Here is a 56249-nt window from a genome sequence, read left to right on the forward strand (position 1 = left end):
GCCGCAGCCCGGCTGCACGCCGCGACCGGAGAGCTGGAGGTCGCCGTCGTCCCGGCGGACGAGGGGCCGAGGGCCCTGCTGCTCACCCTGCTCGACCGCAGCACCCCCGGGGAGGAGCGCTGGCCGTGGTGGGGCACGAGTGACGTCGGCGGGCTCCGCCGCGAGCTCGGTGCCCCGGCGGGCACCCTCACGGCCGTGGCCGGCCTCGCCCAGCTGGGCCGACGGGGCTCGCTCAGCCGGGGTGCTGCAGCCGGGTGACCCCGCGGTCGGGTGCGGTGGCTGCGCTGTCCAGCCCGATCCGGACGACGCCGGTCGCCGGGGTCGTGCTCTCACGGCGCGGGCCGTCGGGCGCGATCGAGGCGGTCAGCTGGTAGGCCCTGCCGGTGTAGCTGGGCGCGCTGCCGTTCGGGCGCGTGTAGGTGGGGAAGAGGCCGGTCAGCTCGATGCGGTCGCCGTCGCGGGTGACCTGGAGCTCCGGGCTGGCCAGGTCGGCGTACTCGGTGATGCCCCGGGCGCAGCCGGCGGCCAGCGGGTCGGCGGGGGGCTCGGCGGTGAGGCAGTTGTACGTGGGCAGCCGGACGTGCGCCAAGGCGCGTCGGCCATCGGTGGTGAGGCTGACGCTGGGGTGGGTGACGGTCAGCCCCACGGCCCGCTCCTCCAGCAGCACAGCGCCGAAGGTCGCCGTCGCCGCGACGCCGTCGGTGCCCAGCGGGACGGAGGACAGTGCCAGGGCGCCCGCCTCGGGCTGGGCCGCGGCGTCGGGTGACCCCATCTCGGGGGGTGGCGTGGCGGGCGCGGGACCGGCCGCCGTCGTCCCGATGACGGCGGCGTCCGCCGCGGTTGCGTCCAGGCCGACGTCCCCGGGTCGGCTGGCGGGTGCCCCCACCACCACGGCGGCGAGGACCAGCAGGGACGCTGCCGTGAGGGTGGTGGCGGACAGTGCCGTGCGTGACAGTGCGCCGCCGGGTGCCCGGACCGCGGTCGACGTGGCGCCCGTGCCGGTGGTCCCTGGGTGCGCTGCCGTCGGCCGGGCGCCGGCGGAGCCGGGCGGGCTCTCCAGGAAGCCGGGCAGGTCGTCGAGCGCCGCGGCGTCGCTCCCGCGGTGACCGGCCTCGCGGGCCGCCGGTCCAGCAGCCCGCCTCCCGGTCAGGAGGGCCGACGCCAGCGCGGCGCACAGCCCGGCGGCGAGGGCCAGCAGCACCGAGACCAGCACCCACCGGCCCGCGGCCGGTGAACCGGTGGCGCCGGCCGGCGAGGCCTCCCGGCCCGGGTCGACGTCCACGAGCTCCTCGTCGGTGCCCCGCTCGACGAGCCGGTCGACCACGGCGTCGGCCGCGGCCACCGCCGTGTCCCGGTCGGGCAGCGTCACCCGGATCGCGACGGTGGCCGTGCCGGGAGCGCGCTCGGCAGCGGTGCTCTCCTCGAGCTCGGCCAGCGGCACCCCGGCCAGTGCCGGCTCGTCGTCCTGCACCGCGGCCAGGACCTCGGCCGACCCGGCGAGCGCGGTGTACCGGTCGGCCAGCAGCAGTGCCGCACCGGCGCCGGCCTCGGTGCGGGGGGTCACGGTCAGGGTCGCGGTGGCCGTCGTCGTCCGGGGCTGGAGGGCCAGCAGCACCAGGACGGCGGCGAGGACGACGAGGCCGGCGACGACCCCGGTCACGACGGTCCGCCGGGCACCGTGCCGGCCGGGCCGGCTGTGGTCAGCTGCGCTCATCTCGGCGCCCAGCATGGCAAAGGGGTCGGCCGCGGCCCGTTCAACCGGCGGGGTCGATCTCCTCGGGGTCCCGTCCCAGCAGCACCGCCACCTGGTCGACGACGACGTCCCGCACCAGGTCGGCGAGGTCGTCGCGGTCGGCAGCGCGGATCTCCAGCGGCCGGCGGTAGACCACGATCCGGGCCGGGTGCTCGTGCCCCCCCTCCCGGTGCGCGGGCAGGACCCGGGCGAGCGGGACGCTGCCGTCCTCCAGCACGTCGGCGTCCAGCACCACGTCGTCGGGGCTGGTGTGGTCGACCCAGGGCACGTCCTCGACGGCGAACTCGACACCGGCCAGCTCACGTTCCCAGCGGCGCTCCAGGTCCTCGACCGCGTCCAGGACCAGGTCGTCGAACTGCTCGGCGCGGCTGCGGGACAGCGGCACCGTCGGTGGCACGAGACGACCGCGCAGGCCGCGGCCATGGCGGTCGCGCCGGGCGCGGGAAGGGAGGCGGTCCATCGCGGCAGGAGCCTACGGCCTCAGCGGACCGCAGCGGTGCTGGCGATCAGTCGGGGACGCCGGGCGGGGGACGGCTGGGTCGGGTGGGCCAGGACGGGGAGGAGGGGGTGGACGTGCGTGATCCGGTGTGCCTCCTCCCCAGACGGCGTCGGCCCGGATAGTGTGCCCGGCGTGAGGAACCGGTGGTGAGGCAGTCACGTCGCTGTTCGCGCAGCGGCTGCGCGCAACCGGCGGCGGCCACCCTGACCTACGTGTACGCGGAGTCCACGGCCGTCGTCGGCCCGTTGGCGACCTACTCCGAGCCGCACAGCTACGACCTGTGCGAGTTCCACGCCGAGCGGCTCACGGTGCCCCGGGGCTGGGAGGTCGTCCGGCACGAGATCGACGCCGACGACCTCGGCCCGACCGGTGACGACCTGCTGGCACTGGCCGACGCGGTGCGGGAGGCAGCCCGCCCGGAGCCGCCGCGCGACCCGGCCGACGACGGCAGCGGCACCCGCCGCGGCCACCTGCGCGTCCTCCCCAACCTCCCGTAGCCGCAAGCCCTTATAGGGTCAGCGCCGTGGCAGACCTGACGTCGATCATCAAGGCCTACGACGTGCGCGGAGTCGTCCCCGACCAGTGGGACGAGAGCGTCGCTCGCGCCATCGGGACCGCCTTCGCCGAGTACGTGCACGCCGAGACGGGGGCGACCTCGGTCGTCACCGCCCACGACATGCGCGACTCCTCCGTCCCGCTCTCCCGGGCCTTCGCCGAGGGCGTGCTGTCCCGCGGGGTCGACGTCGTCGAGGCCGGCCTGGGCTCCACCGACATGCTCTACTTCGCCGCCGGCTCGCTGGAGATGCCGGGCGCGATGTTCACCGCCAGCCACAACCCGGCCCAGTACAACGGCATCAAGCTGTGCCGGGCCGGGGCGGCACCGATCGGCCAGGACTCCGGGCTGGTCCAGATCCGGGAGTGGTCCGAGCAGCTCCTGGAGGAAGCCGCGGTGTTCGACCGGGACCCGGGCAGGCCGGGCACGGTCAGCACCCGGGACGTCGCCGTGGAGTACGCCGCCTACCTGCGGGGCCTGGTCGACCTCTCCGGCATCCGGCCGCTGAAGGTCGTCGTCGACGCCGGGAACGGGATGGGTGGGCACACCGTCCCCGTGGTCCTCTCCGGGCTGCCGCTGGAGATCGTGCCGATGTACTTCGAGCTCGACGGGTCCTTCCCCAACCACGAGGCCAACCCGCTGGACCCGGCCAACCTGGTCGACCTGCAGGCGGGGGTGCGCCAGCACGGCGCCGACATCGGCCTCGCCTTCGACGGCGACGCCGACCGCTGCTTCATCATCGACGAGCGCGGCGAGCCGGTGAGCCCCTCGGCGATCACCGGGCTGGTCGCCGTGCGCGAACTCGCCAAGGGCACCGGGACGACGATCATCCACAACCTGATCACCTCCCGTGCGGTGCCGGAGATCGTCCGCGAGCACGGCGGGACACCGGTCCGCACCCGGGTCGGGCACTCCTTCATCAAGGAGGAGATGGCCCGCACCGACGCCGTCTTCGGCGGTGAGCACTCCGCGCACTACTACTTCCGCGACTTCTGGCGGGCCGACACCGGCATGCTCGCCGCGATGCACGTGCTGGCCGCCCTGGGCGAGCAGTCCCGGCCGCTGTCGGAGCTCGCCGCCGCCTACGAGCGGTACGCCGCCTCCGGGGAGGTCAACTCCACCGTCGGGGACCAGGCCGGGCGGGTGGCGGCGGTCCGGGAGACCTACGGTGAGCGGGACGGCGTCGCGATCGACGACCTCGACGGCCTGACCGTCTCCCTGCCGGACGGTTCGTGGTTCAACCTGCGGGCCAGCAACACCGAGCCGCTGCTGCGACTCAACGTGGAAGCACCCGATGCGGCGCGGATGGCCACGCTGCGCGACGAGGTACTGGAGATGGTGCGGGCATGAACCAGGACGCGACCCTGGGGATCGATCCCGAGCTGCTGGAGATCCTCGCCTGTCCGGACACCCACCACACCCCGCTCACCGTCGACCTCCAGGCGAGCGAGTTGGTCTGCCCCACGTGCTCCCGGGCCTTCCCGGTGCGCGACGGCATCCCGGTGCTGCTCCTCGACGAGGCGCGGCAGCGCCGCGCATGACCTCGCCCGAGCTCGCCGAGGAGGTCCTGGACGACCTCAACCTGCTCCGCGCCCGCGACCCGCGGGGGCTGCTGCCGGCGGTCGCCGGTGCCGGTGCCCAGGTCCGGGAGACGACGCAGTTGACCCGCGAGGCAGGGCTCGAGCGGGCGACCTCCGGCGGCCGCCCGCGCGGGCTGGTGATCGTCGGCAGGCGTGAGGGGGCGGTCGCAGCGACGGTGCTGCGGGCGCTGCTCGGCCCGGCCAGCCCGGTCACCGTGGACGTCGTCCCGGGCCCGGACCTGCCGGTCTGGATGGGTCCCTCGGACATCGCCGTGGTGGCCACCCGCACCGGCGCCGGCCGGTACGCCGTTACCCCGGCCTACGAGGCCGCCCGGCGCGGCGTCGTGCTGGTCGGCATCGGCGCCGAGGGCGCCCCGCTGCACGCCGCGTGCGCCAGCGCCCGGGCGCCCTACGTGCCGCTGCCGCCCTCCCGCGTGCAGCACACCGCGCTGTGGTCGCTGCTGACCCCCATGCTGCTGCTGGCTGCCGACCTGGGACTCGTCGCGGAGGACGCCGCCGACACCGAGCTGGTGGCCGCATCGCTGGACGAGGTGGCGGCGGAGTGCGGCCCGGCCCGGGAGTCCTTCGTGAACCCGGCGAAGACCCTGGCGCTGGAGCTGCTGGACGCGCTGCCGGTCATCGCCGCCGAGGGGCCGCTCGCCGGGGCCGCCGCCGGCCGGGTCGCCGATCAGCTGGCCACCCTGGCCGGGCTGCCGGTGACCGGCTTCCGGCTGCCCGACCAGCGGGTCGCCGCGTGCACCGTCCTCGGCGGCCCGCTGGCCCCCGAGGAGGGGCAGGACGACTTCTTCCGGGACCGGACCGACGACGCGGGCCGCCGGCTCCGGCTGATCACCATCCGCGACGCGGACGCCGGCGAGCACGACGCCGGGGAGCGCGACCCGCGGTCGGCCGAGGAAGCGATGCAGGAGGTCCTGCGCGCCGCGGCGGCGCACAACGTCCCGATCAGCGCGCTGGCCGAACACGCCGAGCCGGAACGGCACCCCCGGCTGGCCCGGCTCGCCCGGCAGCTCTCCGTGGCCGACTTCAGCGCCGTCTACCTGGCGCTGGCGCTGGACCACGAGCGGGCTCTGCACCCGTGACCGGTCGCCTCCGGAGGCTGATCGTCCGTGGACCAGCGCTCGACCCGACTGCCTCGCCCGGGTGAGCGCCCTCCCCATCTGCTCCAGTGCGGACCGGCCTGATCCGACGTCTGTCCGGTGACGTCCTCGCCGGTAACCTCAGCGTCGATGTGGCAGCTCAACAGTCCGGTGCGGCACTACCCGTGGGGAAGCCGCACCGTCATCCCGGAGCTCCTCGGGCTCCCCTCGCCCGCCGACCGGCCCTACGCCGAGCTCTGGATGGGTGCGCACCCCGACGCGTCCAGCGTGCTCGCTGATGGCCGAACGCTGAGCGATGCGATCACCGCTGACCCCGCGGGGCTGCTGGGCCAGCCGGTCCGCGAACGGTTCGGCGACCGGCTGCCCTTCCTGATGAAGGTGCTGGCGGCCGACAAGCCGCTGTCGCTGCAGGCGCACCCGACCACCGCACAAGCGGAGACGGGGTTCGCCGCGGAAGAGGCGGCGGGCATCCCGCACGACGACCCGACGCGGACCTTCAAGGACCCCTTCCACAAGCCGGAGATCCTGCTGGCGATCACGCCGGTCGAGGCGCTGTGTGGATTCCGTCCGGTGGAGGAGTCGCTGCACTGCCTGGCGAAGCTCCAGTTGCCGGAGTTGATGCCGACCATCGCCGCGCTGGCCCGCGGTGGGCTGCGCGCCGCCATCCCGCAGTTGCTGGCTCTCTCGAAGCGCCGGCGAGAGTCCCTCGTGCAGGCCGTGGCAGCCCGGGCGGCGTCCTTCGTCACCGCGCACGACCCGGAGTTCATCAACACCTATCGCTGGGCCGCGACGCTCGCCGACACCTACCCGGGGGACCCCGGGGTCGTGATCTCGCTGATGTGCAACCACCTCCGGATCGCCCCCGGCGAAGCCGTCTTCCTGCCGGCCGGCAACTTGCACGCCTACCTGTGCGGTGCCGGGGTCGAGGTGATGGCCAGCTCGGACAACGTGCTGCGCGGCGGGCTGACGAGCAAGCACGTCGACCTGGCGGCGCTGATCGAGGTCCTGGACTTCACCGACGGCAAGGTCCCGGTCATCCACCCGGTGCTCGGCCGCGGTGGCCTGCGCTACCCCGTCCCGGTCGACGACTTCGACCTCACCCGATGCCAGGTCGACGTCGACCCCGGTGTGCTCACCACGGCCGGGCCGCAGGTGCTCCTCTGCGCGGAGGGCGTCGCAGTGCTCACCGGCGCGGACGGCGACCTGACGCTGCGGCAGGGACAGTCGGCCTTCGTGCCGGCCGGGCAGGCGGTCACCGCCCGCGGGCCTGCGGTGCTGTACCGCGCCACTACTGCGCTGCGCTGAAGAAGGGCCCCCCTGCAGGGTGGCCGGTCCAGCACGCGACCGTGCTCGCGGCGGTACCCTGGGCGACGGCACGAGCCCCGCCGAAGCCTCGGCATGCTCGCTCGCCCCGCAGCCGCGGGGACACAGCGACCGACAGAGCCCGCCCGTCCCGGGCAGGGCCGGACACTGGAGCGACATGACCGCCAGCACTGGCACCCGCGTCCTGACCGACGGCGACTTCAAGGTCGCCGACCTCTCCCTGCACGTCTTCGGCCGCAAGGAGATCTCCCTCGCCGAGCACGAGATGCCCGGTCTGATGGCGCTGCGCGCCGAGTACGGCGACGCCCAGCCGCTGGCCGGCGCCCGCATCGCCGGCTCGCTGCACATGACCATCCAGACCGCCGTGCTGATCGAGACGCTGGTCGCCCTCGGCGCCGACGTCCGCTGGGTGAGCTGCAACATCTTCTCCACCCAGGACCACGCGGCCGCCGCGATCGTCGTCGGCGACGGCACCCCCGAGGAGCCCACCGGCGTGCCGGTCTTCGCCTGGAAGGGCGAGACGCTGCCGGAGTACTGGTGGTGCACCCAGCGGCTGTTCGAGTTCGCCGACGCCGACGGCACGCTCATCGGGCCGAACATGCTGCTGGACGACGGTGGCGACGCCACGCTGCTGGTGCACCTCGGCACCCGCTTCGAGGCCGACGGCGTCGTCCCGGACACCACCGAGGCCGACTCCGAGGAGTACGGCGTCATCCTCGACGCGCTGCGCACGAGCCTGACCGAGGACGACCAGCGCTGGACCCGCATCGGTGCGGCCATCAAGGGCGTCACCGAGGAGACCACCACCGGGGTGCTGCGGCTCTACGAGCTCGCCCGTGAGGGCCGGCTGCTCTTCCCGGCGATCAACGTCAACGACTCGGTCACCAAGAGCAAGTTCGACAACCTCTACGGCTGCCGGCACTCGCTGATCGACGGGCTGAACCGCGCCACCGACGTGATGATCGGCGGCAAGGTCGCCGTCGTCTGTGGCTACGGCGACGTCGGCAAGGGCTGCGCGGAGTCGCTGCGCGGCCAGGGTGCCCGGGTCATCGTCACCGAGATCGACCCGATCAACGCCCTGCAGGCGGCGATGCACGGCTACGAGGTGACCACGCTCGACGAGGTCATCGGCAAGGCCGACATCATCATCACCACGACCGGCAACAAGGACATCATCTCCGCCGAGCAGCTGGCCTCGACCAAGCACCAGGCGATCATCGGCAACATCGGTCACTTCGACAACGAGATCGACATCGCCGGCCTGACCCGCACCCCCGGGGTGGTGCGGACGACGATCAAGCCGCAGGTCGACGAGTGGCGGTTCGCCGACGGCCACACGATCATCGTGCTCTCCGAGGGGCGGCTGCTGAACCTGGGCAACGCCACCGGGCACCCCAGCTTCGTGATGAGCGCGTCGTTCGCCAACCAGACGCTGGCGCAGATCGAGCTGTGGGGCAACCGGGCTGCGTACGAGGGCAAGACCCCCGGCGTCACCGTGCTCCCCAAGCGGCTGGACGAGCACGTCGCCCGCCTCCACCTGGACGCCCTCGGGGTGAAGCTCACCACGCTGACCAAGGTGCAGGCCGACTACCTCGGCGTCCCGGTCGAGGGCCCGTACAAGAGCGACCACTACCGCTACTGAGCGGACCCCTCGCCCGGTGCGCACCGCACGGCTCTGAGCTGCACGTTCCGCCCCGTCCGGGGAGTCTTCCGGGCGGGGCGGACCGCTGGGTGGACTTCGTCACGCATTATGGGTCCGTGCCACCTTCAGCTCCCACTGCCGGGACCAGCCGCGGCCGCGTCCTCGTCGTCGACGACGACGCCGCCCTCGCCGAGATGCTGGGCATCGTGCTGCGCCGGGAGGGTTACGACCCGGCGTTCGTCTCCGACGGGGCACGAGCCGTGGCCACCTTCCAGCAGGTCCGCCCGGACCTGGTCCTGCTGGACCTGATGCTGCCCGGCCGCAACGGCCTGCAGATCTGCGCCGACATCCGCACCCAGTCCACCGTGCCGATCGTGATGCTGACCGCCAAGGGCGACACGATCGACGTCGTGCAGGGCCTGGAGGCCGGGGCCGACGACTACGTGACCAAGCCGTTCAAGCCGGTCGAGCTGGTGGCGCGGGTGCGGGCCCAGCTGCGCCGCGGGGAGACCGGTCAGGCGGAGACCCTGGCCATCGGGGACGTGCAGATCGACGTCCCGGCCCACCAGGTCACCCGGGACGGCGAGGCGATCCCACTCACCCCGCTGGAGTTCGACCTGCTGGTGGCCCTCGCCCGCAAGCCGCGCCAGGTCTTCACCCGTGAACTGCTCCTCGAGCAGGTCTGGGGCTACCGACACGCGGCCGACACCCGGCTGGTGAACGTGCACGTCCAGCGGTTGCGCGCGAAGGTGGAGCGCGACCCGGAGAAGCCCGAGGTGGTGCTCACCGTCCGCGGGGTGGGCTACAAGGCCGGTCCGCCGTGACCTGGGCACCCCGCCGGTCGTGAGCACCCCGCCGGTCGTCAGCACCGCCACCGGGGAGCCGGCCGCCGACCAGGCCCGGGTGGCCGCACCGGGCAGCGCCGCCGTGGGCGCGCCCGGGCCCCGGCCTGCCGGTCGTCCGCCGTCGGCACGGGTGCGGCGCCGGATGCGCCGCGCGCGGCGGCGGGCGCTGGTGGTCGGGGGTCGCGCCCTGCGCCGCGCAGTGCGCGCCTGGCGGTCCTCGCTGCAGCTGCGGATCGGTGCCATCACCATGCTGGTCGCCAGCACCGTCGTGGTGATCGTGAGCCTGGTGCTGTTCAGCCAGATCAGCGACCAGCTGCTCCGGGTCAAGCGCGACGCCGCCATCGACCAGGTGCTGAACGGGGTGGCGTACGCCCAGACCGAGGTCAGCGGCATCGCCACCGGTGACTCGGCGAGCGTCCGGTCCACGCTGGCCCGCACCGTCGAGGGGCTGACGTCCCGGGGTGGCTCGGCCGGTGACTTCGAGGTCGTCATGGTCTACGGCTCCGGCGACCAGGAGCGCCCGGCGTGGAGCCGGCTGGACATCTACCCGGCCCTCCCGGCCGACCTGCGCGCCGAGGTGGCCGACGGGTCCCCGGCCTGGCGGTACGCGCCGGTGCCCGGGGAGCAGGGGGAGCCTGTGCCCACCCTGGTGGTGGGGGCCCCCGTGCCCACCGATGCCCGCAGCGGCGACCGGGTGGAGGTCTACTTCGCCTTCCCGCTGGACCAGGAGCAGGAGAGCCTGGGGCTGATCCGCAGCACCGTGGTGATCAGCGGGACCGCGCTCGTGCTCTTCGTCGTGGGGATCGGCGTCCTGGTGACGCGGCTGGTCGTCGGCCCGGTGCGCCGCGCCGCCGGAGGTGCGCAGCGGCTGGCGGCCGGGCACCTGGAGGAGCGGCTGGCCGTGCGCGGCGAGGACGACCTCGCGCGGTTGGCCACCAGCTTCAACGCGATGGCCGAGAGCCTGCAGAAGCAGATCACCCAGCTGGAGGGCCTGTCCCAGCTGCAGCAGCGGTTCACCTCCGACGTCTCCCACGAGCTGCGCACGCCGCTGACCACGGTGCAGATGGCGGCGGACGTGCTGCACGAGGCCCGAGGGGACTTCGACCCGGCCGTCGCCCGCTCCGCGGAGCTGCTGCGAGCGGAGCTGGACCGTTTCGAGGGGCTGCTGACCGACCTGCTCGAGATCAGCCGGTACGACGCCGGCGCGGCGACCCTCGAGGCGGAGGCGCAGGACCTCGGCCCGCTGGTCGAGCGGGTCGCCGCCGGGATGACCGTGCTCGCGGAGCGGCACGGCTGCACGCTGCAGGTCGAGGTCCCGACGTCGGCGGTCATCGCAGAGGTGGACGGGCGACGGGTGGAGCGGGTGCTGCGCAACCTCATCGGCAACGCGATCGAGCACGGGCAGGGGCAGCCCGTCGAGATCACCCTGGCTGCGAACCGTTCGGCGACGGCGATCACGGTGCGCGACCACGGTGTCGGCCTGGACCCGGTGGCGGCCCAGCACGTCTTCGACCGGTTCTGGCGCGCCGATCCCTCTCGGATGCGCACCGTGGGCGGCAGCGGCCTCGGCCTGTCCATCAGCCTGGAGGACGCCCGGCTGCACGGTGGCTGGCTGCAGGTGTGGGGCCAGCCCGGGCAGGGGGCACAGTTCCGGCTCACCCTGCCGCTGACCGCCGGCGCCGACCTGGCCAGTTCACCGCTGCCGCTGCGCCCGGCGCCCACGCGCCTCGTCGGGGGCGGGTCGTGACCGGGCCCCGCTCCGGCCGGCTGGCCCCGCTCGTCGCGCTGCTCGCCGTGTCCGTGCTGGCCGGCTGCAGCACCGTGCCCAGCAGTTCCCCGACGGTGCGGATCACCCAGGCGGCCGCCCCACCGGCCGGTGCCGTCGGCATCGAGCCGCCGGCGCCGGTACCGGGCGCGACCCCGGAGGAGGTCGTCCGCGGGTTCATCGACGCCAACGCCAGCACCGTCCGCAACCACCCGGTGGCCCGCCAGTACCTGACCGAGGAGGCCGCTGCGGCCTGGCGGGACACGGACGGGCTCACCGTCATCAGCGGCGACTACGCACCGGTGCGCACCGCACCCGGCGTCGTCGAGGTCACCGCTGCCCAGGTGGGCACCGTCGACCAACGCGGCAGCTTCACCGTCGGCACCGGGGAGGTCTACAACCACAGCTTCACGCTCACCGAGGAGTCGGGGGAGTGGCGGATCAGCGACCCGCCCGACGGGCTGCTGATGCTCGAGCCGGACTTCGCCCGCACCTACGAACCCGTCGACGCCTACTTCCTTGACCAGTCCGGCACCCGGGTGGTCCCCGACCCCCGCTACCTGGTCGAGGGCGGTGCCCAGCCGAACACGCTCGTCGAGCGCCTGCTCGACGGCCCGTCCCCGCAGATCGCCGCCGGCGTGCTCAACCCGCTGGCCGGCGCGGAGCTGCGCAGCACGGTGAGCACCTCCGGCCGGACGGCGACGGTCGACCTCACCTTCCCCGCCGACGTCGACGACGCGACGCTGCAAGCTGCCTCCGCACAGTTGGTCTGGTCCCTGGACCAGCTGGACGTGACCTCGGTGGTGGTGCTGCGCGACGGGCAGGAGCTCGGCCTGCCAGACGTGCCCGAGGAGCAGCGGGTCGACGACTGGCAGCAGTACGACCCGGACGTCGTCCCGGCCGATGCGGTCGGGCACCACCTCGCCGACGGTGCGCTGCGTCGTACCTCCGACGGCAGCGCCGCACCGGGGCCCGCCGGGGAGGGCGTGTACGGGCTGGAGTCCGCGGCGGTCTCGGTCGACGGCCGGACCGGAGCGCTCGGGCTCATTGCCGGGGTGTCGACCTCGGTGTCGCCGTCGGGGGCGCCGGCCACGCTGTACGCCGGTCAGTACGGCGGGGAGCTGCTGCCCGCGCTGACCGGCGGCAGCTTCACCGAGCCGACGACGGCCGGCACCCGGGCCGAGGTGTGGACCGTGCGGGACGGCGCCGAGGTGATCCGGCTGCCCGAGGGCGGGGCGCCGCAGACGGTCAGCGCACCCACGCTCCCCGGACTCGGCCGGGCGACCGCGTTCCAGCTCTCCCCGGACGGGTTGCGGGCCGCCGTGGTGATCGACGGCCCCGAGGGGGGACAGCTCTACGTCGGTACGGTCGTCCGGGCCGACGACGCGGTCAGTGTCCGGGACCTGCGGTCGGTCGCCCCCGCGATCCGACAGGTGGTGGACGTCGCCTGGCGGAACGCCGGGTCGCTGCTCCTGCTGGCCGGCGACCCGAGCACCGGGCGCACCGTGCCGTACGAGGTGAGCGTCGACGGCTGGGGGCTCACTGAACTGACCACCTCGGGGTTGCCCGCCCAGCCGACCGGCGTCGCCGCCGCGCCGGGCCGTCAGCCCCTGGTCAGCGCCGGCGGCACCCTGTGGCAACTGCCCGGCGGCAACTGGGTCACCGCCGTGCGCGGGGCCGCGCCGCTGCCCGGAAGGGCGCCCTTCTACCCGATGTGACCGGGCAGCGCCGGCCGTCGTCCCCACGCCCACCCCGGGTCCCCAGCGCCGTGCTGCGCCACCGGGGTCCGGCCGCGGACCGGCAGGCTGTCGGCATGGTCAGCGCCGGCGGCATCGACGGGGACGGCGGGCTGGCCGGGGTGCTGCGCGCCGGGAGCTGGGCACTGGCCGACCTGGTGCTGCCCCGCAGCTGCGCCGGCTGCGCGATGCCCGGCGACGCCCTGTGCCCGGCCTGCGGGCGTCGACTCACCCGACCCAGGCTGGCCGAGCCGCGGAGGCACCCGCCCGGCTTCCCGCCGACCGTGGCGGCCGGCGCCTACGCCGGGTCGGTGCGCCCCGCGGTGCTGGCCTTCAAGGAGCACGGCCGGGCCGAGCTGGCCGGGCCGCTGGGCACGGCCCTGGCGCTGGCCGTCGGCGTCGTGCTGGCCGGTGCGGCCGGGCCGGCGACCGCGCACGTCGTCCTCGTCCCGGTGCCGAGCTCGGCGGCGGCGGTGCGCCAGCGGGGCCGGGACCACGTGCGGGAACTGGCCGATCGCGCCGTGGCCGAGCTTCGGGCAGCCGGCGTACCCGCCCGGACGGCGCCGGTGCTGGGCAGGCTGCGGGGGCGGGCCGGGCGCACCCGGGACTCCGCCGGCCTGGACGCCGCCGCCCGGCGGGCCAACCTGGCCGGCCGGTTCCGCGTGCTGCCCGCCGGGCACCGGGCGTGGGCCGGGGTGCCCGCGGGCAGCCGGCTGGTGCTCGTGGACGACGTCGTCACCAGCGGAGCGACCCTGACCGAGGGGGCCCGGGCGCTCGCCGGGGCCGGGGACACGCCGTGGCGGGACACGCCGGTGGTGGCCGCGGTCGTCGCGGCGACTCCACGACGGGTCCACCGGCCGTTCGCCGCGGCGCCACCTGGGTCGTTCACGGTGCGTGGTCGAGGTGGAGCGGAGCTGGACCCTGCTTCCACTGTCGGGACCGGGGTACAGCGTCTAGCGTCGGGTTGATCACACCCCGCTCAACTGGGAGGTCCCATGGAGATCGTGGTCCGTGGTCGTAACGTCGAGGTGCCCGAGCACTTCCGCCAGAAGGTGGAGGACAAGGTCGGCCAGCTGGAGCGGTTCGACGGCAAGGTCATCCGCATCGACGTGGAGCTGCTGCACGAGAAGAACCCTCGGCAGACAGCCAACGCCCAGCGCGTGGAGATCACGCTGCGGGGCAAGGGGCCGGTGGCCCGCGCCGAGGCGTCAGCCCCAGATTTCTACGCCGCGCTGGAACTCGCAGCCGGCAAGCTGGAGAACCACATGCGGCGGGCCAACGACCGTCGCCGCGTGCACCACGGCCGGCGCACACCACCGAGCGTCCGGATCGACGGCGTGCCCACGGTCGAGGAGCCGGTGCTCGACGGGGTGAGCAGCGCCCCTGTGGGAGAGCCGGACGGGGCAGGGTCCGCCGACGTCGAGGCAGCGCTGGCCGACGGCCCCCTGGTGACCGACCTGGACGAGCACCTGCCCGGCCGGATCGTCCGGGAGAAGGTGCACCCGGCCACCCCGATGCACATCGACCAGGCCCTGTACGAGATGGAACTCGTCGGCCACGACTTCTTCCTCTTCCTCTGCGCCGACACCGGCGTGCCCTCGGTCGTCTACCGGCGGCACGCCTTCGACTACGGGCTGATCCGGCTCGGCGCCCCGGCCGACGCCGAGGACAGCGGGGCCCCGGCCGCCGCCGTCGCGGCATCCGCGGCGGCGGGGGACCTCCAGCCCGCGCACGCCTGACCCGCTGCCCCGGCGAGCCGCCCTCCGCACCGCGGAGGGCGGCTCGTCGCCCGTCCGGGGTCAGTCGGTGGGCAGCCGGGAGAAGACCGCGGCGTCGCCCCGGCTGCCGTCCCGGTAGGCCAGGTAGGAGCGCAGCACGCCCTCCTGGGTGAGCCCCGCCCGGCGGGCGACCGCCTGGGAGCCGGCGTTGCGGACGTCGGCGACCAGGTACACCCGGTGGGCGCCGAGCCCCAGCGCCCACTCGGCGAGTGCGTGCGTGGTCTCCGCGGCGTAGCCCCTGCCGCGTGCCGACGGCGCGAGCCAGTAGCCGATCTCCGGCCCCATCGGGTGCTGGCCGATCCGGTGCACACCGGTGGAGCCGACCACGACCCCGTCCACCTCGATGGCCAGGTTGGTGCCCGTGCCCGCCCGGCGTTCGGCCGGGGAGTCCTCGAGCACGTACGCCAGGGCGTCGGCGCGCGTGTACGGCACCGGGATGTTGATCCAGCGCTGGACGTCGGGGTCCTGACAGCCGGCCAGCACCGCCTCGACGTCGTCCTCGCGGAAGGGGCGCAGCGCCAGCCGGTCGGTGCGCACCACCTCGGTGGTCAGGTCGATGCCGCGCAGCTCCATCCCGGTCACTGCGGCTCCTCGGGAGCCCGCCAGCGTTCGGCGTTGCCCAGCACCCGGTCGATCGAGATCTCCAGCACCACCCGGGCCGGGTTGACCCGTGGCTGCTGGTAGCGGACGGCGTACCGGGCCTCGGCGTCGGCGACGGAACCGGCGTCCTCGCGCACCACCGCCGTCCCCTCCAGCGTCGTCCACACCTTGCCGTCGACCTGGCAGACGGCCACCCGGGCCTGCCCGCCCCGCACGTGCCGGACCTTCGCCGAGGTGCCGGAGGTGATCACCCGGGCGGTGCCGGTGGCGGCGTCGAGGGTGACGCCGACCGGCACGACGTGCGGGCTGCCGTCGGCGCGCAGCGTGGTCAGCGTGGCCAGGTGCCGCTCGGTGAAGAAGGCCACGACCCCCGGTCCGAGCAGCGGGCGAGGTGGGGAGTCTGCGGCAGAGGACACGTCGCGGAGGGTACGAGTCCGGCGGTCCGGGCAGGACGCTCGGCCGCGCCGGGACCGCTTCACAGCCGCGCCGCCTACGCTGGGGTCGTGGTGTTCAACAAGATCCTGCGTGCCGGTGAGGGCAAGATCGTCCGACGGCTGACGAAGATCGCCGACGCGGTGGAGGCCCTCGAGCCCGACGTCACCGATCTGACCGACGCCGAGCTGCGCGCGAAGACCGATGAGTTCAAGGAGCGCTACGGCGACGGGGAGACCCTGGACCACCTGCTCCCCGAGGCGTTCGCCGTGGTCCGCGAGGCGGCCACCCGCACGCTGGGCCAGCGGCACTACCGGGTGCAGCTGATGGGCGGTGCCGCGCTGCACCTGGGCAACATCGCCGAGATGAAGACCGGTGAGGGCAAGACCCTGACCGGTGTGCTGCCGGCCTACCTGAACGCGCTCAGCGGCGACGGCGTGCACGTGATCACCACCAACGACTACCTGGCCCAGCGCGACGCCGAGTGGATGGGCCGGGTGCAGCGCTTCCTGGGCCTGTCGGTCGGCACGATCGTCTCCGGCCAGAAGCCCGACGTGCGCCGGCAGCAGTACGCCGCCGACATCACCCACGGCACGAACAACGAGTTCGGCTTCGACTACCTGCGCGACAACATGGCCTGGAGCAAGGGCGACCTGGTGCAGCGCGGCCACGCCTTCGCCATCGTCGACGAGGTCGACTCGATCCTCATCGACGAGGCGCGCACCCCGCTGATCATCAGCGGCCCGGCCGAGACGAGCGCCAAGTGGTACGGCGAGTTCGCCCGCATCGCCCCGCTGATGAGGCGTGACCGGCACTACGAGGTCGAAGAGGCCAAGCGGACGATCTCCATCACCGAGGAGGGCGTGGAGTTCGTCGAGGACCAGCTCGGCATCGAGAACCTCTACGAGGCCGCCAACACCCCGCTGATCAGCTATCTGAACAACGCGCTGAAGGCCAAGGAGCTCTACAAGAAGGACCAGCAGTACATCGTCACCGACGGCGAGGTCCTCATCGTCGACGAGTTCACCGGTCGAGTGCTGTCGGGCCGCCGCTACAACGAGGGCATGCACCAGGCCATCGAGGCCAAGGAGCGGGTGAAGATCAAGGACGAGAACCAGACTCTCGCCACGATCACCCTGCAGAACTACTTCCGGCTCTACGAAAAGCTCTCCGGGATGACCGGCACGGCCCAGACCGAGGCCGCCGAGCTCAACCAGACCTACTCCCTCGGGGTCGTGCCGATCCCGACGAACCGGCCGATGGTCCGTGCCGACCGCGCCGACGTGATCTACAAGACGGAGAAGGCCAAGTTCGACTCCGTCGTCGAGGACATCGCCGAGCGGCACGCCGAAGGCCAGCCGGTGCTGGTCGGGACCGCGAGCGTGGAGAAGTCCGAGCTGCTGAGCAAGTACCTGCTCAAGCGGGGCATCCCGCACGAGGTGCTCAACGCGAAGAACCACGCCCGGGAGGCCTCGATCATCGCGATGGCCGGGCGGCTCGGCGCCGTCACCGTCGCCACCAACATGGCCGGCCGCGGCACCGACATCCAGCTCGGCGGCAACGCCGAGTTCATCGCCGACGAGGAGCTGCGCGTCAAGGGCCTGTCCCCGGCGGAGACCCCGGAGGAGTACGAGGCCGCCTGGGACGACGCCCTCGCGTCGGCCAAGGCGCAGGTCAAGACCGAGCACGACCAGGTGACCGAGGCCGGTGGCCTGTACGTGCTGGGCACCGAGCGGCACGAGAGCCGGCGGATCGACAACCAGCTGCGTGGTCGGTCCGGACGGCAGGGCGACCCGGGGGAGTCGCGGTTCTACCTGTCGCTGGGCGATGACCTGATGCGCCGGTTCAACGGGCCGATGCTCGAGTCGATGATGACCACGCTGCGGGTCCCCGACGACCAGCCGATCGAGTCGAAGATGGTGAGCCGGGCGATCCTGTCCGCGCAGACCCAGGTCGAGCAGCAGAACCACGAGGTCCGCAAGGACGTCCTCAAGTACGACGAGGTGCTCAACCGGCAGCGCACGGTCATCTACGACGAGCGCCGCAAGGTGCTCGACGGCGAGGACCTGCACGTGCAGGTGCAGACGATGGTCGACGACGTCGTCATCGCCTACGTCAGCGGCGCGACCGAGACCGGCTACGCCGAGGACTGGGACCTCGAGCAGCTGTGGGCCGGCCTCAAGGCGCTGTACCCGGTCGGTCTGGACCGGCAGGAGCTGCTCGACCGGGTCGCCGACGGCGACCAGGCGGCGCTGACCGCGGACGTGCTGAAGGAGGAGCTGCTCGCCGACGTGCACACCGCCTACGCCGCCCGCGAGGAGGCGCTCGGCTCCGAGGTGATGCGCGAGCTCGAGCGGCGGGTGCTGCTCACGGTGCTGGACCGCAAGTGGCGCGAGCACCTCTACGAGATGGACTACCTGCGGGCCGGTATCCACCTGCGCGCGATGGCCAACCGCGACCCGGTGGTGGAGTACCAGCGCGAGGGCTACGACATGTTCAACGCGATGCTCGACGGGATCAAGGAGGAGTCGCTCGGGTTCCTCTTCAACCTCGAGGTCAAGACCAAGGAGCAGCAGGCCGCGGAGGCCGCGCAGAAGCAGGCAGCCGCCGAGGCGGAGGCGCTCTCCCGGGCGCAGGCCGGGACCCAGCGGGTGCTGGCCCGGCAGGCCGCGGCCGCAGCCCAGGCGGCAGCCACTGCCCAGGCGGCAGCCACTGCCCAGGCGGCAGCCACTGCCCAGGCGGCAGCCACTGCCCCGGCGGAGGCCGCGGCCCCGGTGGCTCCCGCGGAGCCGGCCGCGCCCACCCCGCCGGCCGAGTCGGCCGCACCGCCCGCCGAGCCGGTCGCCCCGGCAGCGGACGGCAACGGCAGGGCCCCGGCTGTGCCGGCTGCTGCGCCGACGTCCAACGGCGCTGGGACGACGAGCTCCGCTCGGCGCACCCGCAAGGCCGCCCCCGCGGCGGCTGCCGCACCGGCGGAGGCGCCGGCCCCGGCGTCCACGGGCACCGGGCCGGAGCTGGACGTCAAGGGCCTGGAGGCCCCGGACCAGACGGAGCTGAGCTACAGCGCACCCAGCCTGGACGCGTCGCCCAAGGACGGTGGGCGGGCCAAGGCGGCGAAGACCGCGACCGTCACCGGCACCAAGGAGACACCGCGCAACGCGCCCTGCCCGTGTGGTTCGGGCAAGAAGTACAAGCAGTGCCACGGGGTCGCGGGCTGACCCGCTGAGCTCCCCGACGCCCCGCCGACCACCTGGTCGGCGGGGCATCGGCGTGTGGTCCGGACCCGCGCCACCGGGTGGCGAGCCGCTCAGCCGACCTGCAGCGCCGTGCACCGCCAGCGCCCGTCCACCCCCTCCAGCCGGGCGGCGACCGCGTGCGCCCGGCCGCCGCGCCGGGCCACGGCGCTGATCTCGGCCACCCCGTCCACCGGTTCGCAGACCCGTACCGAGCTCAGCAGCAGCGGGGCGGTCCCCTCGGTGCACCAGCGCGGCCGGCGCCGCCCGCTGAGGGCCTGGAACAGCGCGGGGCTCACCAGGGACTGCAGCTGGCTGATCGGCCGACGGCCGGCGAACGCCTCCAGGGTCAGGGTCACCAGTCGCCGTCCGGCGGCCTGCGGGTCGGGCAGCTCGGCCCGGCGCGTCCAGGCCGGCCCGAAGTCCGCCGCATCACCGGCGGGCCGGGCCGGCCGGTCCAACCGGGGTCGCGGGCCGGGCGGAGGTGCCGGCCGTGGTGTGCGCCGGCCTGGGACCAGCAGCCGCACCGGCACGTCCTCCTTCTGCAGGGGAGGTCCGGGGGTGCGGACGACGACGAGCTGCAGCCGCCGGGGGACCGGCGTCGGCGCAGCGGTCAGCGGCCTGGACGGCGGGGGAGCAGGTGGTGCGGGGGAGAGCTGCGGCGCGGCGGTCATCGGTGTCTCCTCGGGACGACGGGAAGGCGGATCGGGGGCGGGTCAGGTGGGGGGCCGCAGCACCTGACCGGGCAGCAGCAGGTCCGGGTCGGGGCCGATGACGGTGGCGTTGGCCGCCCACCACGCCTGCACGGCGGCCGCGACCTCGGCGTCGGTGACCGGCTGCCCGGGGTGGCGGCCGGTGAGCCAGTCGCGGGCCACGTCCCACAGGCAGTCGCCGCGGAGGACGACGTGGTCGCCGGTCGCCGGCCCCGGCCAGTCGGGCGCCCGGGCCGTGTCCTCCGCCGGGGCCGTGTGTTCCGCCGGGGCCGTGTGTTCCACCGCCGTCGCCGGTGCGCCCGGCCAGTCGGGCTGTACGGCGGGTGCCGCAGGCCCCGACGGCCAGTCGGCGGAGGTGGAGCTCGTCTCGGCCGAGGCGACGGTGAGTGGACCCGGACCGCTGGGCAGCGCGATGGGCGCCGCGGTGCTGAGGCCGACCCCGATCGCGATCGCCGCGACCCGCCGGGCGCCGGCCGGGAGGACTCCGCGCAGCAGCACCCCGGCCGTCCGGCCGGCCAGGCCGGGCGCCGCGGTGGCGGCGGTCAGCAGCAGACCGAGCGCACCCCAGGCCCAGCACAGCCACGCCAGGGCGGTCACCGCCACGAGCACGAGGGCGTCCGCCCCGGCGGTGTCGACGAGCCGCTGGGGATCGGCCAGCGCAGCGCGGATCGTCCCCGGCTCCGACCCCAGCCGGCGCAGGCCACCGGCGACCAGGGCGAACGCCGACGCCGTCACCGCCCAGCGCACCGCCGACATGCTCGCTCTGCTCACAAGGAGGACCAAACACCACCAAGCAAAGCAAATGCAACCAAACGCAAGGATCTGTGGACGGGCTAACCTCCGGTCATGCGCTGGGAGCAGTTGTTCGCCGACCTCGAGGGCCAGTTGGCCGAGCAGGAGGCCGCCGCCGAACAGGGCGACGAGGCGTCTCGGGCGCGCGCCGAGCACGGACGGGTCCGGCTGGCCGACCGGCTACGGGGCTCGGCCGGGCAGGATGTCTCGCTGAGCTCCCGCGGTGCCGGTGAGCTCGCCGGCCGGCTCGTCGACGTCGGCGTCGACTGGGTGCTCCTGGTCGATCACCAGCGTCGCGAGGTGCTCGTCGCGCTCGGTGCGGTGAGCGCGGTGTCCGGGCTCACCACCGCGACCGCCGTGACCGACGCGGCCGGTGTCGTCGACCGGGCCCTGGACCTCCGCCGGGCTGCTCGGGCGCTGGCCCGGGACCGGGCCGCACTGCACTGCCTGCTGGTGGACGGCGCCGTCCTGGCGGGGACCGTCGACCGGGTCGGGGCGGACTTCCTGGAGGTGGCCGAGCACCCGATCGACCAGCCCCGGCGCCGTGGAGCGGTCACCGGGGTCCGGGCGGTGCCGCTGGACGCGATCGTCGCGCTCCGGACGTCGGAGCCGGCGGCCGGCTGAGCGGCTCGCTCAGCGCGGGGAGTCCACCTCGGCGTCGTCGGCGGCCGGCTCCTCGGCGACGGCGGACGATCGCGCCTCGGCGTACTTCTGCTGGATGAAGCGCTCCAGCTCGTCCTTCTCGACCCGCCACTGACCCCGCCCGCCGATCTGGATGGCGATCAGCTCCTTGCGGCGCACCAGCGCGTAGGCCTGTGACCAGGAGACGTTGAGGATCTCCGCGACGTCGTCGAGGGTCAGGAAGCGCTGGGTGGCCATGGGGTCGGAGTTCTCCCGTCGAAGGTGCCCGCCAGTGTGGCAGTCGGGTGAATGGCGCCCGGATGGTCCACCCGAAGGTGTGGACAACCGCTGCGCACCGGTTCGTCCCTCGGTCATGATCCCCATCCGCGACCGCGTACGGCGAGGTCAGCCGGGTGACCGGCCCGAGACGGACAGACAGGGCGAGGGATGACCGACCGATGAGCGCGCCCACCGCGGCGCCGTCCACCGTGCGCGCCGACACGGCTCCACCCGGCCCGGCGGCGCGTCGGGTCCGCCCGCCCCGCTGGCTGGACCTGCGGCTGGTGCTCGGGGTGCTGCTCGTGCTGGGCTCGGTCCTGGTCGGCGCCCGGGTGGTGACGGCTGCGGACGCCACCGTGCCCGTCTGGTCGGCTGCCGGCGACCTGGCGGCCGGCACGGTGCTGTCCGAGGCCGACCTGGTCCCGGTCTCCGTCCGGCTGGACGACGTCGCCGAGGCCTACCTGGCCACCAGCACCCGCCCGGCGGGGCGGGTGCTCGCCCGCGCGGTGCGGGGCGGGGAGCTCCTGCCGCGATCGGTGCTCGAGGAGCCGGGTGACCTGGTGCAGCTCGCGCTCCCGGTGCAGGCCGGCTACGTCCCTCCCGGGCTCGACCGCGGGCAGGTGGTCGACGTCTACGCCGTGGCCGACCCGGTGGTGGGCGGGTCCGCGCCGACCGGCGGCGGGGTGGACGTCGTCGTCGCCGCTGCACCGGTGCAGGCGGTCACCGGGCGCGGGGACGGCGTCCTCTCCACGGCCACGTCGACCGTGCAGGTGGTCGTCGCCGTGCCGGCCGAGGACGCCGCCGACGTGCTCGCCTCGATCCGGGGGCGCGGCCTGGTGGTCGTGGTCCGGAACTCCGTCGAGGCTCCACCCGGCACGGGTGGGCCCACGGCCGACCGCAGCGACGCACCGGCCGCGGTCGTCCCGGCCGGGCCGGTGGACTGATGGCCCTGCAGGTCTTCACCGCGGTCACCGGCGCGTCCTGGGAGTCCGAGCTCGTCGGGGCGCTGGACCGCGAGGACCACGGGGTCACCGTCGTCCGGCGTTGCGTCGACGTCGCCGACCTGCTGGCCGCCGCGACGACCGGCACCGGGCAGGCGGCGCTGCTGTCGGCCGAGCTGCGCCGGCTGGACGGCACGGCGGTGGCCCGGCTGACCGCCGCCGGCATCGCGGTCGTCGGTCTGGTGGAACCCGGGGACACCCGGGCGACCGACCGGCTCCGCCAGCTCGGCGTCGTGCGGGTGCTGCCTGCCGACGCCCCGGCCGAGGAGATCGCCCGCGCGCTCCGGGACGCGGTGCGCGGCGGGCCGGTGGGTGGCCACGACGTGGGCGACCCGCGGTCGGCGCTGCCCGTGCTGGGGCTGCCGCCCGAGGAGTCGGCCCGCCCGGCCGGCCGGGGCCGGGTCGTGGCCGTCTGGGGCCCGACGGGCGCGCCCGGTCGCACCACCGTGGCCGTCGGGCTCGCCGACGAGGCGGCCCGTCTCGGGGTCTCCACTCTGCTGGTGGACGGGGACGTGTACGGCGGTGTGGTCGCGCAGGTGCTCGGCCTGCTGGACGAGTCCCCCGGCGTGGCAGCGGCCGCCCGGCAGGCGGCGGCCGGGACGCTCGACGTCGCAGCGCTGGCGAGACTGGCCTGGGCGGTGCACCCGGACCTGCGGGTGCTGACCGGGCTGGCCCGGGCCGACCGGTGGCCCGAGCTGCGGCCGCAGGCGGTCGCGGTGGTGCTCGAGGAGGCTCGGCGGCTGGCCTCGCTGACCGTGGTCGACTGCGGGTTCTGCCTGGAGGAGGACGAGGAGCTCTCCTTCGACACCGCCGCGCCACGGCGGAACGGAGCCACCCTCACCGTGCTCGAGGAGGCCGACGTGGTCCTCTGCATCGGCGGAGCCGACCCGGTCGCCCTCCAGCGCACCGTCCGGGCGCTGGCCGAGCTGCGCGAGGCGCTCCCGGACGTGGAGCCGGTCGTGGTGGTCAACCAACTGCGCCGGGGTCCGGTGCCCGGCGACGCGCGGCAGGAGATCGCCGGTGCGCTGAACCGCTTCGCCGGCCGCGAGGTCCGGGCCTTCCTCCCGGCCGACCGGCGGGCCACCGACGCGGCTCTGGCAGCCGGACGGACCCTGGCGGAGGTCGCCCCCGCCTCCCCGCTCCGCACGGGGCTGCGCACGCTGGCCGCCCAGCTCAGCGGGGTCGCCGAGCCGGCCGGGCGGCGCCGGCGTTCGCACTGAGCCGTGCCGCCACGACCGACGCGCCTGCCGGGACGGGCAGGGGGTGGGCTGACCGGCCGTGATGCCGGGGCCGTAGCGTGGACCCGGCACCAGTGAGGGAGGTCACGTTGGTCGAACGGCTCACCGCGTTGGACGCGTCCTTCCTGTACCTGGAGGAACCGGGCACGCCCATGCACGTCGGTGCGGTGCTGGTCCTGGAGTGCCCCTCCGGGACGCTGGACCACGACGCCCTGATCGAACTGGTGCGCGCCCGGCTCCCACTGGTGCCCCGGTACCGGCAGAAGGTGCTGGAGGTGCCCGGCCACCTGGCGAACCCGGCCTGGGTCGACGACCCCGACTTCGACGTGACGTACCACGTCCGACGCTCCGCGCTGCCCCGGCCCGGCACCGAGGCGCAGTTGCTGGACCTGGTCGCCCGGCTGACCGCCCGGCCGCTGGACCTCAGCCGGCCGCTCTGGGAGATGTACCTCGTCGAGGGGCTGGCCGGTGACCGCACGGCGGTGGTGACCAAGACCCACCCGGCGCTCGTCGACGGTCTCGGGGCGATCGACATCGGGCAGGTGATCCTCGACCCGGACCCGGAGGCAGACCCCGCGCCGGCCGCATCGGACGAGTGGCGCCCGCGCCGCCCGCCGGGGTCGGCCGCCCTGGTCTGGGAGGCGGTGGAGGAGTACCTGCAGCGCCCTTCGGCGGTGCTCGAGACCGCCCGCACGGCGGCGGGCGACCTGCGCGCCACCGCGACGCGGTTGGCCGGGGTGGCCGGTGGGCTGGTGACCGCGGTGGCGCGCACCGCGGTGTCCCCGGCGCCGGTCAGCCCGCTGAACGCGCCCATCGGACGGCAGCGCCGGGTGGCCGTCGCCCGCGCCGACCTGGCCGACCTGCGGCTGGTGCGCAAGGCGCACGGCGGCACGGTCAACGACGTGCTGCTGACCTCGGTGACCGGCGCGCTGCGGGAGTGGCTCCTCTCCCGGGGTGAGCCGGTGGTGGGCAGCTCCTCGGTCCGCGCGCTGGTGCCGGTGTCGGTGCGGGCCGAGGAGGACGGCGGCGCCAACGAAGTCCGGTCCTTCCTGGTCGACCTCCCGGTGGGGGAGCCGAACCCGCGGGTGCGGCTGGCCCGGATCAGCTTCGCCATGCGGGGCCTGGCCCCCAGCGGGCAGTCGGTCGGGGCGGACACGCTCAGCGCCCTCTCGGGGTTCGCCCCACCGACGCTGCACGCCCTCGGTGCCCGCGCCGCCAGCGGGCTCTCCCGTCGGCTCTTCAACCTGGTCGTCACCAACGTGCCCGGCCCTCAGGTGCCGCTCTACGCCGGCCCGGCGCGGATGGTCGAGGTCTACCCGGTGGTGCCCCTGGTCCGGGGGCAGGGGCTGGCGATCGGGCTGACCAGCTACGACGGCACCGTCTACTTCGGGCTGAACGCGGACCGGGACAGCGTCAGCGACGTCGACGACCTGGCCGACCTCATCGAGCAGGAGATCGCCTACCTGGTGGAGGCGTCGCGCTGACGGAGGCCGGTTGATCCCCGGCCCGGGCGTGCGTCCGTGGGCCCGCACAGCGCGCCTGGGAAGATCGTCGGGTCGGCGGCGTTGGTGTCGCTGGGAACTCTCGACCATGAGGAGGCGAACCGGTGCGCGTGTACCTGCCGGCCACGACGACCGTGCTGCAACGGTTGCTCGACGAGGGCCGACTCGAGGGGCCGCACACGGTCTTCACGGTCACCCCGCAGCTGCGGGACTTCTACGAGCTCAGCGATGACGACGAGGAGCTCGAGTACGCCGCACTGCTCGCCGCGGCGCGGGCGAGCCTGCGGTTGATGGACGTCGACCCGCTGGCCGCCCGCCGCCGGGTGGTCCTCGCCGCGGACGTCCCGGAGACCTCGGTGACCCCCATCCAGGACGAGGGCGCCGACGCCGGTGCCGCGCGGACCACGGCTGACCTGGCCACCGGCGACATCGCCAGCGCGCACGTCGACGGAGCCGAGGCCGAGGCGGACGTCCGCGCGGCGGTCGCCGTCGTGCTGGAGGCCGACCTGGGCAGCGAAGAGGCGCAGTTCGTCGTCGACCAGGCGGAGGGGCACGAGCTCGCCTGGTACGCGACCCAGGAGATCGGCCCGGCGCTCGAGTTGCTCTGACCGGTCGGTCACCGCGCGCCCGGTGCGGAGCGGTGCCGGGCGACCTGCACCCGGATGACCTCGTGCGGGGTCACCAGCCAACCCGAACCAGGCCGCGGGGGCAGCGGTGTCCGGGGCACCCGGAGGCCGAGCATCTCGGCGTCGCCGGGTGCCGGCCGCAACAGCACGGCCGTGCGGCTGCGGCGCAGTGCGGCCGCCGGACCACGGAAGGCCCCGGCGACCTCCGCGGCGGTCCCGGCCCCGACGACCGTCACCCGACCGGTCGATGAGCTCAGCGAGGCCAGCAGGTCCCCGACCTCGGCGGAGAGCGAGCTCAGGTCGTCGGCGAGCACGAGCACCCGGGACGCGTCGTGCCCGGCCAGCCAGCTGCGCACCCCCGCCGTGTCCGTCCCGGACAGCGGGACGGGCAGGTGCAACGGTTCGCCGCCGCCCTCACCGGTGACCGGTGCGGGTGCGCTGACCAGCTCGAGCACGGCCACACCGGCCGACCGAGCGTGGCTGCCGAAGGCCCGGAGCGCGCTGGACCGGCCGCTGCCCGGTGGGCCGACCACCAGCAGGCCGCCGGTGCGGGCCAGGTCCACGCCGACCGCCTCCCCGCCGTCACCGCCTGGGCCGACCGGTAACCACCACGTCCCCCGTCCGTTGCCGGCGGGTGCCGGAGCGGGCAGGGGCAGACCAGGGTCGGCGGGCAGCTCGACCACCCGCAGCGGCGGTTCGGTGCACGACGCCCCCGGCAGGTCGGCCGCGGGCACGACAGGTGTACGGGGCAGCGCCAGCTGGCACTCCGCGGCGTCCTCGCCGACCAGGGCGCGCCCCGGCGGCCGGTGGCCCGGCACCGCACGCGCGGCCACACCGGCCACCGCGTAGTCGGCCCGGTCGGGCAACGGCAGCACCAGGCGCTCTCGGACGGAGCCCGCCAGTCGTCCACCGGGGACGGCGCGCTCGGCGGTCAGGGCGACCGTCAGGCCGACGGCAGCACCGTCCCGCGCCAGCCGCAGCAGTGCCGCCGCCCCGGTGGCGGGATCGGCCGCCTCGACCTGCGCGGCCACGCTCTCGTAGCCGTCGACCAGCAGCAGGAGCAGCGGCGCGGGCGCCGCGCCACCGCCGCGGCGCCGGTCCACCTCCTCGGTCAACCGGGCGAGCAGCCGCACGGTGCGGTGTGGGTCGTCCCGGCCGACGGCCGTGCCGGTGTGCGGCAGGCCCGCCGCCAGGGTCACGAGGCCGCCACCCCCGTGGTCGAGCACGTGCACCTGCAGGCCACCGGGCGGCAGGTGGTGGACGGCCTCGCCCAGCACGGTGCGCAGCGCGGTGGTCCGTCCGCTGCGGGGACCGCCCACCACCAGCCACCCGCCACCGGCGTCCAGGTCGAGCTCCAGCGGTGCCTGGAGCTGCGCGTCGGGGGAGTCGCGGAGGCCGAGTCGGAGCCGGGACGCCGGTGCCGCCGGCGCCCAGCGGTCGAGCGCCGTGGCGGGGAGCTGGTCGGGCAGCGGGGGGAGCCAGGGCCGGTGCGGCGGGTCGATGGCGTCCGCCCGTGCCCGTGCCCCGAGCGCCGCGGCCAGACGCTGCAGGTCGCTGGCCCCGCCGACGGGTGGCGCGGACAGCGCCGGCCCCGGCCGCGACGGCCAGTGACGGCGCGCGACGGCCAGCGGCGCACCCACCGGCGCCGAGCGGCCGGAGACCCGCGCCACCTGCAGCAGCACGGCCGGCCCGTTGCCGGTCCGCAGGTACGCCCGGCCCGGGCGGTCGGGGGGCAGGTGTGCGGGCAGGGTGCTGCCGAGCACGTCACGGGCGTCACCCTCGTCTGTGGTGCGCAGGCAGATCCGCAGCGAGCAGTTGGCCCGGATCTCCGGGCTGACCACACCGGCCGGACGCTGGGTGGCCAGCACCAGGTGGACGCCCAGCGACCGGCCGCGCTGGGCGATGCCGACCAGGCCGGTGACGAAGCCCGGGAGCTCCTCGGCCAGGGTGGCGAACTCGTCGACGACGATCACCAGGCGGCTGGCGGCGACCGGTGCCGGCAGGGCCGCGAGGTCGCGCACACCGTGCTCGGCCAGCAGGCGTTCCCGGCGGGTCAGCTCCGCGGACAGGGACCGCAGCGCCCGCGCCGTGGACTGGGTGTCCAGGTCGGTCAGCATCCCCACGGTGTGCGGGAGCGTCGCCGCCTCGCCGAAGGCGGCTCCGCCCTTGTAGTCGATGAGCAGGAAGCTGCACCGGTCCGGTGGGTGGTGCTGGGCCAGGCTGGCGACGAGGGTCTGCAGCAGCTCGGACTTGCCCGAGCCGGTCGTGCCGGCGACGAGCGTGTGCGGACCGTCGGCGACCAGGTCGATCCGGACCGGTCCCTCGCCGGTGGCGCCCAGGGTGGCCAGCAGGCGGCTGCGATCCCGGTCCCAGGTGCCGGACGCCTGGCTGTCCCGCGGGTCCAGCCGGAGCCCGGCGGTCGGCAGGTCGAGCAGCCGGGCCGTGTCGGGCAGTTCGCCGGCGGACGCCGGGACGGCGAGCCGGGCCAGGTCCCGGGCGATCCGGTCGGCGGTCCCCGCGCCGACCGCGTCGAGATCGACGAACCGCTCCTGGTCGGCGCCGGGCAGTCGCAGCCGACCTCCGGTGCCGGTCTCCCCGGCGACCTGCAGCCGGGCCAGCGCCGGCAACGCGAGGGCGGCCTCGGTCCCGGCGAGGTCCAGCCGTACGGCGTGGGCAGCGGAGCCCGCGACCAGGGCGGCGGTCGCCGGGTCGATCGGGCCGTCCAGCACGACCACCGTCCGGGGTGGGGCGCCCTCGCCGGCGGCCGGGGCACCGGACAGCGCGGCCAGCAACCGGTCGGGGACGGGCTCGCCCGGGACGATCACCCCCTGCAGTTGGGGCAGCCAGCGGCACCACCGCCAGTCCGCGAGGTGGTCCCGGCCCGCCACCAGCACCACCCGCAGACCCGAGGGAGGGACCAGGACGGCCAGCTGGCAGACCAGTGCACGGACCACGCCGAGGGCCGCTGCCCGCGGCCCGACGATGCCCAGGCCGGCCCCGTCCTGGAGGGGCAGCGCCACCGGCAGGTGCTCGCCCGGGACGGTGGCACGGTCCCCACCGGGCTCGGCGCTGGTCACCGAGGTGGGGCCCGGGCCGGTGCCCAGCCGCACGCTGAGCGCAGCGGCGGCCGAACCGGTCCGGGACCACAGGGGGCTGCTGCGCCGACGCGCGGCGGCGGCCAGGAGGGCGAGGTCGGGGTGCGCGGCCTCCTGCGCCGCGCGGTGGGCGGCGACCGCCCGGCCGAGCTCGGCGTCGGCCCGGGCGAGCGCCACTGCGTGCGCAGCCACCTCCCGGCGGTGGCCGCGGCGGCCGGACAGCCGGTCCGACGTCCAGCTGGCCACGGCGACGACCGGGCTCAGCAGGGCGAAGAAGAGGAAGTGCGGCGTGGCGAGGAGCCAGGCCATCAGCACCCCGCCGACCGCCGGGAGCGCGACGGCGACCCAGCCCAGCCGTCGCCGTGCCGGCTCCGGCGGGGCCGCCGGCCGGAGCACCGTCGTGCTCGCCGGAGCCGGCGGGGACCAGGGGAGCGGGCGGACGTGCACCCGTCCTGCCGGTGCGGCAGCGGACTGCAGGCCGGCGCCGCGTGGGCCGGTCAGCCGCAGGGCGCTGGCACCCAGCCGGAGCGTCGCGTCCACCGGCCACTCCTGGTCGGCCGTGCCCACTGCGGAGACCGCACCGGTGCGGTCGGTCAGCGCGGTGCCGTTGGAGGACCCGAGGTCGGCGACCGTGACCCGTCCCTCGGCCACCGAGACGACGACGTGACGGCGCGAGACGTCCGGGTCCTCGAGGGTCAGCCCGCACGTCGCGCCGCGGCCGACGACGAGCGCACCCTGGCCGAGCGCGACCGTGCGGCCGGCGTCCGCCCCGGCCACCACGTGCAGCTCGAGCGCACCGCCCTCGGCCGGCTCCCGGGGCCCCGGGCGGCCCCACCCCAGGAGGGCGCCGTGGCGCAGGGCCTCGGACACCAGCGGGGTGCTGGCCGGCAGCGCACTCGACCCGGACCAGAGCTGAGCCGGCGGGAGGTGGAGCTGTTCGGAGAACCCGGCCAGGACGTCGCCGAGCACGGCTCCGTCCGGTGCTCGCACCTCGACGTCGAGAACGCCGTCGGGGGCCTGCAGCGTCCAGCAGCGGACGGTCTGCTCGACGGGCGCCGTCGTCATGCGGGACACCGCACCGGGGAGCTGGACACCCGGTCATGGTGCCGCCGGCCGGCGGCGTCGCGGGGGCCTCGACGAGCATCTGTGGACGGCGCGGCCGGCTGTGGACAGCTGCGGTCCCGCCCGCTCGGGCGGCCCTAGGTTCGGAGCCCGCCGGGAGGTCCCCGGCAGGTGAGGAGCAGCCATGAAGGTCGACATCGCGACGCTGAACACGATGGCAGGACAGTGCCGGGCGGAGGCCGCCGACACCTCGGCCCGGCACGCCACGCTGTCCGCCGGGATCAACAGCTCGGTGCTGGAGGGTTGGACCGACAGCCAGGCCGCGGTCCAGTTCAGCGAGCTGTACGAGAAGTGGCGACTGTCCAGTCAGGGCATGAGCGAGGCGCTCACCGGCATGGGCCAGCTGCTGACCAGCGTCGCCTCCGCGTACCAGCAGCACGAGGCCGAGATGGCCGCCCGGATCGGCGCGATGCTCTGACGTCGGCCGGCCGGCCGGCCGGTCGGACGCCGACGCAGGCGGTGCGCTGCTGACGGGCCCGGCCGTGCCCGTCAGCCTGGGACGGGGCTCCCGGGCACCGCTGGGACGTCGCCCAGGGTGTCCCGGCGCTGGAGCACCGACAGCCGCTCCCACGGCAGGATCGACAGGATCGCGATGCAGTGCGGCAGGAAGATGATCGTGACCCCGGCGTAGACCATCGCGTGGAAGCCGAGCAGGAAGAGCACCAGCGCGATCCGGGCCCGGTCGGTGCGCACCAGCAGGATCAGCGGCGCGGCCAGTTCGAGCACGATCATCACCCACTGCGCCGTCGGCAGCAGCCAGGCGACGTCCAGCGTCCACATCGACAGGTCGGTGCCCCGGCGGACCAGCGCGCGGGTCAGCGTGGCACCGGTCGCCCAGTCCCAGCCGCCGAACCGGATCTTCGCCCAGGCGGCGAGGAAGTAGGTGAGCATCACGGTGACCAGCACGGCCGCCATCGCGAACCCGGCGGCCTCCGAGGAGCGCCGGTCCCGCAGCCGCGCCCGGCCGATCGTCGGCAGCACGGCCAGGGCGATCAGGAAGGCGATCCGGTCGTGGTCGACCTTCCCGTAGCTCATCGCGATGACCATCCACTCCGAGTAGAGGAGGAAGACGGCCAGGCCGAGCAGCCGCGGCGCACGGCCGGTGGCGGCGGCCACCGCGGCGATCACCAGTGCCCACTGGACGACCAGCACGAGGGTGTGCGTCGGGGTGGGCAGGTCCAGCAGCCGGCCGACCAGCAGCGGCGCGTACCAGTCGGTGGGCACGTCGGCGTGGGCACGCACCCACGCCGTGGTGAGGAAGACGTCGACCGGGATGAAGAGGTAGGCGATCGCCCGGAAGACCGCGATCCGGGCCAGCGGCACCGGGCGGAACCACCAGCGGCGGGTGCCGGGGACCGCGGGGGCCTCCTCCGGCCGGACCGGCGCGGCAGCGCGTGAGGCGGTCGAGGCGGTGCTCACTCGCCGTCCTCCAGCTGGTGCTCGATCAGCACCCGGTCGCTGACCTCACCGGTCCGCTGACCGTCCTCGAGGTCGATGCGGCGCTGCACCACCTGCACCTCGACCAGCTCCTCAGCGTCGGGGTTGCGCTCGGCGTAGGAGTCGGCGAGGAGCCCGAGCAGCGAGGGCTCCCGGAAGACGCGGGGCAGCTGGCCCTCGAACTCGGCCCGGCGCAGCCCCACCTCGCCGCCGGAGAGGCGGACCTCCTCACCCGTGGTGGTCAGCCCGACCACCCGGGTGGAGACGACCGGGGTGTCGGGGTTCGCGCGGGTGGAGTACATCCGGAACGGCCCGAAGGGGAAGGTGTCGTCGTCCCCCCACACGGTGCCGGCCAGCAGCAGGGCCAGCACGATCGCGGCGGCAGCCAGCCGGATGCGTCGCCCGCCGGGGGTCAGGCGCTCGACCTCGGCCTCGGCCGGCAGGTCAGGGGCGGACTGCAGGTGCACCGGGCCATCGTAGGATCGGCGCCCGTCCAGACGGGTCATCGTCGCTCCGTGGCGGGCAGCCGGGGCGCACGCGCGCACCCGGGGCCCCGGCAGTCCCACCTGCGTCGTCCGTCGCCCGATGTCGACCAGCGGGAGCAGCCAGATGCAGTTCGGCCGGTACTACGAGGAGTTCGAGGTCGGCGCCACCTACAAGCACTGGCCCGGCAAGACGGTGACCGAGTACGACGACCACCTGTTCTGCCTGCTGACCATGAACCACCACCCGCTGCACCTGGACGCCCACTACGCGGCGGAGAACACCGACTTCGGCAAGAACGTGGTCGTCGGCAACTACGTCTACTCACTGCTGCTCGGCATGAGCGTCCCCGACGTCTCGGGCAAGGCGATCGCCAACCTCGAGGTCTCCTCGCTCAAGCACGTCGCCCCGACCTTCCACGGCGACACCGTCTACGGCGAGACCACCGTGCTGGACAAGACGGAGTCCCGCTCCAAGGACGACCGCGGCATCGTCCACGTCGAGACGATCGGCTACAAGCAGGACAGCACCGTGGTCTGCGTCTTCCGCCGGAAGGTGATGGTGCCCAAGCGCTCCCACGCCGAGGCCCGCGGCGGGGAGCAGCCCGGGCGTCCCGAGCCCGTCCGGCGGTGACCGGCCCGGGGCACCCCGTGTCGGCGGACGGCGCCGGCCACTGCGACGGCACAGCGGGCGGTACGTGATGGACGCGATCTCGATCCTCGTCGGGGTGGGGGCGGTGCTGCTGGGGCAGGCCATCGGCTACGTGCAGGGGCGACGCCACCGGGCTCCCAAGCCGATCCAGGCGATCTGCGGGTGCGGTCACGGCATGTCGATGCACAACGCGGAGACCGGGCGGTGCCACGGGATGATGAACGGTGACCCGCTCGAGTACGACTCCGACAAGGAGCCCACCGCGTACAAGCAGGTCCCCTGCACCTGTCAGCGGTACGTCGGGCCGCTCCCCATCGACCAGGTGTTCTCACCGCCGCTGCTGCCGCCGTCGGACTCCAGGTGAGTGCGGCTCCGGGTGCTCGCGAGCTCAGCGGGGGAGCACGCCCCAGCCGGACAGTGCGGTGAGCACGCCGGGGGCCATGTCCAGCGCGGTCAGCCCGGCGGCGTCCACGAAGGCGGCGTCGTCGGCGTCGTCCCCGGCCACCGGCTGCCGCCCGGGCTCGGTCACCGTGCACCACCAGTCGGTGACGGTGAAGACGACGCCGTCCCCGTCGACCCGGACCCGGCCCAGCACCCGCACCGGGCGCACGGCCACCCCGGTCTCCTCGGCGGTCTCCCGCACGACGGCGTCGGCCTCGGACTCACCGGTCTCCACCCGCCCGCCCGGCACCGACCACAGGCCCGCGCTCGGGGCGTGGCCCCGGCGGATCAGCAGCAGGCGGCCCCGCTCGTCGTGCACCACGGCGCCGACGCACGCCACCTCCGGTCGCGGGTCGTCCACCTCGGGAAGGGTACGGGCGGCCGGGGACCCGGTGCCCGGGACGGCGGGACGCTGAGGCGATGCTTGACGAACCCACGGCAGAACAGGACGGTGAGCGGCGATGAGTGTCTCCCCGGTGTGCCCGCGCTGCGGCGAGGTGCTGGTCGTCCGCCCCGGCTCGGCCGACGAGGGCTGGTGCCACGTGCACGCAGCCGTCACCCCGCTGCACCACACCGCCGTGGTCGCCCACGACGCGATCAGCGCGGTGTGCGCCGATGCCCGGGTGCCGGCGTGGGTCCCGGACCCGATGCCCGGCGGGTGGGCGGTCACCGGGCTGGCCTGGGGCGGTGAGCCGGGGGCCCGGGCGATCGTCGTCGCCTGCGCCGGCCCGGCGCCGCTGGGTGGCTCCGCCGAACTGGTGCTCGTGGCCGAGGAGCCCGGCACGGGCCTCGGCTGCGGTTACGCCGGGCTGCCCGGCGTCGACCCGGGAGAGCTCGTCGGTGCCGGCCCCTCCACCGTCGCGGTCGAGGCCGCCGGGCAGCGGGTGCCGCTGTGGCTCGTGCCGGTGGGCGACGACCGGGCCGCCTACGTCGGGGAGGCGCACGGCGTCTGGCTGTGGCTGGTCACCTGGCCGGCATCGGCGGCCTGGTTGCTGGCCGAGGACCTCGCGCTGCTGGACCTGCGGGAGCGGGTCTACCCCGACCTCCCGCTCGGCCCGATGACCGATCGGCTGCTGCCCGGCCGCTGAACGGGCGGGGCGAACCGGCCGGAGTGGATCCGTTCGACACGCCCTCGGCGTGGCGAGTGGTGTTCCGGGTGGGGCTGCTGTTACCCATGGGTCCGCGGTCCGGACGGCCGTCGAGGTGTACCGCCGTCGGCCCGCTCGCCTGGTCGCTGCCGGGTCCGCCTGGCCACCTGAGGAAGGGAACGGTGCGACCTTGCTGAAGAAGGTGCTCATCTGGCTGGCGATCGCCTTCGTCGTCTTCTACGTGATCCAGCGGCCCGAGGACGCAGCCGGCATCGTGCGCAGTGCCGGTGGCGCGCTCAGTGACGCGGCCGACTCCCTGTCGGCCTTCGTGGAATCACTGGTCTGAGCGCGGCCGTGTCCGGCCCCCGCTCGAGACGCCCCCGCTGGGGCAAGGACGCCGAGAAGTACCTGCTCCCCGATGAGCCACCGGTCATCGCCACCCGCCGCCACCCGGCGGTGCTGGCGCGCCCGGCGCTCCGGGGCGTCCCGGCGTTCGCGGTCGGGGTGTGGTTCCTCCAGCTCGACCCGGACAGCGGGTTCTCCACCGTCCTCGGTCTGGTCGTGGTCCTCGGCTCGCTGCTCTACCTCGGCCTGCACGTCGGGGAGTGGTGGGTCCGGCACTTCCTGATCACCCGGCGGCGGGTGCTGATGACCTCCGGGGTGTTCATCCGGACGGTCGCCGTCATGCCGCTGCGCCGGATCACCGACCTGACCTGGAAGGAGACCGGCTGGGGACAGGTGCTGGGCTACGGCACCTTCCGGTTCGAGTCCGCCGGCCAGGCGCAGGGCCTGGACGAGATCACCTACCTGCCGCACGCCAACGCGCTGTACAAGCGCCTGTCGGAGCTGATGTTCGGCACCGACTTCTCCACCAACCCGGTGAGCTCCGACGAGGAGGCCGACGGGTCGATGAACGCCGACGACCGGGGTGCCGAGGCAGCTCCCGAGCAGCACATGCCGCCCCCTCTGCAGTCGGGGCGCCGGCACGACACCGCCCCGATCCGGCGCACCCGCCCACCGTCCTGACCGGTCCTCGCGACCGCGCCGCGACGCATGGTGCACCGGTGCGGCAGGCTGGGGGCGTGCGCATCGACCTGCACACCCACTCCTCGGTCTCCGACGGCACCGACAGCCCCGCCGCGCTGGTCGCCACCGCGGCCGCGGCCGGTCTCGACGTCGTCGCCCTCACCGACCACGACACCACCGCCGGCTGGGCCCTGGCCGAGCAGGCGCGCCCGTCCGGGCTGACGCTGGTGCCGGGGATGGAGCTGTCCTGCCGGTACTTCCCGGCCGGTGAGACGCCGATCAGCGTGCACCTGCTGGCGTACCTGTTCGACCCGCTGCACCCCGCCTTCGCCGCCGAGCGGGTGCGGCTGCGCGAGGAGCGGCTCAGCCGGGGGGAGCGGATCGTGACCGCGCTCGCCGCCGACGGCTACCCGATCGTCTGGGCGGAGATCGTCGCGCGCAGCGAGGGCGGGGTGGTCGGGCGGCCGCACGTGGCCCGGGCGCTGGTCGACGCCGGCGTCGTCGACTCGGTCGACCACGCCTTCGCCACGCTGCTGCACCACGGCAGCCCCTACTACCTGACCAAGGCCGACACCGACGTGCTCGACGGCATCCGGTTCGTCCGCGCCGCCGGCGGGGTGCCGGTGTTCGCGCACGGCCTGGCGACGTCGCGGGGCCGGGTGGTCGGGGACGACGCGATCGCCGAGATGGCCGCCGCCGGGCTGCTCGGCCTGGAGGTCGAGCACCCCGACCACACGCCCGACCAGCGGGCCTACCTGCGAGCCCTGGCCGCCGGGCTGGGGCTGATCCAGACCGGGTCCAGCGACTACCACGGCACCAACAAGCGCACCCCGATCGGCGCCTGCACCACCGACCCGGCGCAGTTCGAGGCGCTGCTGGCGGCAGGCACCGGCAGCGCCGCGCTCGCCGACTGATCCTGTCGGTGGCCGCGGCTACCGTGGCGGCGTGACGACGGGGGGAACGCGGTGAGCGACCAACTCGAGATGCCGGGCATGCCCAAGCGGCTGTTCTCCTGCACGCCGAGCAAGTTGGCCACCTTCGCCGACTGCCCGCGCCGCTACCGGTTCGGCTACCTCACCCGGCCGAGCCCGCCGAAGGGCCCGCCGTGGGCGCACAACACCGTCGGCTCGGCGGTGCACGCGGCGCTGCGCTCGTGGTGGGAGCTGCCGGTGGAGAAGCGCACCCCGGCCGCGGCCCGGCAGCTGCTGTACAGCGGCTGGTCGCGAGCCGGGTTCCGGGACGACGAGCAGGCCGCGCAGTGGCGGGCCAGGGCGGCGGCCTGGATCACCGACTACGTGGCCGAGCTCGACCCCACCGACGAGCCGGCCGGCACCGAGCGCACGGTCGGCGCCACCACCGAGGCGCTCGCCCTGTCCGGCCGGGTCGACCGGATCGACCGCCGCGGCGACGAGCTGGTGGTCGTGGACTACAAGACCGGCCGCGTGCCCAGCACCGAGGACGAGGCGCGCGGGTCACCGGCGCTGGCGCTCTACGTGCTGGGCGTCCGGCGCACGCTGCGCCGGCCGTGCAACCGGGTCGAGCTGCACCACCTGCCCTCGGGCACCGTGGCCGCCTTCGAGCACACCGACCGGTCGCTGGCCAACCACGTGCGGCGGGCCGAGGACATCGCGGCCGACATCGGCACCGCCACTGAGGCGCTCGCCGCCGGCGCGGACGCCGACGAGGCCTTCCCGCCGGTGCCCGGCCAGCAGTGCAGCTGGTGCGACTTCCGCTCCAGCTGCCCGACCGGCCAGGCGGCCGCCCCGGCCCGGGAGACGTGGAGCTTCCTGCCCACCGAGCCGGTGACGGCGCCGGCCGAGTGAGTCAGCCGGCTGCCGAGCCGGCCGGGACGTCGGTGTAGCGGGCCGTCAGCACCTCCAGCAGGTGGCCGTCCGGGCCGCGGAAGTACAGCCGCCGTCCGCTGCCGTCGGGGTTGACCTCGCCCACCTCGCCAGGACGGCGCCCGGGCGGGTCGGCGGTGTACGGCGTCCCGTCGGCGTCGAAGCGGGCCCGGACCCGGTCGAAGTGGTCCTCGCCGATCAGGAAGGCCAGGTGCAGCGGCTCCGCCGACGGCGCGGGGGCGAAGTTCAGCACGATCGTGTCGTCGAGCTGCACGGACCGGAAGAACCCGTCCGTGTAGGGCTCGCGCAGTTCGAGCAGATCGACGAACCAGTCGACGGCGGCGTCCCGGTCGGTGACCGGGACGATCATGTGGTGCAGGGCAGCAGTGGGCACGGGTGCTCCGAGAGGTGAGGGACCGGCCGCGCGAGGGGCCGGGGAGTGCGCGGGGGGAACCGGCTCAGGCCGGGGCTCAAGACGTGGTGTGACGGGGCGGCACCGGGGTGGACACGGTGCGCGGGAGGGTCCTGGCGGGGGCGGCCCGCGAGGCCGCCCCGGGGTCACGTGCGGGCCGGGTACCCGACTCGCTCACGGCTCGAGGCCGACCCGGCAGTCATGCCGGCGACCGTAGCGCCGGAGCCGCCCGGCGCACAACGCTCAGCCGCCGGTCGCGCCGCGGACCGCGAGGGACGCCGCGAGCGCGACCATGACCACGGCGATCCCCGCGTCGAGGACCTGCCAGGAGCGCGGGCGGGCGAAGACCGGCCGCAGCAGCCGCGCGCCGTAGCCGAGCCCGACGAACCAGACCGCGCTCCCCACGGCCGCCCCGGCGCCGAACCACCAGCGGCGGTCGTCGTAGGTGCTGGCCAGCGAGCCGAGCAGCACGACCGTGTCCAGGTAGACGTGCGGGTTGAGCCAGGTCAGCGCCAGGGCGGTGGAGACGGTCGCCATCAGCCCGGCACGGGCGCCGCTGGAGTCGGGGAGCAGCGCGGCCGGGCGCCACGCCCGCCGGGCGGCCAGCAGCCCGTAGACCAGCAGGAACGCCGCCCCCGCGAAACAGACCACGGTGACCACGCCCGGCGCCCGGGCGACCAGTGCACCGGCGCCACCGACCCCGGCGGTGATCAGCACGACGTCGGAGAGCAGGCAGACGGCGACCACCGCGGCGACGTGCTCACTGCGCAGCCCCTGCCGCAGCACGAGCGCGTTCTGCGCGCCGATCGCCACGATCAGCGACAGCCCGAGCCCCAGTCCGGCGGCAGCGGCGAGAAGAGCGGAGGACATGACCAGCACGCTAGGTCGGCGTCATCCGACAGGCCAGCTCACTTTCCTCACGCACCTGAAGCGTGTCTGATGGTGACATGGACCTCGACCTGGCTCAGTTGCGCGCCCTGGAGGCGACCGTCCGCACGGGCACCTTGGACGCCGCCGCGGGTGCGCTGCACGTCACCCCCTCGGCGATCAGCCAGCGGATCAAGGCCCTGGAGACCACGACCGGCCGGGTGCTGCTCGTGCGGAGCAGGCCGGTGCAGCCCACCGAGTCCGGGCAGGCGCTGCTCCGGCTGGCCCGGCAGATCGACCTGCTCACCGCCGACGCCACCCGCGAGCTGGACGGCACCGGGCACGGCCGGGTCAGCCTGCCGATCGCGGTCAACGCCGACTCGTTGGCCACCTGGGTGCTGCCCGCGCTGGCGCCGCTGGCCGGTGAGCTCGTCCTCGACCTGCACCGGGCCGACCAGGCGCACACCAGTGCGCTGCTGAGGTCCGGGACGGTGATGGCCGCCGTCACCGGCGACGCCGCCCCCGTCCCCGGCTGCAGCGCGACCCGGCTGGGCAGCATGCGGTACCGGCCGCAGGCCGCGCCCGCCTTCGCCCGTCGCTGGTTCTCCGACGGGGGGACGGCCGAGTCCCTGGCCCGGGCGCCGGTCGTCGTCTTCGACCGCAGCGACGACCTGCAGCACGCGCACCTGCGAGCCCGCGGGGTGGATCCCGCGCAGCCGCCGATGCACTTCGTGCCCTCCTCGGCCGACTTCCTGACCGCGGTGCGACTGGGCATGGGCTGGGGGATGGTCCCCGACCTGCAGGACACCGAGGGCGGCCTGGTGGTGCTCGACCCGGCCGGTGCGGTCGACGTCGTCCTGCACTGGCAGCAGTGGCGGCTGCGGTCGCCGTCGCTGGACCGGGTGGCCGACGCCGTCCACACTGCCGCACGCCGGGTGCTGCTGCCCGGCACCAGGTGACCGGCTTGCCCCGGCACCGGCGGATGACCAGACTCGGGTACCTGACGGCGGACGAGCGAGGAGGTCGGGCGGTGCTGCGGTGGTCCGCGCTCGGCCTCGCCGTCGTCATCGCCGGGTGGCTGGGCGCGGAGGTCTGGCGCGACTCGGGCGTCCTCACCGTCGTGCTGCTGGGGTTGCCGGCCCTCGTCTGTCTGATCGCGGTGCTCGCGTCGGGCAGCCGGTACGCCCGGGTGGTCACCTGGGGTGCCGCGGCCGTCGTGCTCGGCTGGTCGCTGGTGCTGGGTCTGGGGGTCGGCCTGTTCTTCCTGCCGGTGGCCTTCCTGCTGGCGGCCGCAGCAGCCCGGCACGACCCGCTGCGGAGCCGCCCGCTCAGGCGCTGAGCGGTTCCAACGCGGCCACCCGGTCCCGGGCGGCTCGCACGATCGGCGACTCGCGCACCCGCGCCGGCACCGCCAGCGTCGTCTGCCGGAAGGCCTTGAGCCCGGCGGTCGCCGCGGTGTCGGTGACCCCGAACCCCGGCAGACCGTAGAGCCGGCGGGCCCAGCCGGGCAGCGTCGCAGCGCCGAGGGAGGCCAGCGTGCTCCACGCGGGACGGGCCGGGGTCAGCAGCTGCACCCAGCCCGGCATCGGCGGCACCAGGATGAAACGGGAGGCGGTGCGCGCCGCGGGCGTGACGGCCAGCTGGGTCCGGGCCCGGTCGAAGTAGGCCTCGAGCTCGGCGACCGTGCGCGGCACGTCGGCCTCCTCGGCTCCCACCAGGACCGCGGCGACCACCTGCTCCTCGACGTACCGGTCGGCGTCGGCGTCGGTCAGTGGCACCCCGGCCCGGCGGGCGGTGGACAGCAGGGAGTCGACCTCGCAGTTGTGCACCCAGAGCAGCAGGTCGGCGTCGTCGACGTTGAAGTGCCGGCCGGTGGTCTCCTCGACGCCGGACTTCCCGCGGTGCAGCCCGCGCACCCGGCGGACCTGGCGGAGCGCGTCCCGCCGGGTGCCGAACGTCAGCGTCGCGACGTACTCGGCCGTGCGGGTCAGCCGTGCCCAGGGGTCCTCGGCGAAGGCCGTGGAGAACTGGTGGACGCCGCCCATCGCCACCGGGTGCAGCGCCTGCAGCAGCAGGGCCCGGATGCCGCCCACCGAGAACGCCGGGTCGCTGTGCACCCGCCAGGTGACGCTGTCCGGCCCGAAGAAGCCGAGCAGGTCCTCCCGCTCGGTGAAGTCCTTGATCGACGGGGTCGGCTTCATCGCAGCGCGCCGGCGGTGTCGTCGGCGGCGGTGGCCAGCGAGCCGCGGGGATCGCTCCAGAAGGAGACCAGCACCTGCAGCGTGCGGGCCGGGTTCTCGATGGCGGGGGAGTGCACCGCCTGCGGGATGACCTCGTGCCGGGCGTGCAGCCGCGCGGCCATCTCGGCCTGCACCGCCGGGCTCCACGCGTCGTCGGCGACGCCGTGGGCCACCAGCACCGGCACCCCGGTCGCGGCCAGCTCGGCCACCCGGTCGGGCTCGGCGAGCATCGCGTCGGCCATCCCCAGCAGCCCCGCGGCGGTGTTGGCCAGGAACCGGCGGGTGAGGAACGCCCGGGTCGGCGCCGGGACCGCCTGGGCCTGCGGGTCGGTCATCGCCAGCTGGTCCAGGGTGTCGCTGACCAGCTGGACGCCACCGGCCTCCAGCAGCGGGGGCAGGTGGTCCAACAGCTCGGCCCGGGGGCCGGTCAGTGCGGCCGGGCCGCTTCCCAGCAGGGTGAGCGAGTCGAACAGCGCCGGCTCGGCGAGCACCGCTGCCCGGGCGACGAGGCCGCCGAAGCTGTGCCCGAGCACGTGCACCGGGCCGCCGGTCTCCTCGTGCAGCTGGCGGGCGACGGTGACCACGTCGGCCGCGAGGTCGGCCACCGAGTACTGCGCCGGGTCGTCCGGGCCGGGCGACTCGTACTGCCCGCGCTGGTCCATCGCCACCGTCCGCACCCCGGCCTCGCCGAGCGGCGACAGCAGCGGTGCGAAGTCCTCCTTGCTGCCGGTGTAGCCGGCCACCAGCAGCACCGTCGGGCCGTCGCAGGCGCCGGTGTCCAGCGCGGCGATCGGGCCGGCCCGGCCGGGGAAGGTCACCCGGGCTGCGTCGTGCACCGCCAGCTGGCGGAGGTCGTCGGGGGCGGTGTGCTCGGAGCCACCAGGCAGGACCATGACCCGAGTGTGCCCCGCCGTCCGGCCCCGCGCCGCCACGGGTGACTACCGGTGTGCGGACACCTGCGCGGGGGTGACGTAGACGACGACCGGACCGACCAGCGACGTGCGCCCCCCGGCGGGGACGGCGTCGGCGGTGGACCAGCGCGCCAGCTCGGTCCCGTCGGCGAGGTCGCGCTGCACGAACGCGCCCTCCTCCGGCACGGTGACGGCCCCGCCGTCCCCGGTCGCGGGCAGCCCGCGCGCGGGCACCTGCCAGCGCGGCAGCCCGGTCGCCTGGTCCAGGGCCAGCAGCTGACCACGTGCCCAGAGCAGGGCCACGTCGTCGACGCCGACCTGCTGCAGCGGCTCGGTCGCGGCCTCGCTCCCGGCCGGCAGGGCGGGGAGCGGGACCTCGCCGAGCGGCGTGCCGTCGACCGGGGACAGGACGTGCACCCGGTCGCCGACCACGACGTCGACCAGCCGGTCGACCCCGGCCAGTCGTGGGGTGGCGTCGCCGACGTCCAGGTCGCGGGTCCAGATGACGTCGCCGGCGAACCCGTCGAGCAACCGCACCTGCACCGCCGCCAGGCCGCTGCACCGCTGCAGCACGACCACCCCGGAACCACCGACGTCGGACCCGACGATCCGGCAGCCTTCCGGCGGCGCGTAGCGCCACCGGGTGTTGTCGCCCGCCGGGTCGATCGTGACGATCCCGGTCGGGCTGCTGGCGAGCAGGATCTGGTCGGTGCTGGCCAGGTCGACGTCGGTGCGGAACCGGACGTTGCGATACCACTCCCGGGCTCCGGTCGAGGCGTCCAGCCCGGTCAGCTCGTTGCAACGCCCCGTGGTGCGGAAGGCCACCACCACGATGCCGTCGACCGCGGTCGCGTCGCAGAGGGTGGCGTTGGCCCGCCGGTAGTGCCAGGCCTCGTCACCGGTCGCGGCATCCAGCATGGCCACCCCGTGCTCGTCGGTGACCAGCACCCGGCCGCTCTCGACCGCCTGCCGCGGTGCCGGGCCGGTGGCCGCCGACCACGCCTGCGCGAGCTCGGCGGCCGGCGTCTCGTCGGGGACGGCGGCCGGCGCGGCCGTCGTCCGGGAGGTCGCTGCGACGTCGGACGTGCGCCACAGCAGGACGGCGACGGCGGCCACCACGAGGGTGACCGCCGTCCATGCCCACACGCGCAGCGGCAGGCGACGTACCAGGGTCATGCGGTGGTGATGGCTCAGGCCGAGGGCTCGGCGCCGCCGCCGCTGCCGCCGCGGCCACCGCGACGGCGGCGACGCCGTGGCCGGCCGTCCTCACCGCCGTCCGTGGACGCGGCCATGGCGGGAGACCCGCTCTCGGCGCCAGGGCCGTCGATCGCCGCCGCGGCCCCGGCGGCGGCGGCGCCGCTGCCCCGGGTGCGCTGCCGCGGGCGGCTCTTGGGCGGCCCGACCGTGGGCTGGTCGTCCTCGGCGGGGGAGCTGCTGCGGCCCGGGCCGGAGGAGGTGCCGCCGGCGCGCTGGCGCTTGCCGGTCTCCCCGAGGTCCTCGAGGGTCTCGGCGCCCAGGCCCTCGCGGGTGCGCTGGCCCCGGGGGAGCCGCCCGGTCGCCGTCGTCGGCACGTCGAGCTCGCTGTAGACCCACGGCGAGGTGGAGTAGGTCTCCGGCGGGTCGGCGAAGTCCAGGTCCAGGGCCTTGTTGATCAGCTGCCAGCGGGGGATGTCGTCCCAGTCCACCAGGGTGACGGCGACGCCGGTGCTGCCGGCCCGGCCGGTGCGGCCGATCCGGTGCACGTAGGTCTTCTCGTCCTCGGGACACTGGTAGTTGACGACGTGGCTGACCCCGGTGACGTCGATGCCGCGGGCGGCGACGTCGGTGGCGACCAGCACGTCGACCTTGCCGGCCCGGAAGGCGCGGAGCGCCTGCTCGCGGGCGCCCTGACCGAGGTCACCGTGCACGGCGGCCGCGGCGAACCCGCGGTCGACGAGCTCGTCGGCGACCTTCTGCGCGGTCCGCTTGGTGCGGCAGAAGACCATCACCAGGCCGCGGTCCCGGGACTGCAGGACCCGGGACAGCAACTCGGGCTTGTCCAGGTTGTGCGCCCGGTAGATGAACTGCGTGGTCTGCGGGACCGTCGAGCCCTCGTCGTTGCCGTGCGCCCGGATGTGCGTGGGCTGGGTCATGAAGGACCGCGAGAGCGTGACGATCGGGCCGGGCATCGTCGCGGAGAAGAGCATCGTCTGCCGCTTGTCCGGGACCATTGCGAGGATGCGCTCGATGTCGGGCAGGAAGCCCAGGTCGAGCATCTCGTCGGCCTCGTCGAGGACCAGGCCGCGGACCTTGCCCAGGATCAGGTCTCCCCGCTGCGCCAGGTCGAGCAGCCGGCCGGGGGTGCCGACGACGACCTCGACGCCGGCCTGCAGCGCGGCGACCTGCGGTTCGAAGGCGCGGCCGCCGTAGATGGCCTGCACCCGGATGCCGCGCTTGGCGCCGGCGGCGGACAGGTCTCGGGAGACCTGGACGCACAGCTCACGGGTGGGGACGACGACGAGGGCCTGCGGCACGCCGTCGCCGCCCTCGGCCGGCGGGACGACGCGCTGCAGCAGCGGGACGCCGAAGCCCAGCGTCTTGCCGGTGCCGGTGCGGGCCTGCCCGATGAGGTCGTTGCCGGCCAGTGCGAGCGGGAGCGTCAGCTCCTGGATGGCGAAGGTGCGGGTGATCCCGACCTCGGCCAGCGCGGCCACGATGTCGGGGTGCACGTCGAAGTCGCTGAACAGCGGGCTGTCGGGGGCGACGGGCGCGCCGCCCAGCTCCTCGACCTGCTGCTCGAGCTCCTCGGGAGCGGGCGCGCCGGTCTCGGCGTGCTCCAGCTCCGGAGCGGCGGTGGTGCTGCTGGCGGTGGGGGTGTTCTCGGTGGAGGTCAGTTCTCTCGCCTCGGTCTGGTGGGGGACCGCGGTGCGTCGTCGGTGCCCGAACTCGGTCTCGAGTTCCAGCGTTGCCCGACTCGCTCGCCGGTCCCGGGGGTCGGTTCCGGGATGTTCGATCCAAGCGCCGACGCGGCCAGCAGACCGGGCGTCGAGTGCAGACTGCCCGGGAGACGGCCCTCGGAGGGCCGGCCTCGAGGAGGTGATCCGGCGGTCATCAGCGCACACGGAGGTTGCGCAGGAACAACGAGCCTGGCGGCCCGCCGATTCCATCCTAGCGTGACCAGCCCGTTAGCCTCGCTGGGCTGCCGTGCGACACGGGCCCGAAGGTGTCGCGACGGCGGCCGACGGCGCACCCGCGCCGGTGGCGCACCAGGAGGGGGAGCCGTGACCAGCGTCGAGGAGAGCCCCGGTCGACCGGCCGCTGAGCCGGCGGTCATCGACCTGCTGGGCGTGCTGGCCTACGCCGAGCTGACCGCGTTCGACCGGCTCGCCGAGGACGCCCGGTTGGCGCCGACGCTCGAGGGCCGCGCCGCCCTCGCCCGGATGGCGGCGGCCGAGATCGGGCACCACGACCGGCTGACCCAGCGACTGCGCGAGCTCGGCGTGGACGTGGCCCGGGCGATGGCCCCGTTCGTCGCCGCGCTGGACGCCTTCCACGACGGCACCCGGGCCAGCACCTGGCTGGAGGGGCTGGTCAAGGCCTACGTCGGTGACGGGCTGGCCACCGACTTCTACCGCGAGGTCGCGGTCTTCCTGCCGCAGCCGGACCGGGCGCTGGTCGAGGAGGTCCTCGCCGACACCGGGCACGCCGACTTCGCGCTCCGGGAGGTCCGGGCCGCCCTCGCCGCCGATCCCACCCTCACCGGCCGGCTGGCGCTGTGGGCACGCCGGCTGGTCGGCGAGGCGCTGACCCAGTCCCAGGCGGTCATCGCCGAGCACGAGCAACTGGCCGACCTGCTCATCGCCGGCACCGGGGACCTGACCGGGGTGGGCCGGCTGCTCCAGCGCCTCACCACCGCCCACTCGGCCCGCATGCAGGCCCTCGGCCTGAACCCGTGACAGGGCGCCGCCGCGGTGCGGCGACGCCCTGTCAGGTCGTACGGGTTCCTGCGGAACGGGTCGGTCAGCTGCTGATGAAACCCACCCGGCGCTGGTCGGCCTCGGCGATCTCGACGTAGGCGATCCGGTCGGTCGGGACGACGATGCGCCGACCGCGCTCGTCCACCAGCGTGAGCAGGCCGTCCTTGGAGCCGGTCATGGCCTTGGACACCTCGGCCGCGATCTCGTCCGGGCTCTTGGGGCTGTCGATGACCAGCTCGCGGGGGGAGTGTTGGACACCGATCTTTACTTCCACGCGGGGATGCCTCCTCAGGTCCGGCTACTGGCCACCCACGCTAGTCCAGCCCGGCGGCAGGCATCGGGTCCAGCCGGTCAGCCGTCAGCGAACGTGGACGGGCCGTCGGGATCCTCACGCAGCGGGAAGCCCGACATGCCGCGCCAGCCCAGGGACGACGCGAGCGCCACGGCCTCGTCCCTGGACACGGTGCCCTTGCGGGCCAGCCACCACCGGGCGCTCGTCTCGGCCAGCCCGGTCATCCCCGCGGACAGCAGCAGCGCCCGCTCGGGGTCCGCGCCGGTCTCCATCGCGATGACCTCGGCGATCGCCTCGATGCACTGCCGGGCGCCGCGGTCGGCGATCCGCCGGACGTCGGGGTCGTTGCGCAGGTCGGACTCGAACACCAGCCGGAACGCCTCGCCGTCGGCGTCCACGAAGTCGAAGTAGGCGCCGACCGCGCCGTCGACCCGCTCCCGGTTGTCCTCGGTGCCGGCCATCGCCTCGCGCACCCGGTCGGTGAGCTCGTCGACCTGCTGTTCCAGCAGCGCCAGGTAGAGCTCCCGCTTGCCGGGGAAGTGCTGGTAGAGCACCGGCTTGCTGACCCCGGCCCGGTCGGCGATGTCGTCCATCGCCGCGGCGTGGAACCCCTGGGCGACGAAGACGTCCTGCGCGGCCCGCAGCAGCTGCAGGCGCCGGGCACCGCGCGGCAGCCGGGCGGTGCGGCGGGCGGCCGGCGGCACGGGTACGGGTCGGCTGGGTCGCATGGCCCGGCGATGTTACCGGCGCGCCGCGCGGACGACGCCCGGCCCCGGTCCGTTCGCCGCGGCGTCACGGCGCGGTGATCTACCGTCGGGTGGGTGACCGACGCCCGGCTGTCCTCGGTGCCGCTGCCGCGGCCCGGTGCCCTCCTCCCGCCCTGGCCCGGTGCGATGGTGCCGATCACCGGCGGCGAGGTCTTCGTCCGGCACACGCCCTGGTGCGGCCCGCTGCCGGGCAGCGACCCGGTCGAGGGGGAGGCGCCGCACGAGCGGGCGCTCTACGTCCACGGGCTGGGTGGCGCCTCGACCAACTGGACCGACCTGGCGGCGTTGCTCGCCGTCCGGTTCGACGGCTGGGCCCTGGACCTGCCCGGGTTCGGCCAGTCGGCGCCGCCGCCCCGCTACTCCATCCACCGGCACGTCCAGGCGGTCGTCGACGTCCTGGAGTGGATCGTCGCCCGGCCCGGCCCCGGGCAGGGCCGCCCCGTGCACCTGGTGGGCAACTCGCTCGGCGGCCTGGTCAGCGTGTGGGTCGCGGCCCGCCGTCCGGACCTCGTCGCGACCCTCACCCTGATCTCCGCCGCCATGCCGGTCTACCGGGTCCCGGCGGCGTTCGACCGGGCGATCGCGCTGGTGCTGCTGCCCGGCGTCCCGGCGCTGGCCGAACGGCGGCTCGCCGGCGCCAGCCCCGAGCAGCGTGTCCGCGGGCTGCTGCAGATGTGCTTCGGCGACCCGAGCCGGGTGCCGCCGGAGCGGGTCGCGGAGGCGGTGGAGGAGACCCGGCGCCGGGACGAGCAGCCCTGGGCAGGCCAGGCGCTCACCCGCAGCCTGCGCGGCCTGATGAGCTCCTACCTGCGGGTGGGTCGGGCCAACGCCTGGCGAATGGCCCGCTCGGTGCGGGCGCCGTCCCTGGTGGTCTGGGGCGACCGGGACAAGCTGGTCGACCCCGAGCTCGCACCGAGACTGGCCGAGGTGCTCCCCGACTCCCGGTTGCAGGTGCAGGCGGGCATCGGGCACCTGGCGATGCTGGAGGCCCCGGAGCCCACGGCGCGGGCGGTGCTCGGCCTGGCCGAGGACGCCGCACGGGAGTGCGAGCGGGACCGCACCGACGGTGCCGACCTCCCCACCGGACAGGTGTGACCGGCCTCCGCTGGACGACGCCGCACCGGGTCTGCGTCTCCCGGGGTGCCGCTGCGTCATGAGATCCTGGCCGCCGTGACGAGCTCGGGACGCCGCCCGTCCGGACGACGGCCGGGAGCCGAACCGCTGGTCGCCCGCCGCGACCCGGCCCGCTCCGTGCGCCCCGTCGTGCTGCCGCGCGGCCGGTTCCGCCGGTTCGTCCGCCGGTACGGCTGGCGGGCCTACGCCGTGCCGTTGCTGGCCATCGCCACCCTGGTGACCCTGGTCGACGTCGTCCGGCCGGGCGGTGGCGCGGGGCCCGCCCCGACGTCGACGGCCGCGGCCGACGTGTCCGCACCGGCCACCCCGATCGCCCCGCAGGTCACCGAGGCCGAGGGGGAGGGGATGCCGGCCGCGGCGTCCAGCACACCGACGTCGGCCCCGGCGGAGGCCGTCGCCGCCGCACCGACCTACGTCGAGCAGGGCGCCGGGAGCGTGAGCGTGGTCGACGGCACGTCCGGGGTGTACGGCACCGGGCCGCTGGAGCGCTTCGTCGTGGAGATCGAGGACGGCATCGGCGTCGACGGCGCCGCGTTCGCCGCCGCCGTCGAGGCCACCCTCGGTGATCCCCGGTCCTGGGGGAACGGCGGCCGGCTGTCCTTCCAGCGGGTGGGTGCCGCCGAGGCCGCAGCCGGCGCCTACGAGTTCCGGGTCAGCCTGGTCAGCCCCGGCAGCATGGAGGTCTACTGCCCCGGCGTCGGCACCGGCGGCTACACGTCCTGCCGCTACGGCGAGCGGGCGGTCATCAACCTGGCCCGCTGGGAGACCGCGGTCCCCGACTACGGCGGGGACATCGCCACCTACCGCCAGTACGTGGTCAACCACGAGGTCGGGCACGCCCTCGGCCAGGGTCACCAGCCCTGCCCCGGCGCCGGGCAGCTGGCCCCGGTGATGCAGCAGCAGACCCTCGGCCTGCAGACCTGCGTGAAGAACGCCTGGCCGTTCCCGTCGTGACCCTCCGGAGCACACCGCGGCCAGCTGCCGTTCTCGAAGGGCTCCCGGCGGACGCGCAGCGGGTCTAGGGTCCCTGCTGGTGCGCCGGGAAGCCTGGTCGGCAGTCGTGTTCCTGACTGCGATCGGAGGGCTCCGATGCCCGTCTCTGCGCCTGCCGGGCCCGCGCTGCGCGCGGAGCACCTGAGCAAGCGGTTCTCCCGGACGGTCGCCGTCGACGACCTCTCCCTGTCGGTCTCCCCGGGGGAGGTGTTCGGCTTCCTGGGCCCGAACGGAGCCGGCAAGTCCACGACGATCCGGATGGTCCTGGGGCTGCTGCGCCCCTCCGGTGGTCGCGTCGAGGTGTTCGGCGTCCCCGCGCACGACGTCGGCCGGGCACACCGCCACCTCGCGTACGTCCCCGCCGACGTCGCGCTCTGGCCGGCGCTGACCGGGCGGGAGTGCCTGGACCTGCTCGCCGGCGTCGGCCCGGGCACCGACCTGGGCTACCGGGCCGAGCTCGTCGAGCGGTTCGCCCTGGACCCGGACCGCCGGTCACGCACCTACTCGACCGGCAACCGGCAGAAGGTCGCCCTGGTCGCCGCGTTCGCCACCCGGGCGCCGCTGCTGGTGCTGGACGAGCCGACCAGTGGGCTGGACCCGCTGATGGAGCGGGAGTTCCGCCGCTGCGTGACCGAGGCCGCGGACCGTGGGCAGACGGTGTTCCTGAGCTCGCACCAGCTCGCCGAGGTCGAGGCGGTCTGCGCCCGGGTGGGCATCCTGCGGCAGGGCCGGCTGGTGGAGGTCGCCGGGCTGCGGGAGCTGCGGCGGCTGCGCCGCTCGGAGATCAGCGTCACCCTGGCCCAGCCGGTCGCCCCGGGAGTCGGGTTGGCCGGGGTCGACGGCGTCGCCGACCTGCAGTGGCGGTCGCCGGTCGAGCTGACGATGACGCTGGCCGGGCCGCCCGCCCCGGTGCTGCGGGCACTGGCCGGTATGGACGTCGTCGCCCTCGACGTGCGCGAGCCCTCCCTGGAGGAGCTCTTCCTCGACTTCTACGGCGACCACCGGTCCTCGCGCGAGGAGCTGCGGGCATGACCGCCGGCACCGCGGCCGCCCCCACGACGTCCGCGGCGGGGAGGGCGCCGGAGCCGGGTGCGGCCGGCCGGGTGGTGACCGCACTGGCCGTGCGGTCGGTTCGTCGGGGCGCCGTCCTGGTCACCGGGGTCGCCGCGGGCATGCCGGCGCTGGTCGCGGTCCAGCACCGGCAGCTGGACCAGGAGCTGGCCGGGGCGTCGCTGGCGGCGCTGGCGCAGAACCCGGCCATCCGCACCCTGTTCGGCCCGCCGGTCGCCCTCGACGACCCGGGCGGTTTCACCGTGTGGCGCACCGGGACGGCGATCGCGGTGCTCGTCGGCGTCTGGGCGGCGCTCGCCGCGACCCGGGTCACCCGGGGCGAGGAGGAGGCCGGCCGCTGGGACCTCCTGCTGGCCGGCCGGCTGCGGTTGCCGGCCGTGCTGCTGCGGCACCTGGCCGTGCTCCTCGGCGCGGCCGCGCTCGTCGGCGCCGGGACGGCCGCCGGCCTGCTGCTGGCCGGCACCGCGACGACCGGCGCCGTGCTGTTCGGTGCGCTCATCGGTGGCACCGGCATGGTGGGCGCGGCGCTGGGTGCGCTCGCCGCGCAGCTGCTGGCCGAGCGCCGGGCCGCCGCCGGTCTGGCGGTGGGGGTGCTGCTGGCCGGGCTGCTGGCCCGGATGGTCGCCGACGGGGTCCCCGCGCTCGGGTGGTTGCACTGGCTGAGCCCGTTCGGCCTGCTCGGCCGGAGCGCCCCGTTCGCCGCCGACCGGGTGCTGCCGCTGGTCGTGCTGGCCGGGACCGTCGCCCTGCTGGTCGCGGCCGCGGCGACGGTCGCCACCCGCCGGGACGTCGGCAGCGGGCCGTGGCGCCGCCCCGGCGCCGTCGCACCCGGCACCCGGGAGCTGCGGTCGCTGCCCGCGCTGGCGGCCCGCCACACCGGCCGCCCGGTCGTGGGCTGGGGGGCCGCCGTGGTCGCCTACTTCCTGCTCATCGGGCTGCTGGCCACGACGATGACCGACTTCCTGACCGAGAACCCGCGCTTCGCCGAGCTGGCCGCCCAGGCCGGCTTCGCCGAGCTCGGCAGCGTGCACGGCTACGTGGCCTCGCTGTTCACCCTGCTGGCCGTGCCGGTCGGTGCGTTCGTCGCCAGCCGGGTCGCCGCCACGGCGGCCGACGAGGTCGTCGGCCGCCTCACGCTGCTCTACTCGCTGCCGGTGGGCCGGGTCCGCTGGCTGGCCACCGAGCTGACCGGCGTGGCCACCGGCGCCGTCCTGCTCGCCGGTGCCGCCGGGCTGGCGACCTGGCTGGGCGCCACCTGGGTGGGCGCGGACCTGTCCGCCGGTGCGGCGCTGGCGGGGGTGCTGAACGTGCTGCCGATCGTGGCGGTGTGCCTGGGTGCGGCGGTCGCGGCGCTGGCGTGGGCACCGGCCGCCGTCCTGCCGCTGGGGGTGCTGCCGGCCGCCGGCGGCTACCTGCTGCTGGTGCTCGCCGACACCCTGGCCTGGCCGGGCTGGGTCCGCGGGCTGTCGCCCTTCGCCCACGTGGCGGCGGTGCCCGCCGAACCGGTGGACGTGCCCGGGCTGGTCGGCCTGCTGGTGGTCGCCGCAGCGCTCGCTGCCGGGGGCCTGGCCGGGTACCGACGGCGGGACCTGCACGGATGACCCCGGGCCGGACGCGGGAAGAGGACCACGTGCCACGCTGTTGGGCAGATCAGGACACCGGCCCCTGGAGCCGGTCAGCCCTGTGACCACAGTCGTGTGAGGAGCGCTCCGTGCAGTTGCCACCCCTGGTGGAGCCCGCCGCTGACCTGTCGATCGACGAGGTCCGCCGCTACAGCCGCCACCTGATCATCCCCGACGTCGGGATGGACGGGCAGAAGCGGCTCAAGAACGCCAAGGTGCTGGCCGTCGGTGCCGGTGGCCTCGGTTCGCCGGTGCTCATGTACCTGGCCGCCGCCGGTGTCGGCACGCTCGGCATCGTCGAGTTCGACACCGTCGACGAGTCGAACCTGCAGCGCCAGATCATCCACGGGCAGTCCGACGTCGGCCGGTCCAAGGCCGAGAGCGCCCGTGACTCGATCAAGGAGATCAACCCCTTGATCGACGTGCGGCTGCACGAGACCCGGCTGGACTCCGAGAACGTCGAGGAGATCTTCAGCCAGTACGACCTGATCGTCGACGGCACCGACAACTTCGCCACCCGCTACCTGGTGAACGACGCCTGCGTGCTGCTCGGCAAGCCCTACGTCTGGGGGTCGATCTACCGGTTCGACGGCCAGGTGTCGGTCTTCTGGAACGAGCACGGGCCGAACTACCGCGACCTCTACCCGGTGCCGCCGCCGCCCGGGATGGTCCCCTCCTGCGCCGAGGGCGGTGTCCTGGGCGTGCTCTGCGCGACCGTCGGCGCCGTCCAGGCCACCGAGGCGGTCAAGCTCATCACCGGCATCGGCGAGACCCTGCTGGGCCGGCTGATGGTCTACGACGCCCTGGAGATGACCTTCCGGGAGATCAAGGTCCGCAAGGACCCGGAGGGCGAGCCGATCACCGGCCTCATCGACTACGAGGCGTTCTGCGGCGTCGTCTCCGAGGAGGCCCAGGAGGCCGCCGCGGGCTCGACGATCACCGTCGACGAGCTCAAGGACATGATGGACGCCGGCAAGGACTTCGCGCTGATCGACGTCCGGGAGCCCAACGAGTACGAGATCGTCTCCATCCCGGGTGCCACGCTGATCCCCAAGGACGAGATCCTGTCCGGCCGGGCGCTGGCGCAGCTGCCCAACGACAAGCCGATCGTGCTGCACTGCAAGACCGGCGTCCGCTCGGCCGAGGCGCTCGCCGCGGTCAAGAACGCCGGCTTCAAGGACGCGGTGCACGTCCAGGGCGGCGTGACCGCGTGGGCCACCCGCATCGACAAGGCACTCCCCACGTACTAGAAGGACCTCGTCTCCCCCCGCGACACGCTCCGCGCGCCACGGGACCCTGAGACGAGGCCGGGCTGGGCCCCGGTACGCCACTGCGCGTGCCGGGGCCCGGCTGCGTTCTACTGAGGGCATGCCCGATCCCCGCCGTGCCGACCTGCTGATGCGGTTCCAGCGTGCTCAGGCGCAGTTCACCGACCGGGTGGACGCCGTCGAGCCGGGTGAGTGGGATGCCCCCGCGCTGCCGGAGTGGAGCGTCGCGGACCTGGTGGCCCACCTGACCGGCGAGCAGCTGTGGGTCCCGCTGCTGCTGGCCGGGGAGTCCCCGGACGCCGTCGGCCCGCAGGTCCCCACCGACCCGGCCGAGCTGCTGGGCGGGGACCCGCTGTCGGCGTGGGAGTCCGCAGCCGACGCCGCGCTGACGGCCTGGGCCGCCGACGACGCGCTGTCCCGGACCGTGCGGCTGCCCGCCGGACCGGCACCGGCCAGGGACCACCTGACCCAGATGACCGTCGACCTGACCGTGCACGCCTGGGACCTCGCGCGGGCGGTCGGCGGGGACACCGTCCTGGACCCCGAGCTCGTGGCGGAGGCGTTCCGCCACGCCGAGGAGCACCTGGGCGGAGACGACGTGCCCGGCGCGTTCGACGCCCCGGTCGCGGTCCCGCCGGGTGCGGACCTGCAGACCCGGATGCTGGCCCGGTTCGGTCGCCGGACCTGACCGGCCCCCGGCCATCGGCAACGCGCCGTCGGCATCCGGACCTCGGGTGACCCGCACGGCCTAGGCTGCCGTCCCGACACAGCCGAGCCGGAGGTCCCACGATGAGCCAGCCACCCCAGGGTCCGCCCCCGCCCGGCGCGGACGGGCCCTCGCCGTCGGGTGGACAGCCGCCGGAGGGCGGTGGCTGGGGCCGGCCGCCGGACCAGCCCGGCGGCTGGGGTCAACCGGCACCGGGGCAGCCCGGGGGTGGCTGGGGTCAGCCACCCGGCCAGCCCGGCGGATGGGGGCACCCGCCCGGTCAGCCCGCGCCCTGGGGGGCGCCCGGTCCCGCTCAGCCGCCGGGCGGGTACGGCGCCCCCGGCCAGTCGCCGTACCCAGGCGCCCCCGACCAGCGCGGGTCGACCGCCTCCGGTGGCGGTGACGACGAGCGCACGAAGCGGGTGACGGTCTTCGCCATCATCGCCGCGATCGTGCTGCTCGTCCTCGTCGCGGTGGTGCTGACCCTGACCCTGACCGGGGACGACGAGGACGACCCCGTGCCGACGGCCGGCGCCGGCAGCTCGTCGACCGCGCCGTCGTCGTCCTCCTCGCCGACCCCTGCCCCGGCGGACCTGCTGGCGCAGCTCCCCAGCGACTTCACCGACTGCCAGGAGGAACAGCTCGAGGGCGACGGGGACCTCGCGGCCGCCGTCTGCGGGCCTGCGCTCACCCAGCCCGGCCCAGCCGGTGCCGTCTACTACGAGTACCCGGACGAGACCACCCTGACCTCGGTGTTCGCCGACGACGCCGCAGAGCTGCGGCTCGGGGAGCTGCCCGAGGGGGGCGACTGCTCGACCACCACCGGCTACGGCGAGTGGACGTACCCCAGCGGCGTCACCGGTGGTCTGGTGGCCTGCGCCCTGCTGCCCGACGGCGACGTGGTGATCGTGTGGACCGACGACGAGCACCTGGTCGAGGGCGCCGTCCACGCACCGGGGACGACGCAGGACGACGTCGCCGCGCTGTACGAGTGGTGGACGGTCAACAGCTACTTCACCGGCTGAGGTCGGCACCGTGCGAGGCACCGGCCCCGAGGCGCACCCGCCGGAGGACGTCGACGAGGCCGTGTACGACGTGGTCGAGTCGATCCCGCCGGGGCGGGTGAGCACCTACGGCGCGATCGGGCGGCTGGTCGGGGTGGGGCCGCGCCGGGTCGCCCGTGCGCTCTCCGCCGGTGGGGCGGCGGTGCCCTGGCACCGGGTCGTGCGCGCGGACGGGACGGCGGCCGAACCGGTCCGGGTGCGGCAGCTGGAGCTGCTGGCCGGGGAGGGCGTGCCGCTGCGCGGTGCCCGGGTCGACCTCGCCGCCGCGGGCTGGCCGGACGACGCCTGAGCCGGACTGTCGTACCCCCGTGGTCTCATCGGGACGTGCGGGGGGAGACGGGGAGCGCAGCGGTGGTCACGGCGGAGCCGTCGGCCGGGTCGGCCGGGTCGGCCGGGCCGTCGTGGGCAGGGTCGTCGTCGGCAGGGCCGGTGTACCGCCTGGTGCAGCCGGAGCCGCAGCCGGTGGTCCGCCCGCAGCTCGACCCGACCCAGCAGGCGGTGGTCGACCACCGGGGTGGGCCGCTGCTGGTCCTGGCCGGCCCCGGCACCGGGAAGACCACCACGATCGTCGAGGCGGTCGCCGCACGGATCGACGCCGGCGCCGACCCCGAGCGGCTGCTGGTGCTCACCTTCAGCCGCAAGGCCGCCGCCGAGCTGCGGACCCGGATCACCGCCCGGGTCGGGCGCACCATCCGCGAGCCCGTGGCCCGCACCTTCCACTCCTACGCCTTCGGGGTGCTGCGCCGGGCCGCGGTGCTCCGCGGTGAGCCCGCGCCGCGGTTGCTGACCTCCGCCGAGCAGGACGCCGTGCTGGCCGAGCTGCTGCGGGGGGACGCCGACGAGGAGGGCGCCGTCCGCTGGCCCGCGGAGCTCGCCGCCGCGCTGGGCACCGACGGCTTCCGGGACGAGCTGCGCGAGCTGCTGCTGCGGGCCACCGAACGCGGCATCGACAGCCGGCGGCTGTCCGCCTGGGGCCGTGAACGCGGGCTGCCGCACTGGGAGGCGGCCGCGGACTTCCTCCGGCAGTACCAGGACGTCTCGTACTTCGCCACGGTCGCGCGCGGCGGGGCCTCCGGGTACGACCCGGCCGAGTTGGTCCGCACTGCCATCGACGAGCTCCACGGCGACCCGGAGCTGCTGCGCACCGAGCGCGAGCGGGCGGGCTGGCTGTTCGTCGACGAGTACCAGGACACCGACCCCGCGCAGGTGGAGCTGGTCGAGCTGCTCGCCGGGGGTGGTGGCGACCTGGTCGTCGTCGGCGACCCCGACCAGGCGATCTACGCGTTCCGTGGGGCCGAGCCCCGCGGGATCATCGACTTCCCGAGCCGCTTCCGGCACCGCGACGGACGGCCGGCCGACCGGCTGTCCCTGGGCGTCTGCCGCCGCTCGGGCACCGAGCTGCTCAGCGTCAGCCGGCGGGTCGCCGAGGGGCTGCCCGGGCCGTGGGAGCACCGCCGGTTGGCGGCCGGCGAGCACACCGACCCCGGCGCCGCGGAGGTGCACGTCTTCGACTCCCCGTCCACGGAGGCCGCCTTCCTCGCCGACACCATGCGCCGCGCGCACCTGCTGGACGGCGTGCCGTGGTCGCAGATGGCGGTGGTGGTCCGGTCGGCCACCGCCGGCCTCGGCCCGGTCCGCCGGGCGCTGAGCCAGGCCGGGGTGCCGGCGGCCGTCTCCGCGGACGACGTCGCGCTCGCCGGGCAGCCAGCCGTCCAGCCGTTCCTGGCCGGGCTGACCGCGCTGCTGCCGGCCCCCGGTGCACCAGCTGCCGAGGGCGAGCCGCCGCCGGAGACGGGACTGGAGGAGCCCGGCGCCGAGGCCCTGCTCGCCTCCCCGCTGGGTGGGGCGACGGTGCTGGACCTCCGGCGGCTGCGCCGCGCCGTCCGCCGGGAGCTCGCCATGCGGGGCGAGGACCTGGCGGTCCGCGGGGCGCCGTTGGCGGCGGTGCTGGCCGACGCCACCCTGCTCGACGCGCTGCCCGAGCACCTGGCCCGGCCGGCGCTGCGGGTGGCCCGGGTGCTGTCGGCCGGCCGGCTCGCGCTGGCGGCCGACGGCAGCGCCGAGGACGTCCTGTGGGCGATGTGGCAGGCCAGCGGCCTGGCCACCCGGTGGGCACGGGCGAGCGCAGCCGGG

At 75.2% G+C, this 56249-nt stretch carries 57 protein-coding genes (2 of these 57 only partly in view); 38 read left to right on the top strand and 19 right to left on the bottom strand.

Annotated elements, in window-relative coordinates:
* Positions 1–258, top strand: partial view of a hypothetical protein gene (locus O2W18_RS15450; protein ID WP_269188358.1) — the final stretch only. The gene continues 606 nt to the left of window position 1, outside the view; 258 of the gene's 864 nt are visible here — the last part of the coding sequence; its start codon lies off the left edge, out of view; its stop codon occupies positions 256–258.
* On the opposite strand, the gene O2W18_RS15455 is transcribed toward O2W18_RS15450, so the two are convergent.
* Both O2W18_RS15455 and O2W18_RS15460 read right to left on the bottom strand, forming a co-directional pair.
* Complete coding sequence (locus tag O2W18_RS15455; protein WP_269188359.1) at positions 233–1714, bottom strand: hypothetical protein; 1482 nt, start codon at positions 1712–1714, stop codon at positions 233–235. The two genes, O2W18_RS15450 and O2W18_RS15455, sit on opposite strands and share 26 nt — an antisense overlap.
* A gap of 40 nt (positions 1715–1754) precedes the next feature.
* The gene (locus tag O2W18_RS15460; RefSeq protein WP_269158658.1) at positions 1755–2213 is read right to left on the bottom strand and encodes a metallopeptidase family protein; all 459 of its coding nucleotides are present in this window, start codon (positions 2211–2213) and stop codon (positions 1755–1757) included.
* A 185-nt stretch (positions 2214–2398) separates the two neighbouring features.
* On the opposite strand from O2W18_RS15460, the gene O2W18_RS15465 reads away from it, so the two are divergent.
* From O2W18_RS15465 to hpf, 11 genes are all read left to right on the top strand, one after another.
* Positions 2399–2749, top strand: coding sequence for a DUF3499 domain-containing protein (locus O2W18_RS15465; RefSeq protein ID WP_269158659.1), 351 nt, complete (start codon positions 2399–2401; stop codon positions 2747–2749).
* Positions 2750–2775: 26 nt separating this feature from the next.
* Positions 2776–4155, top strand: a complete 1380-nt coding sequence (locus O2W18_RS15470; protein ID WP_269188360.1) for a phosphomannomutase/phosphoglucomutase — start codon at positions 2776–2778, stop codon at positions 4153–4155.
* The gene (locus O2W18_RS15475) at positions 4152–4346 is read left to right on the top strand and encodes a Trm112 family protein (protein WP_269188361.1); all 195 of its coding nucleotides are present in this window, start codon (positions 4152–4154) and stop codon (positions 4344–4346) included. The genes O2W18_RS15470 and O2W18_RS15475 overlap by 4 nt, the downstream gene beginning before the upstream one ends.
* Positions 4343–5485 (top strand): SIS domain-containing protein, encoded by a 1143-nt coding sequence (locus O2W18_RS15480; RefSeq protein WP_269188362.1) that lies wholly within the window; start codon positions 4343–4345, stop codon positions 5483–5485. The genes O2W18_RS15475 and O2W18_RS15480 overlap by 4 nt, the downstream gene beginning before the upstream one ends.
* A gap of 147 nt (positions 5486–5632) precedes the next feature.
* Positions 5633–6808, top strand: a complete 1176-nt coding sequence (manA, locus tag O2W18_RS15485; RefSeq protein ID WP_269188363.1) for a mannose-6-phosphate isomerase, class I — start codon at positions 5633–5635, stop codon at positions 6806–6808.
* 175 nt (positions 6809–6983) lie between these two features.
* Positions 6984–8468, top strand: a complete 1485-nt coding sequence (gene ahcY, locus O2W18_RS15490; RefSeq protein ID WP_269188364.1) for an adenosylhomocysteinase — start codon at positions 6984–6986, stop codon at positions 8466–8468.
* A gap of 116 nt (positions 8469–8584) precedes the next feature.
* Complete coding sequence (gene mtrA / locus O2W18_RS15495) at positions 8585–9292, top strand: MtrAB system response regulator MtrA (RefSeq protein ID WP_269188365.1); 708 nt, start codon at positions 8585–8587, stop codon at positions 9290–9292.
* A gap of 19 nt (positions 9293–9311) precedes the next feature.
* Positions 9312–11060, top strand: a complete 1749-nt coding sequence (mtrB, locus tag O2W18_RS15500; RefSeq protein ID WP_269188366.1) for an MtrAB system histidine kinase MtrB — start codon at positions 9312–9314, stop codon at positions 11058–11060.
* Entirely contained in the window at positions 11057–12796 is a 1740-nt protein-coding gene (locus O2W18_RS15505) for an LpqB family beta-propeller domain-containing protein (RefSeq protein ID WP_269188367.1), read from the top strand. Before mtrB ends, O2W18_RS15505 begins: the two co-directional genes overlap by 4 nt.
* A gap of 95 nt (positions 12797–12891) precedes the next feature.
* The gene (locus tag O2W18_RS15510) at positions 12892–13782 is read left to right on the top strand and encodes a ComF family protein (protein WP_269188368.1); all 891 of its coding nucleotides are present in this window, start codon (positions 12892–12894) and stop codon (positions 13780–13782) included.
* Positions 13783–13809: 27 nt separating this feature from the next.
* A complete protein-coding gene (hpf, locus tag O2W18_RS15515) occupies positions 13810–14553 on the top strand; it encodes a ribosome hibernation-promoting factor, HPF/YfiA family (protein WP_269188369.1) in 744 nt (247 codons plus the stop codon).
* Positions 14554–14613: 60 nt separating this feature from the next.
* Here the strand turns inward: hpf and O2W18_RS15520 are convergent, their stop codons facing one another.
* A complete protein-coding gene (locus O2W18_RS15520; RefSeq protein ID WP_269188656.1) occupies positions 14614–15165 on the bottom strand; it encodes a GNAT family N-acetyltransferase in 552 nt (183 codons plus the stop codon).
* A 5-nt stretch (positions 15166–15170) separates the two neighbouring features.
* Positions 15171–15608 carry a TIGR03618 family F420-dependent PPOX class oxidoreductase gene (locus O2W18_RS15525; protein WP_269188370.1) on the bottom strand — a complete coding sequence of 146 codons (438 nt, stop codon included), beginning with the start codon at positions 15606–15608 and terminating at the stop codon, positions 15171–15173.
* An 87-nt stretch (positions 15609–15695) separates the two neighbouring features.
* On the opposite strand from O2W18_RS15525, the gene secA reads away from it, so the two are divergent.
* On the top strand, positions 15696–18842 hold the full coding sequence (gene secA / locus O2W18_RS15530) for a preprotein translocase subunit SecA (RefSeq protein WP_269188371.1): 3147 nt from the start codon (positions 15696–15698) through the stop codon (positions 18840–18842).
* Positions 18843–18931: 89 nt separating this feature from the next.
* Here the strand turns inward: secA and O2W18_RS15535 are convergent, their stop codons facing one another.
* Positions 18932–19531 (bottom strand): Rv3235 family protein, encoded by a 600-nt coding sequence (locus O2W18_RS15535; protein ID WP_269188372.1) that lies wholly within the window; start codon positions 19529–19531, stop codon positions 18932–18934.
* A 42-nt stretch (positions 19532–19573) separates the two neighbouring features.
* Positions 19574–20326, bottom strand: coding sequence for a hypothetical protein (locus O2W18_RS15540; RefSeq protein WP_269188373.1), 753 nt, complete (start codon positions 20324–20326; stop codon positions 19574–19576).
* Between the two features lie 90 nt (positions 20327–20416).
* On the opposite strand from O2W18_RS15540, the gene O2W18_RS15545 reads away from it, so the two are divergent.
* Positions 20417–20986, top strand: coding sequence for a hypothetical protein (locus O2W18_RS15545; protein ID WP_269188374.1), 570 nt, complete (start codon positions 20417–20419; stop codon positions 20984–20986).
* Positions 20987–20995: 9 nt separating this feature from the next.
* On the opposite strand, the gene O2W18_RS15550 is transcribed toward O2W18_RS15545, so the two are convergent.
* Positions 20996–21241, bottom strand: coding sequence for a helix-turn-helix domain-containing protein (locus tag O2W18_RS15550; RefSeq protein WP_269188375.1), 246 nt, complete (start codon positions 21239–21241; stop codon positions 20996–20998).
* Positions 21242–21441: 200 nt separating this feature from the next.
* Between O2W18_RS15550 and O2W18_RS15555 the strand changes: the two genes are divergently transcribed.
* The 4 genes from O2W18_RS15555 to O2W18_RS15570 all read left to right on the top strand — a co-directional run bounded on the left by O2W18_RS15555 (position 21442) and on the right by O2W18_RS15570 (position 25611).
* A complete protein-coding gene (locus O2W18_RS15555; RefSeq protein WP_269188376.1) occupies positions 21442–22206 on the top strand; it encodes an SAF domain-containing protein in 765 nt (254 codons plus the stop codon).
* Complete coding sequence (locus tag O2W18_RS15560) at positions 22206–23483, top strand: AAA family ATPase (RefSeq protein WP_269188377.1); 1278 nt, start codon at positions 22206–22208, stop codon at positions 23481–23483. Before O2W18_RS15555 ends, O2W18_RS15560 begins: the two co-directional genes overlap by 1 nt.
* A 107-nt stretch (positions 23484–23590) precedes the next feature.
* Positions 23591–24985, top strand: coding sequence for a WS/DGAT/MGAT family O-acyltransferase (locus O2W18_RS15565; RefSeq protein WP_269188378.1), 1395 nt, complete (start codon positions 23591–23593; stop codon positions 24983–24985).
* Positions 24986–25107: 122 nt separating this feature from the next.
* Positions 25108–25611: a DUF6912 family protein gene (locus O2W18_RS15570; protein WP_269188379.1), complete on the top strand. Its 504-nt coding sequence runs from the start codon at positions 25108–25110 to the stop codon at positions 25609–25611.
* Positions 25612–25619: 8 nt separating this feature from the next.
* On the opposite strand, the gene O2W18_RS15575 is transcribed toward O2W18_RS15570, so the two are convergent.
* Positions 25620–29789, bottom strand: a complete 4170-nt coding sequence (locus O2W18_RS15575; protein ID WP_269188380.1) for an FtsK/SpoIIIE domain-containing protein — start codon at positions 29787–29789, stop codon at positions 25620–25622.
* Between the two features lie 181 nt (positions 29790–29970).
* Between O2W18_RS15575 and O2W18_RS15580 the strand changes: the two genes are divergently transcribed.
* A complete protein-coding gene (locus tag O2W18_RS15580; RefSeq protein WP_269170697.1) occupies positions 29971–30264 on the top strand; it encodes a WXG100 family type VII secretion target in 294 nt (97 codons plus the stop codon).
* A 71-nt stretch (positions 30265–30335) separates the two neighbouring features.
* Here O2W18_RS15580 and O2W18_RS15585 read toward each other — a convergent pair whose 3' ends face one another.
* Both O2W18_RS15585 and O2W18_RS15590 read right to left on the bottom strand, forming a co-directional pair.
* The gene (locus O2W18_RS15585; protein WP_269188381.1) at positions 30336–31265 is read right to left on the bottom strand and encodes an MFS transporter permease; all 930 of its coding nucleotides are present in this window, start codon (positions 31263–31265) and stop codon (positions 30336–30338) included.
* A complete protein-coding gene (locus tag O2W18_RS15590) occupies positions 31262–31750 on the bottom strand; it encodes a hypothetical protein (protein ID WP_269188382.1) in 489 nt (162 codons plus the stop codon). Before O2W18_RS15590 ends, O2W18_RS15585 begins: the two co-directional genes overlap by 4 nt.
* Positions 31751–31868: 118 nt before the next feature.
* Between O2W18_RS15590 and O2W18_RS15595 the strand changes: the two genes are divergently transcribed.
* Both O2W18_RS15595 and O2W18_RS15600 read left to right on the top strand, forming a co-directional pair.
* Positions 31869–32399: a MaoC family dehydratase gene (locus O2W18_RS15595; RefSeq protein ID WP_269188383.1), complete on the top strand. Its 531-nt coding sequence runs from the start codon at positions 31869–31871 to the stop codon at positions 32397–32399.
* A 67-nt stretch (positions 32400–32466) separates the two neighbouring features.
* Positions 32467–32781, top strand: a complete 315-nt coding sequence (locus O2W18_RS15600; RefSeq protein ID WP_269188384.1) for a hypothetical protein — start codon at positions 32467–32469, stop codon at positions 32779–32781.
* Positions 32782–32805: 24 nt separating this feature from the next.
* Here the strand turns inward: O2W18_RS15600 and O2W18_RS15605 are convergent, their stop codons facing one another.
* Positions 32806–33219: an NUDIX domain-containing protein gene (locus tag O2W18_RS15605; RefSeq protein ID WP_269188385.1), complete on the bottom strand. Its 414-nt coding sequence runs from the start codon at positions 33217–33219 to the stop codon at positions 32806–32808.
* Positions 33220–33319: 100 nt separating this feature from the next.
* Here O2W18_RS15605 and O2W18_RS15610 point away from each other — a divergent pair, with 100 nt between their 5' ends.
* The 5 genes from O2W18_RS15610 (at position 33320) to O2W18_RS15630 (ending at position 36795) form a co-directional block, all read left to right on the top strand.
* Complete coding sequence (locus O2W18_RS15610; protein WP_269188386.1) at positions 33320–33946, top strand: DUF6758 family protein; 627 nt, start codon at positions 33320–33322, stop codon at positions 33944–33946.
* A gap of 190 nt (positions 33947–34136) precedes the next feature.
* On the top strand, positions 34137–34292 hold the full coding sequence (locus O2W18_RS15615) for a hypothetical protein (protein ID WP_269158687.1): 156 nt from the start codon (positions 34137–34139) through the stop codon (positions 34290–34292).
* A gap of 8 nt (positions 34293–34300) precedes the next feature.
* Entirely contained in the window at positions 34301–34972 is a 672-nt protein-coding gene (locus O2W18_RS15620; protein WP_269188387.1) for a PH domain-containing protein, read from the top strand.
* Positions 34973–35028: 56 nt separating this feature from the next.
* Positions 35029–35886: a PHP domain-containing protein gene (locus tag O2W18_RS15625; protein ID WP_269188388.1), complete on the top strand. Its 858-nt coding sequence runs from the start codon at positions 35029–35031 to the stop codon at positions 35884–35886.
* A gap of 51 nt (positions 35887–35937) precedes the next feature.
* Positions 35938–36795: a RecB family exonuclease gene (locus tag O2W18_RS15630; protein ID WP_269188389.1), complete on the top strand. Its 858-nt coding sequence runs from the start codon at positions 35938–35940 to the stop codon at positions 36793–36795.
* 1 nt (position 36796) lies between these two features.
* Here the strand turns inward: O2W18_RS15630 and O2W18_RS15635 are convergent, their stop codons facing one another.
* Entirely contained in the window at positions 36797–37207 is a 411-nt protein-coding gene (locus O2W18_RS15635; RefSeq protein WP_269188390.1) for a VOC family protein, read from the bottom strand.
* 261 nt (positions 37208–37468) lie between these two features.
* On the bottom strand, positions 37469–38095 hold the full coding sequence (locus tag O2W18_RS15640; RefSeq protein WP_269188391.1) for a LysE/ArgO family amino acid transporter: 627 nt from the start codon (positions 38093–38095) through the stop codon (positions 37469–37471).
* Positions 38096–38172: 77 nt separating this feature from the next.
* On the opposite strand from O2W18_RS15640, the gene O2W18_RS15645 reads away from it, so the two are divergent.
* Positions 38173–39051: a LysR family transcriptional regulator ArgP gene (locus tag O2W18_RS15645; RefSeq protein ID WP_269188392.1), complete on the top strand. Its 879-nt coding sequence runs from the start codon at positions 38173–38175 to the stop codon at positions 39049–39051.
* 71 nt (positions 39052–39122) lie between these two features.
* Positions 39123–39431 (top strand): hypothetical protein, encoded by a 309-nt coding sequence (locus tag O2W18_RS15650; RefSeq protein ID WP_269188393.1) that lies wholly within the window; start codon positions 39123–39125, stop codon positions 39429–39431.
* Here O2W18_RS15650 and O2W18_RS15655 read toward each other — a convergent pair.
* Genes O2W18_RS15655 through O2W18_RS15670 form a run of 4 tightly spaced genes read right to left on the bottom strand, consistent with a single transcriptional unit; the run spans position 39421 to position 44344 of the window.
* Positions 39421–40293: an oxygenase MpaB family protein gene (locus O2W18_RS15655; RefSeq protein ID WP_269188394.1), complete on the bottom strand. Its 873-nt coding sequence runs from the start codon at positions 40291–40293 to the stop codon at positions 39421–39423. The genes O2W18_RS15650 and O2W18_RS15655 overlap by 11 nt on opposite strands.
* The gene (locus tag O2W18_RS15660; RefSeq protein WP_269188395.1) at positions 40290–41225 is read right to left on the bottom strand and encodes an alpha/beta fold hydrolase; all 936 of its coding nucleotides are present in this window, start codon (positions 41223–41225) and stop codon (positions 40290–40292) included. Before O2W18_RS15660 ends, O2W18_RS15655 begins: the two co-directional genes overlap by 4 nt.
* 45 nt (positions 41226–41270) lie before the next feature.
* Positions 41271–42419, bottom strand: coding sequence for an outer membrane protein assembly factor BamB family protein (locus O2W18_RS15665; protein ID WP_269188396.1), 1149 nt, complete (start codon positions 42417–42419; stop codon positions 41271–41273).
* Between the two features lie 14 nt (positions 42420–42433).
* A complete protein-coding gene (locus O2W18_RS15670) occupies positions 42434–44344 on the bottom strand; it encodes a DEAD/DEAH box helicase (protein ID WP_269188397.1) in 1911 nt (636 codons plus the stop codon).
* Positions 44345–44503: 159 nt separating this feature from the next.
* Between O2W18_RS15670 and O2W18_RS15675 the strand changes: the two genes are divergently transcribed.
* Complete coding sequence (locus tag O2W18_RS15675; protein WP_269188398.1) at positions 44504–45178, top strand: ferritin-like fold-containing protein; 675 nt, start codon at positions 44504–44506, stop codon at positions 45176–45178.
* 64 nt (positions 45179–45242) lie between these two features.
* Here O2W18_RS15675 and O2W18_RS15680 read toward each other — a convergent pair whose 3' ends face one another.
* Positions 45243–45473 (bottom strand): DUF3107 domain-containing protein, encoded by a 231-nt coding sequence (locus tag O2W18_RS15680; protein ID WP_036340369.1) that lies wholly within the window; start codon positions 45471–45473, stop codon positions 45243–45245.
* A gap of 77 nt (positions 45474–45550) precedes the next feature.
* Entirely contained in the window at positions 45551–46219 is a 669-nt protein-coding gene (locus tag O2W18_RS15685) for a TetR/AcrR family transcriptional regulator (RefSeq protein WP_269188399.1), read from the bottom strand.
* A gap of 93 nt (positions 46220–46312) precedes the next feature.
* On the opposite strand from O2W18_RS15685, the gene O2W18_RS15690 reads away from it, so the two are divergent.
* The 9 genes from O2W18_RS15690 to O2W18_RS15730 all read left to right on the top strand — a co-directional run.
* Positions 46313–47353: an alpha/beta fold hydrolase gene (locus O2W18_RS15690; RefSeq protein WP_269188400.1), complete on the top strand. Its 1041-nt coding sequence runs from the start codon at positions 46313–46315 to the stop codon at positions 47351–47353.
* A gap of 75 nt (positions 47354–47428) precedes the next feature.
* The gene (locus O2W18_RS15695) at positions 47429–48346 is read left to right on the top strand and encodes a DUF3152 domain-containing protein (RefSeq protein ID WP_269188401.1); all 918 of its coding nucleotides are present in this window, start codon (positions 47429–47431) and stop codon (positions 48344–48346) included.
* A gap of 135 nt (positions 48347–48481) precedes the next feature.
* Positions 48482–49417, top strand: a complete 936-nt coding sequence (locus O2W18_RS15700; protein WP_269188402.1) for an ABC transporter ATP-binding protein — start codon at positions 48482–48484, stop codon at positions 49415–49417.
* Positions 49414–51057, top strand: coding sequence for a hypothetical protein (locus O2W18_RS15705; protein ID WP_269188403.1), 1644 nt, complete (start codon positions 49414–49416; stop codon positions 51055–51057). Before O2W18_RS15700 ends, O2W18_RS15705 begins: the two co-directional genes overlap by 4 nt.
* A gap of 110 nt (positions 51058–51167) precedes the next feature.
* The gene (moeZ, locus tag O2W18_RS15710) at positions 51168–52328 is read left to right on the top strand and encodes an adenylyltransferase/sulfurtransferase MoeZ (protein ID WP_269188404.1); all 1161 of its coding nucleotides are present in this window, start codon (positions 51168–51170) and stop codon (positions 52326–52328) included.
* Positions 52329–52446: 118 nt separating this feature from the next.
* Complete coding sequence (locus tag O2W18_RS15715) at positions 52447–53034, top strand: TIGR03086 family metal-binding protein (protein WP_269188405.1); 588 nt, start codon at positions 52447–52449, stop codon at positions 53032–53034.
* A gap of 440 nt (positions 53035–53474) precedes the next feature.
* Complete coding sequence (locus O2W18_RS15720; RefSeq protein WP_269188406.1) at positions 53475–54077, top strand: hypothetical protein; 603 nt, start codon at positions 53475–53477, stop codon at positions 54075–54077.
* 10 nt (positions 54078–54087) lie between these two features.
* Positions 54088–54405 (top strand): MGMT family protein, encoded by a 318-nt coding sequence (locus O2W18_RS15725; RefSeq protein ID WP_269188407.1) that lies wholly within the window; start codon positions 54088–54090, stop codon positions 54403–54405.
* 140 nt (positions 54406–54545) lie between these two features.
* On the top strand, positions 54546–56249 hold the 5' portion of the coding sequence (locus O2W18_RS15730) for an ATP-dependent helicase (protein WP_269188408.1). Its footprint extends 1488 nt past the window's final position; 1704 of the gene's 3192 nt are visible here — the first part of the coding sequence; the start codon lies at positions 54546–54548; its stop codon lies beyond the right edge, outside the window.

Source organism: Modestobacter sp. VKM Ac-2983 (genome assembly GCF_026967885.1).
GTDB lineage: Bacteria > Actinomycetota > Actinomycetes > Mycobacteriales > Geodermatophilaceae > Modestobacter.

Bases quoted from the DNA above. Each gene is read 5' to 3' on its own strand.
- O2W18_RS15455 (WP_269188359.1), bottom strand. From the start codon at position 1,714: ATGAGCGCAGCTGACCACAGCCGGCCCGGCCGGCACGGTGCCCGGCGG.
- O2W18_RS15460 (WP_269158658.1), bottom strand. From the start codon at position 2,213: ATGGACCGCCTCCCTTCCCGCGCCCGGCGCGACCGCCATGGCCGCGGC.
- O2W18_RS15475 (WP_269188361.1), top strand. From the start codon at position 4,152: ATGAACCAGGACGCGACCCTGGGGATCGATCCCGAGCTGCTGGAGATC.
- O2W18_RS15480 (WP_269188362.1), top strand. From the start codon at position 4,343: ATGACCTCGCCCGAGCTCGCCGAGGAGGTCCTGGACGACCTCAACCTG.
- manA (WP_269188363.1), top strand. From the start codon at position 5,633: ATGTGGCAGCTCAACAGTCCGGTGCGGCACTACCCGTGGGGAAGCCGC.
- ahcY (WP_269188364.1), top strand. From the start codon at position 6,984: ATGACCGCCAGCACTGGCACCCGCGTCCTGACCGACGGCGACTTCAAG.
- O2W18_RS15510 (WP_269188368.1), top strand. From the start codon at position 12,892: ATGGTCAGCGCCGGCGGCATCGACGGGGACGGCGGGCTGGCCGGGGTG.
- hpf (WP_269188369.1), top strand. From the start codon at position 13,810: ATGGAGATCGTGGTCCGTGGTCGTAACGTCGAGGTGCCCGAGCACTTC.
- O2W18_RS15520 (WP_269188656.1), bottom strand. From the start codon at position 15,165: ATGGAGCTGCGCGGCATCGACCTGACCACCGAGGTGGTGCGCACCGAC.
- O2W18_RS15535 (WP_269188372.1), bottom strand. From the start codon at position 19,531: ATGACCGCCGCGCCGCAGCTCTCCCCCGCACCACCTGCTCCCCCGCCG.
- O2W18_RS15540 (WP_269188373.1), bottom strand. From the start codon at position 20,326: ATGTCGGCGGTGCGCTGGGCGGTGACGGCGTCGGCGTTCGCCCTGGTC.
- O2W18_RS15545 (WP_269188374.1), top strand. From the start codon at position 20,417: ATGCGCTGGGAGCAGTTGTTCGCCGACCTCGAGGGCCAGTTGGCCGAG.
- O2W18_RS15550 (WP_269188375.1), bottom strand. From the start codon at position 21,241: ATGGCCACCCAGCGCTTCCTGACCCTCGACGACGTCGCGGAGATCCTC.
- O2W18_RS15555 (WP_269188376.1), top strand. From the start codon at position 21,442: ATGAGCGCGCCCACCGCGGCGCCGTCCACCGTGCGCGCCGACACGGCT.
- O2W18_RS15560 (WP_269188377.1), top strand. From the start codon at position 22,206: ATGGCCCTGCAGGTCTTCACCGCGGTCACCGGCGCGTCCTGGGAGTCC.
- O2W18_RS15575 (WP_269188380.1), bottom strand. From the start codon at position 29,789: ATGACGACGGCGCCCGTCGAGCAGACCGTCCGCTGCTGGACGCTGCAG.
- O2W18_RS15580 (WP_269170697.1), top strand. From the start codon at position 29,971: ATGAAGGTCGACATCGCGACGCTGAACACGATGGCAGGACAGTGCCGG.
- O2W18_RS15595 (WP_269188383.1), top strand. From the start codon at position 31,869: ATGTCGACCAGCGGGAGCAGCCAGATGCAGTTCGGCCGGTACTACGAG.
- O2W18_RS15600 (WP_269188384.1), top strand. From the start codon at position 32,467: ATGGACGCGATCTCGATCCTCGTCGGGGTGGGGGCGGTGCTGCTGGGG.
- O2W18_RS15610 (WP_269188386.1), top strand. From the start codon at position 33,320: ATGAGTGTCTCCCCGGTGTGCCCGCGCTGCGGCGAGGTGCTGGTCGTC.
- O2W18_RS15640 (WP_269188391.1), bottom strand. From the start codon at position 38,095: ATGTCCTCCGCTCTTCTCGCCGCTGCCGCCGGACTGGGGCTCGGGCTG.
- O2W18_RS15645 (WP_269188392.1), top strand. From the start codon at position 38,173: ATGGACCTCGACCTGGCTCAGTTGCGCGCCCTGGAGGCGACCGTCCGC.
- O2W18_RS15655 (WP_269188394.1), bottom strand. From the start codon at position 40,293: ATGAAGCCGACCCCGTCGATCAAGGACTTCACCGAGCGGGAGGACCTG.
- O2W18_RS15660 (WP_269188395.1), bottom strand. From the start codon at position 41,225: ATGGTCCTGCCTGGTGGCTCCGAGCACACCGCCCCCGACGACCTCCGC.
- O2W18_RS15665 (WP_269188396.1), bottom strand. From the start codon at position 42,419: ATGACCCTGGTACGTCGCCTGCCGCTGCGCGTGTGGGCATGGACGGCG.
- O2W18_RS15685 (WP_269188399.1), bottom strand. From the start codon at position 46,219: ATGCGACCCAGCCGACCCGTACCCGTGCCGCCGGCCGCCCGCCGCACC.
- O2W18_RS15700 (WP_269188402.1), top strand. From the start codon at position 48,482: ATGCCCGTCTCTGCGCCTGCCGGGCCCGCGCTGCGCGCGGAGCACCTG.
- O2W18_RS15705 (WP_269188403.1), top strand. From the start codon at position 49,414: ATGACCGCCGGCACCGCGGCCGCCCCCACGACGTCCGCGGCGGGGAGG.
- O2W18_RS15715 (WP_269188405.1), top strand. From the start codon at position 52,447: ATGCCCGATCCCCGCCGTGCCGACCTGCTGATGCGGTTCCAGCGTGCT.